Origin of the sequence: uncultured Maribacter sp. (assembly GCF_947496775.1) — a bacterium.
Taxonomy (GTDB): Bacteria; Bacteroidota; Bacteroidia; order Flavobacteriales; family Flavobacteriaceae; genus Maribacter_B.
On the sequence record NZ_CANMDU010000001.1, the window covers coordinates 1 to 57,671 of the forward strand.

Consider the following 57,671-nt stretch of genomic DNA (forward strand, 5'->3'; position numbering starts at 1 on the left):
GCTACGGATGCTTTAATTGATAACAATATTGCTATAACTAATGATGGTGGGCTTACTGGTGTTACTATTAATAACGACGGTACTATTGTTATTCCAGCAGGAACTACTGAAGGTACTTACACAGTTACCTATTCTATTTGCTTAACAGCTAATAATACTATCTGTGATACAGCTACAGTAACTATTGATGTGCAAATTGATTCTGACTTAGATGGTATAATTGACGCCATAGACATTGACGATGATAACGATGGTATTTCCGATTTAGATGAATCTAATGGTATAGACCCAAGTGCCGATGATGATAATGATGGAGTTCCTAATTATTTAGATGATGAACCTAGTAATCCTTTAGTAGGAGATACTAACGGCTCGGTTGAACCAGCATATGATTTTGATGGTGATGGTATTCCTAATCATTTTGATATCGATGCAGACAACGATGGTATTCTAGATGTTAACGAAGCCGGTAATGGAGATTTAGACACCAATAACGATGGTGTTATTGATTCTAATGATGATGGATTTAGTGATACAACTGATAACGGTCAAGCAGATAGTACAGAAGGTACAACGCCTACTAATACAGATGGTACAGGTAATGCAAACTTCTTAGATATCGATGCTGATGATGATGGTATTCCTGATAATGTAGAAGCACAATTAACCAGTGCATATACAGTTCCTGCTGATGCTTTTGATACAGTTGGTTTGGATACAAACTATCCAGGCGGATTAACCCCTGTGGATATAGATGAAGATGGCACGCCTGATTATATAGACTTAGATTCTGATGGCGACGGTATTGATGATGTTATAGAAGCTGGTCAAGGTACTATAACTAATCCTAACGCCGATGCCGATAATGATGGACTAAATGATGCTTTTGATGATACTCCAGCTAACGATGTAAACAATGATTTAGATACTGGTGCAATAGCTACAGATAATGACGATAACCCAACTACTACTGAAGTAGATTTTAGAGAAATTGCAGATAGCGATGGTGATGGCGTATTAGATACTACCGAAGAAGAAGACGGTACAGACCCACATGACCCTTGTGATTATGTTATTACAAGTGCAACTCTTCCTGTGTCAGGAGACTATTTAGTAGCAGATTGTGATGGTGATGGTGTTACCAATGAACAAGAAATCGCGGATGGTACAAACCCAGAAGACCCATGTGATTATGATAGATCCAATGTTACATTAGCACAAACAGGAGACTATTTAATATCCGATTGTGATGGTGATGGCGTTTTAAATGAAACAGAACTTATGGACGCTACGGACCCAGATGATCCTTGTAATTTTATAGCCACTAGTATTACTGTAGAAAGATCAGGAGATTATTTAGTAGCAGATTGTGATGGTGATACCATTAGCAACGGTCAAGAAATGGAAGATGGCACTAACCCTCAAGACCCTTGTAATCATATTGGTGGTACAGTTCCAGACGGTATTGCTTGCGATATAATTTTTGAGAATGATCTTGTAGACCCAAATATAACAGATGGCATATTTAAAATAACAAATATTGAAGCCTACCCAGATAATACAGTAAGAATATATAACAGATGGGGAGTATTAGTTTTTGAAACTCAAGGTTATGACAATGGTAGTAATGGCTTCCAAGGAATTTCCAATGGAAGAGCTACTATTCAGCAAAATGAGAAGCTACCTGTGGGCATATACTACTACGTGGTAGACTATATGAACCTTGGGCAAGCTAAAAAGAAAGCTGGTTACCTATACATTAACAGATAAAAAACTAATAAAACACATACCATAAAGCATAATAATTATGAAAAAAATATATATAACCTTACTGCTAACCTTAACCTCTATTGGCGGGTTAATTGCTCAGCAAGATGCGCAGTATACACAATATATGTATAATACCATGTCCGTGAACCCTGCTTATGCTGGTTCTCGTGGAGTATTTAGTATCACTGGACTACACCGTTCGCAATGGGTAGGTCTAGATGGTGCGCCTACTACACAAACCCTAAGTTTTAATACTCCTGTCTCTAAAAGAGTTGGGGTTGGTTTATCTATTGTAAATGATGAAATTGGTAATGGAACCAATCAAGATACGTATTTCGATGCGGTTTTCTCATATACCATTCCAACATCAGATTCAGGCAAACTATCCTTTGGTTTAAAAGCTGGTGGACATTTATTAAATATTGATTTTAATAAATTACGTAACTACAACCCTGCTCTTAATCCTGCTGGATACCAAGATATTGACAGAAAATTTTCGCCCAATTTTGGCGCTGGTATTTATTACCATACCGATAAATTTTACGCAGGATTATCAGTCCCTAATTTCTTAAAAACAGAGCACTTCGATTCTTCAGGGCAATCCACAACAGGGTTAGCGCAAGAACGTCTAAATCTATATTTTATAACTGGTTACGTTTTTGACCTTAATCCTGATTTAAAATTTAAACCTACCGTTCTTTTAAAAGGAGTACAAGGAGCACCTTTACAAGTAGACCTTTCTGCTAATTTTATGCTACATAATAAATTTACGTTAGGAGCTGCTTATAGATGGGATGCTGCCTTAAGTGCCTTAGTTGGCTTCCAAATCTCTGACCAATTTATGGTTGGCTTAGCATATGATAAAGAAACTACAGAATTAGGCAATACAGCCTTTAACGATGGTTCTTTTGAAGTTATGCTTCGATATGAACTTAAAACTAAATACAAAAAAGTAATAACCCCAAGATTCTTTTAATAGCTACCAAGATGAAAAAAATTATATATACATTCCTAGGATTAGCTACAATGACTGCTGTGGTTAATGCGCAAGAAAAGAAAATAAACAAAGCCAATCAAAATTATAAGGATTATGCCTATGCTCCTGCAATTGATTCTTATGAAAAATTGATAAAAGATGGGTATTCCAAAGAAGAAATTTTTAAAAATTTAGGAAACGCAAACTATGTAAATGCCAATTACCAAGAGGCAACCAAATGGTACGAGCAATTGTTTCAATTAGAAAACACTTCTATTGACCCTGAATTTATGTATCGTTATGCGCAAACTCTAAAATCTTTAGAAAAATACGTTGAGTCTGATGTATGGATGCAAAAATTTAAAGCTGCTAATGCTCAAGATCAAAGAGCTATTAAATTTGGTGAAAATCTAGAGTATTTAGACAATATAGAAGCAAATTCCAATCGATATGATATTAAAAATTTAGCAATTAACTCTAAAGAATCGGACTTCGCTCCTTCTATGACTAATGAAATGTTAGTATTCTCTACTGCTAGAGATAGCGGTTTAACATCTCGTAAAATTCATGAATGGAACAACAAAGCCTTTTTAAACCTTTACAAAGCAACTGCTAACGAACAAGGAGATTATGTTTCTGCTTCTAAGCTCTCTAAAGCTCTGAACAAAAAAACACATGAATCCTCTACCGCTTTTACAAAAGATGGTAATACGGTTTACTTTACTAGAAATAATTCTGAAAATGGAAAATTCTCTAGAGACGAAAATGGAGTTAGTAGATTAAAAATTTACAAAGCTACTTTAGCAGAAGGAGAATGGATTAATATTACAGAACTACCTTTTAGTGGAGATAATTATTCTGTAGCCCACCCTACTCTAAACAAAAATGAAACGAAACTTTATTTTGCTTCTGATATGCCTGGAACTCTGGGAGAGTCTGATATCTTTTTTGTTAACATAAATCCTGATGGTTCTTATAGTGCTCCTGTGAATCTCGGAGAAAAAATCAATACAGAAAGTAGAGAAACTTTTCCTTTTATTACGCAAGATAATAAATTATACTTCGCTTCTGACGGACATCCTGGTTTAGGAGGGTTAGATGTCTTTGTAACTAATTTAGAAAATAGCCACAAACCTTCTATAGAAAATATAGGAAGACCTATTAATTCCGAAGAAGATGATTTTTCTTTTATTTTTAATGAAGAAACTAAAAAAGGTTTCTTTGCCTCTAACCGAGACGGAGGCCAAGGAGACGATGACATATACAGTTTTATTGAAAATAAAGCATTAGACTTAAATTGTCATATTAAAATTGCGGGTGTTATAAAAGACATGGAAACTGGAGCTCTTTTAGCAAAAGCAGAAGTTATGGTTTGCAATGGTGCTAATGAAATTATCACTAAAGGAATTACAGGAAATGATGGCTCTTTTTCTTTAGATGGAGATTGTGCTAAAGGCGATTACAAATTAGTAGCCACTAAAGAAGATTACAACCAAGGAGATAAAATGTTTGCAACTATTGCCGCTAAAGATATTACAGATGTAGAACTCTCCCTAGAAAAAACAAGAAGAGCCGCTCCTATTGGAACGGATTTAGCTAAATACTTAGATATTGTCCCTATTTACTTTGACTTTGATAAATCTTTTATCAGAGAAGATGCTAAAGTTAGTATGGAAAAAGTATTGGCATACCTTAGAGAATTTCCAGAAGTACATGTACAAGTACGTTCTCATACAGATTCTCGCGCAAATGACTGGTATAATGAAGGGCTTTCTGTACGTAGAGCTAAATCTACTGCTGCCTATCTCATTTCACAAGGGATTGCCGAAGAAAGAATATCGCACAAAGGGTTTGGAGAAACAGAACTCACCAATGAATGTAGTAATGAGGTTATTTGTTCTAAAGAAAAACACCAAGCAAATAGACGATCAGAATTTATTGTAGTAAAATAAGTATTAAGAGGTCTGTAGATAAATACGCAAAAGTAAATACCTTCAACGGATTAAAATTATGTGTTTTAAAAGGTTACCATTGTTAGTTAGAGCGGAGTCGAGAACTATTCGTTAGTTCTAAATAGACTTCGACTCTGCTCAGCTTAACATTTGCTCAAAATTTGAGCTGTAACATAGGTAGCTATTTATTGACCTCTATAAGTATTAACAAGCATACCTAAAAAAGGGAGAACACGGTTGTGTTCTCCCTTTTTTGTTTCTAATAAAATCCACATCATATCTTAAACAAAATCTATTTTTTATTCAAGCAAAGAGTGGTAATTTTGAACCATCCTTTTTTTTCTAAAGAAGATGCATTTATGAAGGAAAATAAATCTGTTATATATTGGCTCTTTACGGGTTGTATCCTAATATTTATTATGGTATTAGTTGGTGGGATAACAAGGCTAACACACTCCGGGCTTTCTATATCTAACTACAACCTTATATCTGGCACACTGCCACCATTAAATGCAGAAGAATGGCAAGAAGCTTTTGATTTATATAAACAATTCCCCGAATACCAAAAACTTAATTCTCATTTCGCAATAGAGGATTTTAAATCTATCTTTTTCTGGGAATGGTTACATCGTTTTATTGGGCGTTTTATTGGCATTGTATTTATAGTACCTTTTGTGTACTTTTTAGTTCGCAAAAAGCTAAATAAGGCAACCTTAAAAAAATGCCTTCTCTTATTAGGAATGGGTGCTTTTCAAGGATTTCTTGGTTGGTATATGGTTAAAAGTGGTTTAGTAAATAGACCAGATGTTTCTCATTTTAGATTAGCAGCCCACCTTATAACCGCCTTTATAACTTGTGCCTATAGTTTTTGGGTAGCATTAGACTTAATATACCCTGAGAGAAAACCAGCAGTACCAGGACTAAAAAAAATATTACAAATTGCTTTACTCCTATTAATCACTCAAATAATTTGGGGAGCTTTTGTTGCAGGGTTAGATGCTGGTTTTATACATAATTTCTGGCCCTCTATGAGTGAAGGAAAATTAATACATGAAACAGTTTATATGGAGCAACAACCCTTCTTAAAAAATTTTATCGAAGGTAAAAGCGGTGTTCAATTTATACACAGGTATCTTGCCTATATTGTTGTTGCTATTATAATATACATTCGCGTTAAATCCAAAGGAATAACAACAACAGAATTACAAAAAAGAGGAATTCAGTATTTAGTTATATTAGTACTTATACAATTTGCTTTAGGTGTTTTTACCTTGCTTTTAGCAGTTCCACTATGGTTAGGTATTGCCCATCAGATTGTTGCGTTTTTACTTTTAGGAGCAATGACCTTTACTTTACATAGATTCTCTAAATAATAAGTAATTATTGTAACTTTGCCTATTCACAAATTATAACTAATGATTTATAAGGTAAGAATAATTCTGGATGCCTCCGAAGATATTTTTAGAGATATAGAAATAGAATCTCATGTATCTCTTGAAGATTTTCATAACGCCATAACTCAAGCATTCGGGTTTTTAGGTAATGAAATGGCTTCTTTTTATACCTGCGACCAAGAATGGAATCAAGAAGAAGAAATTGCTCTTTTCGATTTAAGCGAAAGTGGTTCTGACGTTCGTTTAATGAATGAAACCTTTGTTGAAGATATTCTTTCTGTAAAGACACCTAAACTTATTTATGTTTATGACTTTTTAAGTATGTGGACCTTTCTTATAGAATTGGCTGATATTGTGGATAAAGAAGATGGAAGAGCATACCCTAATCTTCTTTTTAGCTTTGGTGAATTACCCGAAGCACCTCCAGAAAAGAAATTTGAAGCAGAAAAAGACCCGTCTAATTTTGATTTTGATGATTCTATCGATAATTACGACGATTTAGATTTTGACGAAAATTGGAATTAATCTCTTGTACATTTAGTCTCTTTAAAGATTACAATAAATTAACCAAAAATGAACACTACCATTTAGTATGATTAACTTATACCCTGCTCAAATAGAAAGTATTTCTTTACATCGTGTTGGAAATAAAAATAAAGGCGAAGGTCTTTTTCTTTCTACCGATGCCTTTGGTTTAAACGATGAAACTACAGGATTATTAAAAGAATACTTTTTTAAACCTTTCAGAGAAAAAGAAGAAAACTATTTTAAACTATCTAATGAAATAGATGTTGAGTTTAATGAAATATATAAAATAGTTTCAGATATATTTATAAATCCATCTAGTCTTCACTCTAATTCTAAAAGAATTGCGACTCATTTATTTGAACAATCAAACCATCCACATATTAAAAGTGGTGAAGTTTATGTTGCTCATTTGTCTAATATAATGTTAGATAATGTAAAAGTAGAAGCTATAGGCATATTTAAAAGCGAGCTTAAGCACGATTTTCTTCAATTTGAAGAAACGGAAGACAATCTTAACATTCTTGTACAACAAGGGATAAACATTAATAAACTAGATAAAGGTTGTTTAATTTTCAATACAGCTAAAGAAGAGGGCTTTAAAGTTTTATCTGTAGACAGCAATAGATACGACACTAAGTATTGGTTAGAAAACTTTTTAGGGGTAGAGGCCTTAGCGGATGAAAATTTCTACACCAAAAATTATATTAAATTTTGTCAAGACTTTGCTAAAGATGTGGTTTTACCTGCTGAAGATAAGCAGCAAGAAGTTCTTTTTATGAATAGAGCTGTAAATCATTTTGCTAAAAACGACGAATTTGAAGAAAGTAGTTTCTTAAATGAAGTAATGGAAAACCCAGAATTAATTCCAGAGTTTAAAAACTATAAAGTAGATAAAGGGCCTAAATATAGTATCGAAGATGTTTCTACCTTTGATATAGCTAATAAAGCTGTTTCTGACGCTCGTAAAAAAATCAAAAATGTTATTAATTTAGATACTAACATTCAAATTAAAATGGACTTCATAAACCCGGAATCTGCAGAAAAATTCGTAGAAAAAGGATGGGATGAAGAAAAACAAATGTATTATTACTTAGTATATTTTAACAAAGAAGAAAAAAACTAAGAAATTGCAAAAAAAATAAAAAGGCTTTGTAATAAAAAACTAATTACAAAGCCTTTTTTGTTTAGTATTTACTTTGTATAATTTGATTCATACTTACATCTTCATAATTTCTTTTTACAAAATCTAAGCCCAATTCTAAAATCTCTCCCATTGAATTACACTTTTTAAAATCCATATCTAATATAAGCTCGTAAATAAGATCCTTTAACATGGCAATGTTTTCTGGAATAGATATAGAATCCTTTTTACAAATTTCCACAAGTCTTGTTAACCTTCCTTCCCAACTTATTATCCGCTTAGCAACTATAGACCGTTCTTCTACCTTATACTGATCAATAGAATTCTTTTGCAGTTTTTTTCGCACTAATTCTACCATTAAAAAGTTTTCCTTAAAAAATTGCGGCCTATATACTTTTAATTTCCCCTCAAAACATTGCTGATCAAAATCAATTGCTCTTATTTTGTATACTACGTGGTCAAAATCGTGCGTGGGTACAATAACATAGTTATAAGAACGCATATCGCCAAGTAGCCTAATCATACATCGTTCATTAAACTTTACAAACTCTTTTGCAAGTTGCGCTTTCTCTGATTCTGTACACTTAGGCAACATCTCTTTTATAAAAAAATCCCCAGGAATACCTGCTATATGCTCTTCTATTAAAGTATCTTCATGCACTAAAAAATTTAAATTATAAGGAGACAACATATGCTCCAATTCTAATCCGTAAATTCTAGAAGCATCTGTTTTTTTTATATAAAAATAGGTGAAATTATCATTTAAAATATTCCTTACTTTTATACGAAAAGGCTTAGAATTACCAAACGTACAATAATCTACTGCATCTACATTTAAATACTGAATAATAGCGTCACTACCATCAGAATGCAAAATAGAATATACCTTTTTTAAACTCAAATCTATCTCTTGCCGTTCATATTCGGAGTAATACACTCTAATCCATAAGGTATCTACATCATTAACATCGTAAACCGAAACAGAACCAGAAAAACGGAGTAAGTCTTCATAAAAAATAGGAATCTCTATTTTTCTATTATAATTTTCCAAATAAGCATCTAACTCCCTATTAACAGGGTAGGCTGGTTTCTTTTTCGACATCAATTTCTCATCAGACATACTTCTACTTTTTTAATAAAACTAAAGATACAAGATATTTCACCATTGTAATTTACAGATTGACAACATTTTATTTTGTAGGAATTATACTACCATTATTTTAGTGCCAACTTTAAACAAAAAAAATGAAATTTAAATATATACTTTCATGTCTATTTATCTTATTCATTACTTCTACATATAGTCAATTAAGCGATCTTCATTATTTACCCCCATTAAAACAGAATAGAAACAACCAAGCTATTCAGCAACAAGCAATATATTTATCCACTCCAAATAGTACTGCTTTTAACGTACATGTTTATCAAGGAACTAATACAACTCCTATTACAACTTTTTCCTTATCAAAAACAACTCCAATAACTTATACACTTGGAAATGGGGACAACAATATAACCTTAGTTACCAATACCAACACTGGCGTTATACTATCTAAAAGCGGTTTAAAGTTCGAAGCTCCATCTGGAGAAAAGTTCTACGTTAACTATAGAGGACGTTCTAACTCTCAGGCCACTTCTCTTACTTCTAAAGGCAGGCCTGCTCTTGGTCAAAACTTTAGATGGGGAGGCCCTCCAATACGCGCTAACCATAACACTATGAGTTCTTCTTTGGGTATAATGGCTACAGAAAACAATACCGTAGTAGATATTTTTGGATATGATACCAATTGCGAATTTAGGTTGCAAAGCGACGCCGATGGCATTACGGCTAATACAATTCAAATTACCTTGAGCGCAGGTGAAAGCTTTGTTTTAGAAGCTATTAAAAATCAGGCTACAGCAAACATTGATGGCTGGTTAGGTGCTACAATTACATCTAACAAAGATATTGCAATTAGCAATGGAGCGTTAAATTTTGGAGTTAGGTCTACTAGTGCTTCACGGGATGCCGGTATTGATCAACCAGTACCCACTAATAGTATTGGAAGAGAATATGTTTTTGTTAGAGGAAATGGAAATAATGAAAATGAATTCCCTTTAATTATTGGCACTCACGACAATACCGATGTATTTATTAATGGATCTACTACTCCAATAGCAACTATTAACAATGGCGAGTATGTAGAAATACCCGGTTCTCATTATTCAGGAACCTCACGAGGTCACAATATGCTTGTAACCACTTCTAAAGATTCTTATGCTTATCAAGTTACATCAGGAGCTTCTGGCATTCATACTGTGGGGCTAAATTTCATAGCCCCTGTAAACTGCTTACTTCCAGATACAATGGATCATATTACAGATATAAGAGATATTGCTGGTATTAACGCTACTGGAGGTATAAGTTTAATAGCGTCTACCTCAACCCCAAATGCAAACATTATTGTTACTGACAATACAGGAGTTGTAACACTTCCTAATCCTATTCCTGTAACTGGAACAGCAGACTGGAAAACATTTTTTATTAGTGGTTTAAATGGTAATGTAACTATTGAATCCACAGGTCCAATTGCAGTAGGTTTTCTTGGTTTTAATGGCGCCAGAGGAATTGCTGGTTATTTTTCTGGTTTCGACACTGTACCAGATGTTAATTTAGAAATTACAGGAAAGAATTGTCTACCTGGTAGTGAAATAACGATTATAGGTGGAGAATTTGATAATTATCAATGGTATATAAATGGTACAGAAATTATCGGAGCAAATAGTAAAACATATATTCCGATAAAACCTGGAGATTATTACGTAGAAGTAACCAAAGGTTCCTGTTCATATCCTAGCAATATTATTCATGCTAATATATGCACCATTATAACTAACAGAAGAATAACATATAGAGTCAAACAATAATAAATTTCTTTTTACACTAAAAAATTGTAACAAAAATAAATTTGACTCGTCTTGTTACCATAATCCTTCTAAATAGAAATTAAATTGGAAAATATTCTTACGGTTACCAATCTCACTAAAAAATACGGTTCGCTTACTGCGGTAAAAAACCTTTCTTTTACTATTGAAAAAGGAAATGTTTATGGTATTCTTGGCCCCAATGGCAGTGGAAAGTCTACTACCTTAGGAATTGTATTAAACGTTGTAAATAGAACCGAAGGAGAGTTTTCATGGTTTAATGGAAACTCCTCTACTCATGAAGCACTTAAAAAAGTAGGCGCAATTATTGAAAGGCCTAATTTTTACCCTTACATGACGGCTGTTCAGAACTTAAAATTGGTCTGTAAAATAAAAGATGTTTCGCAAGAAAAAATCGAAGAAAAACTAGAACTAGTCGGGTTACTAGACAGGAAATACAGTAAATTCAGAACCTATTCCTTAGGTATGAAACAGCGCTTAGCTATTGCTTCTGCCCTACTGAATGATCCTGAAATATTAATACTAGATGAACCTACAAATGGATTAGACCCACAGGGAATTCACCAAATAAGAGAAATCATTAAAAAAATAGCCTCGCAAGGTACTACTATACTTCTGGCTTCTCATTTATTAGACGAAGTAGAAAAAGTCTGCAGCCACGTGGTTATTTTAAGAAAAGGAGAAAAATTATACGCAGGTAGCGTAGATGGTATGCTTACTAGTCATGGTTTTTTTGAGTTAAAAACAAAGGAACCCGAGAAATTAAAACAAATTCTAGAAGAACATAGTAGTTTTGGAGAAATAAAATATGATGACGGATTGATTACTGGTTTCCTAAAAGAAGAATTAAATGCAGAAGTTCTAAACCAAACACTTTTTAAGAAAGGGATTGTACTATCACATTTAGTAAAAAGAAAAGAGAGCTTAGAGGAACAATTCTTAACCTTAACAAAAAACCAAGCCAATTAATCCATCCGAAACAAAAAGCATCATGATACGATTACTACACATAGAATTCATAAAACTCTGGAATAATAGAGCAAGTAAAGTTTTGGTTATTACCTATTTTGCATTACTTACTTCTATTGCATTGATAGCAGCCATTAAATTTGATATAGGACCAATAAAATTTCATTTAGCAGAAGTCGGCATTTTTAATTTTCCTTACATATGGCATTTTAACACTTTCGTAACCGGTTTTTTTAAACTATTCTTAGCAATTGTCATTGTTTCTATGATGGCTAATGAATATAGTAACAAAACAATTAAACAAAACCTAATAGATGGTTTGTCTAAAAAAGAATTTATACTATCTAAATTTTTAACCGTAATTACTTTTGCTATTGTATCTACTATATTCGTTTTCTTTGTTTCTTTAATTTTAGGACTTATATATTCAGATTTCAATGAGCTCTCTATAATATTTTCTGATTTAACATTTGTATTTGCTTTTTTTATAAAATTAATTGGCTTCTTTTCTTTTTGTCTTTTTCTAGGTATTTTGGTAAAACGTTCTGCATTTGCCTTGGGGTTTTTAATAGTTTGGCAAATTTTAGAAGGAATATTCAGAGGCTTAATTCGTTGGAAATTATTTGATGCTAACGCCACGGATACTGTTATGGGGTTCTTCCCATTGCAATCTATGTTTAACTTAATTAAAGAACCTTTTACTCGCTTAGAGGCAGTACAAACAGTTGCAGACCAAGTCGGAGAAAAAATATCTTTGAATTACCACACCCACTGGTATGAAATATTAATAGTACTTGCTTGGACGGCAATATTTATTTACTCCTCTTATGCTTTACTAAAAAAGAGAGATCTGTAAATTACATAGTTAAAAAAATTAGTATATTGTGTTGTTATCCAACACAATGAAAAATATTATATTTTATATTGTTTTCTTTTTTTTCAATCCCTTTATACTACAAAGTCAAGGAGAGACTTCCAATTGGTATTTTGGTAACAATGCAGGTATTCATTTTAATAATGATGGTAGCGTTACAGCTCTCACTGATGGTCAATTAAACACTCTAGAAGGGTGCGCTACAATTTCAGACAGCCAAGGAGATTTATTATTTTATACCGATGGAAGTCGGGTTTACAATAGAGATCATAATTTAATGGAAAACGGAAGTGGGTTATATGGTAACACCTCTAGCACCCAGTCCGCAATAATTATTCCTCACCCAGAAAGTCCTACTATTTATTACATATTTACGGTTGACGTTACTTTAAACAATGGCGAAATTGATGAGGGATTAAACTATTCAATAGTAGACTTGAGTTACAATAACGGTAACGGTACAGTTCTCCAAAAGAACATTAATCTTCTTCAAGATTGCTCAGAAAAACTTTCGGCTGTTATAAAAGATTGTTCTAGTAAATCTATTTGGTTAGTGACATTAGCCTCGGAGAATGGCCAGCAAAATACTTTTAACACCTATCATGCTTTTGAAATAAATGCAACAGGTGTTGTACATAATTCTGTAAAAAGCACATTTAACGATATAGCCATTGAGGACCCTAGAGGCTATTTGAAATTTTCCCCTGACGGAAAAAAAATAGCTAGCGCGAACATGCGTTCTGGTCTCTATTTATATGATTTTGATGACGCAACAGGTATTTTTTCAAATCAAGAACAAGTTGTAATTGCAGACGAGCACAAAAATGCCTACGGGATTGAATTCTCTGGTAATGGAAATTTCCTATATGTTCATACTTCTAATGATATACAAAATCGAAATCAAATTACTGATCATGCATCTTCTTTACTTCAATTTTCACTGGATGAAATAAACAGTAACGGTTCAGAAGTAGTTCTACATAAAGATGCTATTTACAGAGGAGCTTTGCAATTAGGAAACAACGGAAAAATATACAGGACCATTGCAGCAAACTACCTTAACGGCATACCTCAATTAGGGGTTATTAACGAGCCAAATAAAAAAGGAGAGGACGCAAGCTACCTACATAATGCCATATCCCTTGCTGGAAGAAACGGAACTCAGGGACTACCTCCATTTATTCAATCTTTTTTTAGTACAATTGACCTGGTAAATAATGAAGATGGTACTTCTTCTGGCGGCTTAACAGTTTGCGAAGGAGAGCCGTTTAAATTTGAAACTGATTTTTTTCCGGGAGCCACCTATAATTGGAAAAAAGATGGAAACCCATTTGTAAACCCAGACAACAACATATACGAAATTGATGTTTCAGAAGAAATTGATGCTGGTCGATATACCGTGGAAATTGTTCCCCTAGATTCTAGAGAATGTATAATATACGGAGAAGCAGTTTTAGCCATAAACCCTTCACCTGCTATAACTACATTAACATTAACCCAATGTGACACCGGACCTACAAATATGTTAGACGGTATTACTTCATTCAATCTAAATCAAATAAATCAGCAAAGTGATTTGGTGTATACGTATTATGAATCTGAAGCAGATGTCCTAAACAATCTACCCATAGACAACACGACAAACTTCGTAAACACCAATCCGTATAACCAAACGATATACTATAAGGTGAGTAATAAATCTAATTGTAGCGTTACAGGAGAAATTAAACTTAATGTCACAGATGTTGATTTGGCCTTTAACAAACATTCGTTCTATACATGCGATGAAAACCCTGAAGATTCTGTTTCGGTAGGAACTTTTAATTTAGAAACCATAAGAATTAATAATTTTCCAGGTCAAAACATCGAGTTTTACCAAAACTTAGAAGACCTCTCATTAGAAAAAAATGAACTTCCAGATTTATTTACCTCTGCACCTGTAGTTGTATTTGGGAGAATAGAGAATAATAATCAATGTCAAGATATTTTAGAAATTAATTTAGAAGTAGACCCATCCCCTTTATTTCAAATGGAAGAATCTTATACCATTTGTCTAAACGACCCATTCCTATCGATAAATGCACCTCTAGGATTTGATTCTTACACTTGGATTAAAAAAAATGAAAACTCAGAAAGCAATATTGGTACAGGGGAAAATATAATAATTACGGAACCTGGCGCTTATATACTTGAAGCAAATTACCACTATAACCAATTAAATTCGACTATTCGTTGTCCCAGCAAAGTAGAGTTTAAAGTTGTTCCCTCGAATATTGCAAAAATTGAAAATGTAAATATTAAAGATATTTCAAAAAACAATACTCTTATTATTGAAGTTTCTGGTCCTGGAAATTATGAGTATTCTATAGATGGTATAGAATTTAGGGACGATAATTTTTTTAGCAACGTTCCTGCTGGTTTTAATACTGTATTTGTAAAAGACAAAAACGGATGTGGCATCTCTAAAAAACTTATTTCTGTAGCTGGTTACGATAAATTCTTCACCCCAAATGAAGACAACAAGAACGATTTTTGGGAAATTAAGGGCTTAAAAAATATAACCTATGTCCAAATCTTTGATAGGTATGGACAATTAATAGCTTCATTAGATCCGCAGAACGCTAAATGGGATGGTACTTCAGGAAATATAAAGGTGCCTTCCTCGGACTATTGGTTTAAAGCCAAACTTGAAGATGGGCGCGAATTTGCAGGTCATTTTACTTTAAAACGTTAATTCCTTAGAAATAGACCTACCCTAAAAAAATAAAACATTTCTTACAAAAATAAGTTTATTAGTTTTTCTAGCGAGGTATGACTAGTATATTTGTATAAATAGCAAATTTTAAATATATACAAATGAAACACTCCATTACATTATTATTTTTGTCCCTAATTACGGTTTCCACACAAGCGCAATTTGGAAAAGTTCTTAAAAAAGGAAATGTAAACGCAGGAAAAAAACTAGTAAAAGCTGCAACTTTATCCGATGAAGATATGGCAGCATTATCCTTACAATCCGTTCTATGGATGGACGACAACAATCCTGTAGCTGGTCCCGGAGATCCTTATGGAGAACGTTTAAATAAATTGGTTAGCGGATTAGAAACAGCAGATGGTCTTACTTTAAACTTTAAAGTGTATTTGGTAGTAGATGTTAATGCTTTTGCAACACCAGATGGTAGTGTAAGAGTTATGGCTGGCTTAATGGATTTAATGACTGATGATGAAATCCTAAGCGTTATAGGGCATGAAATAGGGCATGTTAAATTAGGACACTCTAAAAAAAGATACCAATCTGCTTATGGTATTTCGGCGGCTAAAGATGTAGCTACTGCAAATACTGGAGCTGGAAAAATTTTGGCCGATGATGAAATAGGAAATTTTGTGGAAACGGTTGCTAATGCACAATTTTCACAAACCCATGAATCTGACTCTGATGCATATGGCTTTAAGTTCTTAGTTTCTAAGGGATACAATTACCATGCTATGGCAGGGGCCTTTCAAAAACTTGCAGATTTAAGTGGCAATGGTGGTAAAGGTTCAATCACTTCCTCGCATCCAGGTTCTGCTAAACGTACAGAACGTGCTAAAAAATGGGCTAAAGAGCAAGACGCAAAAAAATAAATCTCAATAACATAAAATTAAAAGTAAAAGGCAATGGTTTTAGACCATTACCTTTTACTTTTAACAAACACTAATTACCCTTGATAATGCAAGTTGCTCACTACTAGCCATAATAAATGATGTTACTTTTGTATTTTTAACAAATGAAATTTAAGGTAGTATCAGAGTTTAAACCAACAGGAGACCAACCACAAGCCATTAAACAATTAGTTAATGGCATTAATGAAAAAGAACAGTACCAAACCCTTTTAGGAGTTACTGGTTCTGGAAAAACTTTTACTGTAGCAAATGTTATAGAAACAGTACAAAAACCTACCTTAATTCTTGCCCACAATAAAACTCTTGCAGCGCAATTATATTCGGAATTTAAGCAGTTTTTTCCAGAAAATGCTGTGGAATATTTTGTGTCTTACTATGATTATTACCAACCAGAAGCATATATTCCTACTAGCGGAACTTATATAGAAAAAGACCTTTCTATTAACGAGGACATAGAAAAACTTAGACTAAGCACTACATCCTCCTTATTATCTGGTCGTAGAGATGTAATTGTAATTGCATCGGTATCTTGTTTATACGGTATTGGAAACCCTATTGAGTTTCAGAAGAATGTTATTTCTATAAAAAAAGACCAAGTTATTGCCAGAACAAAGTTCATGCACCAACTAGTCCAAAGTCTTTATTCACGTACAACAACTGACTTTAAAAATGGCAATTTTAGAGTAAAAGGAGATGTTATAGACGTTTTTCCTAGCTATGCCGACCATGCTTTTAGAATTCACTTTTTTGGTGATGAAATAGAAGAAATAGAAGCTTTTGACCCTTTTAATAATAATGTAATAGAGTTATACGAGAACCTAAATATATACCCTGCAAATATGTTTGTAACCTCACAAGATGTGTTACAAAACGCCATACACCAAATTCAAGAGGATATGGTTAAGCAAGTAGCGTACTTTAAAGAAATAGGAAAACACTTAGAAGCAAAACGTTTAGAAGAGCGCACAACGTTTGATCTAGAAATGATACGCGAACTTGGGTATTGCTCTGGAATAGAAAACTATTCACGTTATTTAGATGGCAGGCAACCTGGCACAAGACCTTTTTGCTTGTTAGATTACTTTCCCGATGATTTTTTAATGGTGGTTGATGAAAGTCATGTAACAATTCCTCAAGTACATGCTATGTATGGAGGAGACCGTTCTAGAAAAGAAAACTTAGTAGAATATGGCTTTAGATTACCTGCAGCTATGGATAATAGACCTTTAAAGTTCGAAGAATTTGAAATATTACAAGGACAGGTTCTTTACGTAAGTGCTACTCCTGCAGATTATGAATTAGAATTAAGCCAAGGGGTGGTTGTGGAGCAAGTAATTAGACCTACAGGCTTATTGGATCCAATAATTGAAGTACGCCCAAGTGAAAATCAAATTGATGACTTAATTGAAGAAATACAACAAAGAGTAGAAAAGGATGAACGTACTTTAGTAACTACACTTACTAAAAGAATGGCAGAAGAACTTGCAAAATACCTTACAAGAATAAATGTTAGGTGTAGATACATACATAGTGATGTAGATACTCTAGAAAGAGTAGAAATTATGCAAGACCTTAGAAAAGGGATTTTTGATGTGCTAATTGGGGTGAATTTATTACGTGAAGGATTAGACTTACCGGAGGTATCTTTAGTCGCAATTTTAGATGCAGATAAAGAAGGATTTTTACGTAGTCATAGATCCCTTACACAGACCATTGGAAGAGCAGCAAGAAACCTAAATGGACTTGCAATTATGTATGCAGATAAAATTACAAAAAGCATGCAAAAAACTATGAACGAAACTACTTACCGAAGAGAAAAACAAATTGCTTATAATCTAAAAAATAATGTAACACCAAAAGCATTAAATAAAAGTTTAGATAGTGCTCTTGCAAAAAATTCCGTCTCTACATATCACTTCCAAAAAGAAGAATTACGAGCTGCTGAACCTGACATGGATTATCTAACAAAAGAGCAAATTGAAAAATTGATAAAGGACAAAAGAAAGCAAATGGAAGCTGCCGCAAAAGAATTAGATTTTATGCAAGCTGCTAAACTAAGAGATGAAATAAAATTACTCCAAAAACAAAAATAAGTGTATATTTCAACTATAGTAAGGTGGTTTTTCTAAAAAACTTAAAAATCAAATAAAAACTTTACATAAAATAACATAAAATACTGGTTTAAAATATTTTAACATACATTTTTAGACAAGACTAAATTTGTAAAATAAACAATTTTAAGCTAAAAAAGAGCGTTTCAATTTCTTGAAACGCTCACAAATCAACCAACCAAAAAAATCACTTAAATATTCTACTCTTTAGCACAGAATAAAATGAAAAGTGAAAAATTATCATAAAGATATTTGCCTTTTCTCCTTTAGCAAAGCTTCTTCTTTTTTAGGTAAAACAAACTTTAAAATTCCATCTTCATAAGAAGCACTCACCTTCTCTTCTATGATAGAATCTGGTAAATTAAAAGCTCTTTTAAAAGCTAATTTTTTAAATTCTCTTTTAGTATATTTTCGATTAGAATGCTCTTTTTCACCTTCCTTTTTTTCTTCATTTGAAACAGAAACAGACAAAATATTCTTATCAATTTCTATTACAAATTCTTCTTTTTTTCTTCCAGGAATTAGCAATTCTATTTCAAAAAATTCATCACTTTCCGAGATATTAACAGGAGGTATTTTTGCTGCATGATTTTCAATTCCACCAAACCAATCTGGCTTAAAAATTTCATCTAATAAAGAAGGTAAAAACACTTCATTTCTTTTTGCTATATTCATAATTATATTTTTTTAAATTACACTTTATGTGATGTTAGAATAATAGTCAATATATATACCAATCACACATAAGTGACATTTTGTCTGTGTTGACGAAATAAAGTGTGCCATTTTGACACTTAGGATTATTTGCAATTTTACCCCTGTTCCGTAAATAATAAATAACACACAACCTTTGATTAGACATTTTATAATACCTTGCGCTAAAATTGAAATTACAGCATGACAAATAATGATATTTTTAAAAAGCTTAGGGTAGCTCTAATGCTTCGTGATGATAATATTGTAGATATATTAAAACTAGTAGATTTCAATATTTCGAAAAGCGAATTGGGTGCTTTCTTCAGAAACGAAGACCACCCCAAATATATGGAGTGCGGAGACCAAGTATTACGTAACTTTTTAAACGGACTAGTTATTCATCTAAGAGGCACAAAAGAAAACCCAAGAACACCAGCTGAAGCTTTAGCTAATGCTTTTAAACCAATTCCTAAAGCCCCTTCTTCTAACTCAAGAAGCAAAAGACCAGATTTTAAAGCGCAACAACTAAAAAACGCAAACAAAGATTTAAGTTCTACTAAATATAAAAACAAAAAAAAGTCCTGATTAATCAGGACTTTTATATAATCTAAAAATTTACTCTAACTCTCAATACGAACTGGGACTATATATAATCTTCCTTCTACATATTGCGCTAAAGCTACCTTCTTATAATTTAAACGACCTTTAACAAAACTCTCTATATTACTATTGTTAGTATCTACAGACAAAACTACAATCTCGCGATTTTTATTAATTGTAAAGCGAACTTGCGCTGTTGCATTAACCTCGCTTTCGGTTAAAACATTAGCCGTTAATAATTTTGAAATTTGAGTTTTTAAGGTTTTAGTTGGATTTACTCCGTTGAAATCGTTTGCTAAAATACTACCTGCAGAAAGTAACATTGCAGCTACTAATACTAAACTAATTTTTCTCATGACTTGTTTTTTTTGATTAAATGATTGATGTTATACTTAAAAGACGAGCGATAGTTACAAATTGTTACAGAAAAAAATACATTTTAACAAAAAATTAATCCTTTAAACCCTTGCCTATTCACTTCAAAATTGAAAATTAAATTATTAATAATCAATAATTTAACAAACACCACCACTTGGTGTTCAATAAATAACTAAAAAAGTTATCTATAAAAATAAGAAACAAAAAAAGGGCAATGATAAAATCATTGCCCTTTAAGAAAATTATAATTTTTACTAGCTTAAAACCGATTTTACTTTATCTGCAGCTTCTTGAAATTGTACCGCCGATTGAACCGCTAATCCAGAATTATCAATAATTTCTTTTGCTAACTCAGCATTAGTTCCCTGCAAACGAACAATGATAGGAACTTTAATTGCGTCTCCCATATTTTTATAAGCAGCCACAATACCTTCTGCAACCCTATCACAACGAACAATACCACCAAAAATATTAACCAATATTGCTTTTACTCCTGGATCCTTTAAAATAATTCTAAAAGCCTCTTCCACTCTTTTAGCATCTGCCGTTCCACCAACATCTAAAAAGTTAGCAGGTTCTCCTCCTGCCATTTTAATTAAATCCATAGTTGCCATGGCTAAACCAGCTCCGTTAACCATGCAACCCACATTACCATCTAAATCTACATAGTTAAGACCTAAAGCACCTGCCTCTACCTCAATAGCATTTTCTTCACGTAAATCACGCATTTCTGCATATTGCTTTCTTCTATATAAAGCATTATCATCTATAGATACTTTGGCATCTACAGCCATAATCTTATCATCTGAAGTTTTTAATACTGGATTAATCTCAAACATACTAGAATCACTCTCCACATACGCTTTATACAAAGAAGCAACGAATTTTGTCATTTCTTTGAAAGCAGTTCCAGATAGACCTAAATTAAAAGCAATTTTCCTTGCCTGAAAAGGTAATATACCTGTTGCCGGGTCTATTTCTTCTGTAAAGATTAAATGCGGCGTACTCTCCGCTACTTCCTCAATATCCATACCTCCTTCTGTAGAATACATAATCATATTTCTACCGGTACCACGATTTAACAAAACAGACATATAAAACTCACTAGTCTCACTATCGCCAGGATAATAAACATCCTCCGCAACTAAAACCTGATGTACTTTTTTTCCTTCTGCAGAAGTTTGCGGAGTAACAAGATTCATCCCTATTATATTTCCTGCAATTTCTTCTACTTCCTTTAAATTCTTTGCTAGCTTAACTCCGCCACCTTTACCACGACCACCTGCATGTACCTGAGCTTTAATTACGTGCCATCCGGTACCAGTTTCCGCCGTTAATTGTTTTGCAGCATCCACAGCCTCTTTTGCGTTATGCGCCACAACACCTCTTTGAATGCGTACGCCAAAACTTGCTAATATCTCTTTTCCTTGATATTCGTGAAGATTCATATATCTAGTTTCTTAATGTTTGGATGCAAAAATAGGAAACGAAAAGGTTTTAGCCTAATGAAAAAACAAAGCTAATTCCTTTTGAAAATTAAATCTCGCCAAAATCTAAAGGGTCAAAATTCTTAAAATGCCCGTTTAGCTCAATAGTTTTCTTTGTTCTATCCACTTCTTTTAAAACCTCTATCGTACCCAGCAGATGCGCCTTTATAAAAATTAGACGTTCTTCCTCTTTAGGCATTTGCAATAATTGATATTCTTGTTTAAAAGAAAGACCAATCTTATGAGCAAGAACATAACTATTAAATTTTCCTAATTCCAAAGGCTTAAATGCTACATTCATAAGGGCATATAGCTCTTGAATTCTCCCTATTACCTCTTTTTTTAAATCTAAATTAGAAACATAGTCCAAATCTATAAGAGAAACCTCTCCAGTAGGATATAACCTGCCATTTGCGGGAGACAGAAAATTATTCACAACAAAAACCTGCCTTGCAACACAAATTACATCCATCTCTCCACCTTCATAACTATTCACAACCTCCACTAACTGCACCTCTACCCCATAATTTATAACACCATCTAAATAAACTGGTATTCCAAAAGTAATTGCCTCTTCCCTACAATCTTCAATAAGCTGAATATACCGCCTTTCGAATACATGAAGTGGCACTGTTTCTCCCGGAAAGAAAATAGACTGTAAAGGAAACATTGGTAATCTCATAGTACTTATTTTTAATAAATATACCACCTAATCTACTTCTTAACAAACCAGCTCATTTTTATAAATTGTTATAAATAACACAATTTGTTGTATTTATTACCATTGCTGTTTTATTTTTTGCCCATCTTAAATTAGTATTCTAAATTCGTTTAAAATTATGACTAATTATGAAGCATTCAGACCTACTAAAAATCGCTAAGAAATTTGGCGACCCTGTTTATGTATATGATTCTGAAAAAATTATTTCCCAATTTCAGAGACTTACAAAAGCATTCAGTGGAGTTAACAAACTAAAATTAAATTACGCCTGTAAAGCACTTTCTAATGTAACTATTCTAAAACTAATGAATAGTTTAGGTAGCGGGCTAGATACGGTATCTATTCAAGAAGTAGAACTAGGGTTACTAGCTGGTTTTAAACCAGAATCTATTATATACACACCAAACGGTGTTTCTTTAGAAGAGATCGAGCAAGCAGCTAAACTGGGTGTTCGAATAAACATAGACAACTTATCTATACTTGAACAATTTGGTAGCAAACATCCAAATATTCCTGTTTGTATTCGTATTAACCCACATGTAATGGCAGGGGGAAACTCTAATATTTCTGTTGGACATATTGATTCTAAATTTGGAATAAGCATACATCAAATTCCGCATTTATTGCGCATTGTAGATCTTACCAAAATGAATATTAATGGTATTCACATGCATACAGGTAGTGATATTTTAGATATTGATGTTTTCCTATATGCGTCGGAAATACTTTTTGAAACTGCCAAGAATTTCAAAAACCTGGATTTTATAGATTTTGGTAGTGGTTTTAAAGTTCCTTATAAAGAGGGTGATATAGAAACTAACATTGAAGAACTTGGAAAAAAACTAAGTACTCGTTTTAACCAATTCTGTAAGGAATACGGAAAAGAATTAACCTTGGCATTTGAACCTGGAAAATTCTTAGTAAGTGAAGCTGGCTCCTTTTTAGCAAAAGTAAATGTAGTTAAACAAACCACATCTACAGTTTTCGCAAGTATCGATTCTGGTTTTAATCATTTAATAAGACCAATGTTGTACGGCTCTCATCATCAAATAGAAAACATTTCTAACCCAGAAGGACGAGAAAGATACTATTCTGTTGTTGGTTATATTTGTGAAACGGACACTTTTGCTAGCAATAGAAGAATAAACGAAATATCGGAAGGTGATATCCTTTGCTTTAAAAATGCAGGCGCCTATTGTTTTACCATGGCTAGTAATTACAATTCTAGATTTAGGCCGCCAGAAGTATTATGGCACAACGGCAAAGCGATTTTAATAAGAGAAAGAGAAACTTTTGATGATTTAATTAAAAACCAAGTAGATGTAAAAAACTTATTTTCACAACCTGTGGAAAAAAAGAAATTAAGTCCTCAAACTTAAGTAAACTAAAAAAAGCCTAAACAAATGTTTAGGCTTTTTTTTTATCCAAATAGACTTACCGTAAATTACTAATGCACTGTATAGGGCTAAAAACAAACTACTACAATACGCCATATAAAACTATTTTTCGCTAGAGAAATTCCTATTTCATAAGTGCTTACCACTATGCTAAACAAAATATTTAATGCATAAATTCGTTAGTTTTGTAATAGCAATTAGACTAATTAAAAAAAATACTCATGAAAATAAAAATTACAAATAAATATCTTTATCTAATTCTACTATGTTTTATTACCCTCACCTCTTCAGCACAAGAAGTAAACTGGCTGACTTGGGAAGAAGCTGCTAAATTAGCTGAAACAGAAAAAGAGCCTAAAAAAATATTTATTGATGTATATACAGATTGGTGCGGTTGGTGCAAAAAAATGGATAAAGACACTTTTCAAAATGCCGAGGTGGCAGCATATATGTCCAAAAACTATTATATGGTTAAATTGGATGGAGAAAGAAAAGAAGCTATCGAATTTAAAGGAAAAACTTTTAAATTTGTCCCTAGACCAGCTCCAAGTAGAGGATACCATGAATTTGCGGCAGCTTTAATGCAAGGAAAAGTAAACTACCCTACCACTATATTCTTGGATGAAAAAATGAATATGCTTTCTCCATTACCTGGCTATCAAAAACCAGAACCTTTCTTAAAAGTAGCTAAATACTTTGGCGAGAACATTCACAAAGACAAAAATTGGCAAGCTTACGAAGGCGAAGAAGGAAAATAAAAACACTATACTTATTAGATACAAAAAAAAAGAGCTGTTATATAACAGCTCTTTTTATATGCCTTTAATTCTATTTTTTATCTACTATAATTAGGAGATTCCTTAGTTATAGTAACGTCATGTGGATGACTTTCATTTATGCCACTTGCTGTAATTTTAACAAAGCGACCTGTATTTTGTAATGTCTCTACATCTTTTGCTCCGCAGTATCCCATACCCGCACGTAAACCACCTACAAACTGATGGATACTCTCGAATAATTCTCCTTTATAAGGAACACGACCAACAATACCCTCTGGTACTAATTTTTTAATATCATCTTCCACATCTTGGAAATAACGATCTTTACTACCCTGTTTCATAGCTTCTACAGAACCCATTCCTCGGTAAGATTTAAACTTACGACCTTCATAGATAATAGTTTCTCCCGGAGATTCTTTGGTTCCTGCCAATAAAGAACCTAACATTACTGTATCCGCACCTGCGGCAATTGCTTTAGGAATATCTCCCGTATAACGAATACCACCATCCGCAATAACTGGCACTCCACTACCTTTAATAGCCGCAGCAACTTCTAACACTGCCGAAAATTGAGGAAAACCAACACCTGCAACGACACGAGTAGTACATATAGAACCAGGCCCTATACCTACTTTAACAGCATCTGCACCCGCTTCTACCAAATATTTAGCAGCTTCACCAGTTGCTATATTCCCAACAATTACTTCTAGTTTTGGAAACTTCTTTTTTACAGATTTTAGTGCAGCAACAACAGTTTTAGTATGCCCATGAGCAGTATCTATAACCACAGCATCTACTCCAGCATTTACTAATGCCTCTGCCCTATCAACAACATCGGCAGTAACACCCAAAGCGGCTGCTACACGTAATCGACCATACTGATCCTTATTCGCTATAGGTTTTTGCGTAAGTTTAGTAATATCTCTAAAGGTTATTAAACCTACTAACTTATTATCTTTATCTACAACTGGTAATTTCTCTATTTTGTGTTCTTGTAAAATATCTTCAGCCTCAGCAAGTGACGTTCCCTCTGCTGCTGTTACCAAATTTTCTGAAGTCATAACTTCCGAAATAGGTCTATTATCATTCTTTTCAAAACGCAAATCACGATTGGTTACAATTCCTATGAGCTTTCCTTTATCATCTACTATGGGAATTCCTCCAATACTATGCTCCTTCATATTAGCTTTTGCATCACTAACCTTAGAATCTAACGGCATTGTTACTGGATCCAAAATCATTCCACTTTCTGCACGTTTTACTTTACGCACTTTGATCGCTTGCTGCTCAATGGTCATATTTTTATGAAGGACTCCTATACCTCCTTCTTGAGCCATAGCAATAGCCATACGTGATTCTGTTACGGTATCCATCGCTGCGGATACAATTGGAACATTAATGGTAATATTACGTGTAAATTTTGCTTTTATACTAACTTCTCTAGGAAGTACTTCGGAATAAGCAGGAACTAAGAGTACGTCATCATAAGTAAGACCTTCTCCAACAATTTTATCAAGATGTGCTTGCATAGCAATTAAGGATTAATTGCGTGCAAATATAGGTATTTTATTTCGGAAATATTTAAGCGTAGCGGTTAGACTTATAAAACAATTGAAAAAACACCATAAGGGAAGAAAATAGGAATGTTAAAGTCATTAGTATACCAGAGAAAATAACCACATATTTCATCCATCCAATTCCCGTCCAAAGAAAATAAATTCCTCCAAAAGTTAGCATAACCGATAGAAAAGGTTCTACCGTTAAAAACAATTTTATTTTTTTGGGAGCCTTAGTTAACCAAACTAATACTCCTAACAAAAAAAAGATAAGTGACATTGATAATACATGCGTATGCACTGTGGTTAACATTTCTCGTTCACTCTTTTTAAATTTCATTATCTCAGCATCTTCATCTTCTTCATTGCCCTGGTAATTTTCTTGTATCCCAGACGGTGTCCCTGCACTTGTTTCATTTACAAATAACAAGCCTGTATAAAAACCAACGGAAAGAATAATAACAAATGCTCCTATAAAGATTTTTACCTCTTTTGGTAATGACAATAAAAATCCATTGTACTGCATTCTATTAGTTCAACTTATAAATTGCACGAGTCTTTTTCGCCCAATTAATTAAAGCTTCTTTTTCTTCTTCGGTAATACTACCATGTGTCCAGGTATACTCCTTTAAAGGCATTTTGTTCTCTTCAACTTCCTCTATTAACTCATCTAATTTATGGTCTTTCTTTTTATCGCTATACGCGTTCCACTCGGTAAGATTAAAATGCTCATTACCTTCTTCTATATGATCTGCCATCCATAGTGAAATTGGAGATATTTTAGAGTACCAAGGGTATTCCGTTTTATTACTATGGCAGTCATAACAATTGTTTTTTAAAATAGCTACAACTTCTTTAGAAGGTTTTGTCTCTTTTTCAAAATTTGCAACATCTCTAAAATCTGCATTATTTAACTCTGGGCTAAAAAATTGCATTACTACAAGTACAATAAAGAATAGAACAAAGATTTTTTTGATATTTTTTTTCATAAGGATGTATATTTTTTATTATAGTTTAAATTGAAGTGTTGCATAAAAATTTCTCGGAGCAGAGGTTATAATTCCTGGTCCTGGATACCCTGTAGCTCGTCGAGTAAAATACGCTTTATCTAAAACATTATTTATACCAGTTTCTAGCTTAAAACTCTTATAACTATAGGATAACGAAAAATCTAAGACATTATACGCTGGAATCTCACCAATAACACCACTTAAATTACCCTCAACAGAATTAGATGCGTCTGTAAATTGCTGGGAAAGGTAAGTATATTGAATATTTGACAATAGGTTCTTATACCCGAATCTTATTCCTGTTTTAAAATTTAAATTAGGTATAAATTCCACTTTATTACCCTCTACTCCGTTCTCTTGCGATTTTGTATATTTTGAATCAATTACCGATGTATTTACAAAATAGTTAAAACTAAACTTATTACTATTAATAAATAGCTTATTCAAGTTAAAATCTATCAATGATTCTGCTCCATACATTACTGCGTCGCCAACATTTCCTCTCTCACTTTTAACACTACCATCATTAAGCACTTTTTGAATAAAACCAATTCTTTCTTTATAAAACAACCCAAAAAAACCAATATCATAGGATATCAAATTTTTATAATTACCCCTTACACCTAAATCCGTAGTAAACCCTTTTTCGTCATCAATATCTGGGCTAATGATAAAGGCAGGATTAACAATACTAATATCCGAAAAAGTTACCGATCTATAGTTCTGAGATATATTACCATAAACTTCTACATCTACTTTTGGCTTATATCCTATTCCAATTCCTAAAAGAGCAAAAGAACGCTCTCTTTTATCACTATCTTCAATGGTCTCATTTAAAATTACGTTACCTGCTGCATCTGTATTTATATTCTTAAAAAAACCGTCGCTTTCAGTTTTGATATATTCTAACCGAAAACCGGGAGTTAAGGACAACTTTTCAGACAAATACAAAATATTCTCTCCAAAAAGTGCTGCGTTTAAATTTGGGTATTCGTATTGGGATTGATTCGTGTAATTAGGATAATCTTGCAATTGAAAATTGAAGTTGGAGTCACTACCATTAGATCCAGGCCCTTGTTGTCCTGTATTATCTGCTTTATAAAATTTAGAGCCAATTAAAAATGTAGATTTCTTTTTAAAAATGTTGTAATTATGAAGAATCCGAGCTTCGAAACCAAAATTATTAAAATCTCCTTTTATCAGGTCTCTTTCCAATCCAGGATCAATCTGATCCACTCTATTTGTTCTAAACCCTAAAGCATCTCTCGAGGCGTTTAATCCAAAAAAGTTAAAAGTAAAGTTAGTCTTTTCCGAAAATTCATGAGATAGTTTTAAATTGTACAAAAGCCAATCTACATGAAACCAGTTACGAGATCTATTACTTTGATACGGATTAACCCTAAACATTTGATCATTTAAACCACCAGCTTGCTGAGCAACATAATTTAAATACGTAATTTCTCCTTCTAATTTACTTTTCTTAGAAATTTGATATCCTAAATGAACATACCCATTTTTTGACTCAAATTCAGAATTTGGCCTAAAACCATCTCCTTTTTTAAAATTAAAAAAAGCATAATAACTAAATTTTTTCTTTGTACCCCCTAAACTTGTAAAATTAGTATACAAGCCATTACTACCTATAGTGTTTCTAGTAATTAGTTCTATGGATTTGTTTGGGTTTGGCTCTTTCATTATAAAATTAACCAAACCACCAAATTGAGTTCCGTATTGCAAAGAAGCAGCTCCTCTAATTATCTGCACTTCTTTAAGGGCCTCTGCTGCAGGCGTATAATAACTTTCTGGATACCCTAAAACATCGGCGCTAATATCATATCCGTTTTGTCGCGTATTAAAATTTGCCGTTCTATTGGGATCCAATCCTCTTCCGCCAATATTAAGTTGCAAACCTGCGTCATCATTCTGATAAATATTTAAACCCGCTACCTGACTGTATATTTGTCTTGCATTATTAGAAGCTAAATTAGCCATAGATTGTTCCACTAATACAACTTCAGTTTTTTTACCAGCATATATAGAAGTTTCCTCTACATCTTTTAATCGTTTAATCTCAAAAACTTTAGCTTTTCTTGCTGTAACTTCTACTTCGGATAACTCTTCCCCCAAGGACTGTAGTGAAACACTTAACTCAGCATCTTTATTTACAACAAGGCTTTCTTCAAACACTTTAAAATTATAAGAAAAGAACACCAATGTAATGTTTTCTTTCTTAGTAACAAACTCGTAGTACCCATCTTTATTAGTTGTCGTTATTTTGCCCAAGGCTTTATCATACACCTCAACGTTTTCCAAAACCGAATTATCATTCTGAGAAACAATTACTCCCGATATTTTATATTGAGCACTTAAAGAAATACTACACATAAAAAACACAACTAATACTCTATAATCCTTTAATTTCATCATTAAATGGTAATATCCATTGCTTATGTTTAAACAACTCTTTTTCTTTATACAAATTTACTTCTTTATCTATAAATGGTTGACTTAATCTTCCATTTAATGCCACATAACAATCTACAAACACCTGTACATTTTCATACCCTTGTTTAGTAAAATGATTACCCAAAAAATGCGCATACTCCAAAATAAAATCTGGCTGAAAACTCATTTGTTTTTCTTGTAAAGGTGTTAAAAAGTCAGAATTATCCACATAGAAAAACTTTTTGGTTTCAGCATCTACGATTTTAAAGTTTGCAATTCCCATTTTCTCCATCAACATAACCCTCCATGAAAATCTATATCCCTCTTCAGTCCAAAACAACTCTCCAGGATACAATAGGTAACGCCAAGGAAATAACAATTGAAAAACTAGAAATAAACCAACAATAAATACTATACTTTTTTTATAAGGCTTAATTGCTTTTTTCCTATTTACAGAGATATTCGAGGTTAACAACAAATTATTTATAGGTTTTAATAACTTTTTAATTATGGTTATAATTTTGTTATGAAACTCACTATCAAAAAATATAATAGCACCTATAATCATAATATACGGGAACATTCCTATTGGAAATAAAACTCTTGTAAAAACATGAAAAAACACTACTAATACAAAAGCCAATATCCTTGTCCTTTTATAAAGCAACAAAAAAGGTATTAACAAATCGTAAAGCATACCGGACCAACTCATCGCAAAATGAAACCAATTTTCTTGCATTAATGTTTCCCCAAGAATTGGTAGGTCGTATTTAGACGGAAGCCATATTTTTAGGGGCATTGCCTTATATAACCAATCAGAATTAATTTTCGCCAAACCTGCATAAAAATAAACAATTCCCAATACCAATTTAAGAGAATCAACTGTCCATTTAGGAACTTTTTTATATTCCTTTTTTGCAATAATAGCATCTATTGAAAAAGACACATTAGCTGGCAAAAAACACATCAAAAAACTAGTAATACTTATAAAATAATAGTGATTTAAATAGGTAGTTTTATCCATTAACTCTATATAAGTAAAGCTTAGAAAAAACATTACAATAGACAATCTATATTTATACCCTATTGCAACAAAAAAAGCAGATATTCCGCACAGAAGGAAAAGTAAATAAGTATAATCTCCTATTGTCTTTACCCACTCAAAACCGAAATATTTAAAATGAAATTTAGGAGAAATATATAACGTTTCTATCCAGCCCTTAAGCCAAAATCTAACAATACTTAAACACATCATTATACCAAAACCAATACGAAAAACTACCAAAGAGGAACTAGAGACCTTCCTATTTAAATACGCATTAATTTCCATGAGTTTATCTTACACCTTATAATTAAACAAAAAAAGGTCGTCCATTAACCATATAGACAACCTTTTCAAATATATTTTCTAATAACTAATCTCCATCTGCATCCACATAGTCTACACTAATATTAAAGGCTTGCAACATATCCACCTTTAAAGAAACAACATTTAATTGCAAAGCATCATAGGCTTGAGTTACTTTAGTATTATCTGTGTTTATTTGATTATAAAAACTATCCTCTAAATCATTAATTTTTTGACGAGCAGTATTGAATTGACTATTCACAAGATTTCCTAAATTCTCCTTATTCAAACTCTGTAAATGAGAGTTATAGCCTTTATCCTCTGTGTTACCATTATATTTCTTACCGTTAAAAAAGTCTTGCGTTGCTTTCAAGGCTTCCAAAGCTAAAACTTTAGAAGCTTCTTTATTATATAAAGCCTCTACCCTATCTGGTAAAGGATTTGTTGAAAAGTTCCCCGCAGGTGTTCCAATTTTGTTTGCCCTAAGCCCTTTTTCATAGTAGAAAATAAAATCGTTTACTAATTTATTATAGGCACTTGAAGCCGTATTAGATGTACTACCTATAAAGGTAGTTCTATAGGATGACGTCCAATCATTTAATACTGTTTCCGTTAAATTTTTCATTTGAACTACTACATCAGACAAATATGTTTTGTAATTAGCAGCATCTGCATTTGTTGTATACTTAACAAGTATTTCTGCATCATCATTAACCCCTAAACCGTATAACATATAATCCAAAGCAGGAAAACCAACTGCATCATTATTATTAACATGTGTTAAATCATAATTTCCTGATGAAATATTTTCTTCTATATCCGCGGTATTTGTGGGATATATGTTCATTTGAAAATAATATAAAATTTCTTCGGCCTTACCAATGTTATGCATCTCTACATATTGCCATACTTTATAAGCTGCTAACCACGAAGTTCGTAAATTATCTAAATTCTCTTGATTTGGTGTAGCTATAAAAATATCTTTTTTTGAATTTAAATCCTCTAGCTTAGAATTTAAATCTTGAAGCGATGGTATAATTATGTTATCCGCTAAATTGATTAAGACAACCCCTCTATCAAAATTATCTTTACCTCCTCCTTCTGGTGAATCATCAGATGAAGAGGAACAAGAAACACCTAAAATTAGGACAATAATTACTGTAAAAAATCTTTTAACCATAACATGTAAATTATCTTTTTAAAACTAATCTGCAAAAATACTAAAAGTAGTTGTTATGCCGGCGCATAACAACTACTTAGTTTTTTAAACCGTTAACAGAGATTTCAAAGCTCTACTAACTAGTTTGCAGCTTGTGCTGATGTAAAACCAAATTCTGTTGCAATTTCGTCCGAAATAGAATCTAACGTTTCAGGAGTTACATCCCAAAAACCATTACCTTCCGTTAATTGCTCTAAAAAGGTATCCACTTCTGCCTTAGAAAAATATGCCTCTGTTGAATTTGGCTTGCGTGTAAACTGTAAGCTATAAACAAATCCATAACCCTCTGATAAATCATGAAATGCCGCTGCATTATCAATTCCTAATACGGACTTTCCTGACTGCAAGTAATGCGCCGCTCTTACTGCTACAACCTTAGATATATTTTCTCTAATAATTTCTGCTTGTTCATCACGAACTTTATAATCCTTTGCAACAATTGCCGCTCTTCCTAATTTAAATGCATTAAAAATCGTTGCTGCAATTCCTGCAAAATCTGAATCTCCTTCTACTCTAGATAAATATTTATTTAAAAAACCATCCGCACCTAATTCTGGTATGGCAGCATTATCCTCTGCTCCATATAAATAACCATAAGCTTCATCCCATTTATGCTCCATAGTAGTATAAGTAACACCATCTTTATCTGCAGTACCACTATCATTATTAACTCTATTATCACCTGCATCTAAAACGGAAGGACTTAGATAATTGTTCAACATTTGATCCACCATTAATCCACCTATTAAAGATTTAGCAAAAGCTTGGTTATATTCCAACCCTTTACCATTAATGTATCTTGTAGAACCCCCACCAGCTTCTTGCAATTGGCCGGCATTACCTGCTGTTGCAGTAACAGCCCAATTTGGAAAAACCTCTGTAACTTGACTAGCTATAAAACCATCAAAATCTGCTTTTATAGCGTTTGCTTCCGTTGAATTAGCTGAAAAATAATCTGAAGAAGCAGCTACTTTACTACGTATACTTTTTCCTGATGCGTTTAAATCTGAATCACTAAAATCCGAATCCCCTTCTACATGAGCAAACATTCCTTCTAACTCCATTTGAGTCTTTGCATTATCTTTTAATGCAGAGGCTAATTCTCCTGCCATTGCTATTCTGGTAGTCTGTCCTCCAAAACTAACGGTAGACTGACCATCTCTTTCAAAAGTATAATTTACAGGATTATTAATAATTATATCACCACCTCCGTCGTTATCATCAGAATCGCAAGAAACAAAAAGCATGCTTGTTATTGCAGTTAGGGTAATTAAGACTTTTTTCATTATTATATTAATTTAGACTTGTTTTAAATAATTTTCTTGTGCAAAAATAATCCCAAAATTGGAATACACAACAATTATTTGTAATAAATCTAAATAAACTTAACGAACAATAAATAAAATCAGGACAAACTACTATATATAAGCAACTTAAGTTTAATGATACGTTGAAAAAAGTTCACTAGCTTTGTTATATGCCGCTTCAAAAACCATCCAATTAACTCCTGTTTCTACTTTTTTAGCAGTAAAATAAGACAACACATGTTCTGTTGGCATATTCCCTGTAAGTTCATCTTTAGCCATAGGGCAGCCACCAAATCCTTGTACCGCTCCGTCAAATCTCTTGCACCCTGCATTGTAAGCCGCATTAACCTTCTCATGCCATTTGGTCGGTACCGTATGCAAATGCGCTCCAAACTCTATATTAGGGTATTTTGGGATTAGATTAGAAAAAAGATAATCGATTGTTTCGGCATCTGAAGAACCTACGGTATCCGAAAGTGATAAAATTTTAACCCCCATAGTAGATAATTTCTCTGTCCATTCCCCAACAATATCCACATTCCAAGGGTCTCCGTATGGATTTCCAAATCCCATACTTATATAAGTAACTACTTCTTTATTTGCTTTATCCGCAATATTCAATATCTCTTGTAATGTTTCTACAGATTGTGCAATTGTCTTATGCGTATTTCGCATTTGAAAATTTTCCGAAATAGAAAATGGATATCCTAAATACTGTATTTCTTTATGCTTAGATGCATCCGAAGCCCCCCTAACATTTGCTACTATAGAGAGTAGTTTACTAGTTGTTTTGGATAAATCTAAGCTACCTAAGACCTCGGCTGTATCTACCATTTGTGGAATTGCCTTAGGAGAAACAAAACTTCCAAAATCAATGGTATCAAAACCACAATTCAATAAAGATTGAATATATTTCACTTTCTTTTCCGTAGGAATAAAAGCTTTAATGCCTTGCATGGCATCTCTAGGACATTCGACTATTTTAACAGAATTAGACATTTATAAATTTAAGGTGCCTAAAATTACTACTATTTATCTGAAAATAATAAATAGATTGCTATAGCCAGAAAAACAATTATTTGTAGCCATTTTAAACCTACTACAGTAGATTTTTTTTTAGAAACAAATTCAGAAACAGCTCCTGAAAGAAATGCTAAAGCACTAAAAATTATTCCAGAAACCAACATAAAAACACCTCCTAACACATAAAATTGCACTACAGTACTCCATGTTGAACTAAATAAAAAACCTGGAAAAAATGCAAGAAAAAAAATAGTCACTTTCGGATTTAATACATTCATTATAAATCCTTGTTTAAAAAGTGCACCCATGGTTTTCTTAGGAACACTATGTACAGATAAACCAATTTTTGTATCACTAACAAAGACTTTATATGCCAAGTATAAAAGATATAGTGCTCCAAAAAGTTTAATCACAAAAAATAAGTTATCATTAGCTTTAATTATAGCCGAAATCCCAAAAGCAAGTAACGTTGTGTGTACTAAGCAACCAGAAATAAGACCAGCAACGGTTGCCAATCCATATTTTTTTCCATTGGTAACACTTTGCATAAGCACGTAAATATTATCCGGACCAGGAGATACAGCCAATACCGAAGTAGCAGCAACAAAACCAATTAAAACTTCTACATTCAATTTTTATTTTTTTTACAAATACATATCCAATTAAACCTAACTTCCTTTTTTTATAACTTACTCAGAAAACAAATAAAATCATCCAAAACTATAAAAACTTTTATTTGTATTTGCTCTTTAGTTTTAAGCTACCTCTCTTTCGTAAAAGAAACACTCCCTAATATGAAAATGGACAAACAAAAATAGATAGCGCTTTAAGACATGTTGTGCTTTTTAATACATCTGGCATAAAAATTAAAGAAATTAGCTCTTGCGAGTGGGGAATTAACAAAAGCCCAGAAGGTTTAAACAAAGTACACATTGTTTTTTCTTAACATTCAACAGTAGAGAAGATAAAGCTATTTATTTACCACACACTGATCACAAAGTTTTTAGAACTCTTTTACCCCCTATCCAGAGGATGTTTTGGTATTAGACTATTGGAGCAATGAATAGTACTACACTATACCTTTGTCCAATATAGCTTTATTAATTTGTTTTACTAATGCGGGTCCCTCGTAAATAAAGCCAGTCCATAATTGAATTAAATCTGCCCCTGCTTCTAATTTTTCAATAGCATCCTCAGCTGAATGAATTCCTCCCACCCCAATAATAGGAAATGCTTTATTACTTTTTTCAGCTAAGAAACGAATAACCTCCGTACTTCTTTTGGCTAAAGGTTTACCACTTAACCCTCCTTTTTCTTCCGTATCTACTAAGTCAGATTTTAGATTCTCTCTTGCAATAGTGGTATTCGTTGCTATTATTCCATCAATCTTTGTTACGGCAACAATATCAATAATATCTAACAATTGCGCATCGGTTAAATCTGGAGCAATTTTCAAAAGAATAGGTTTATTTACCCCATTCCTTTTCTTGGTATATTTTTCGTTTTGCGTTTTTAATTCTTTTAATAACGCTGTTAACGGCTTCTTATCTTGCAACTCTCTTAAGCCAGGTGTATTAGGCGAACTAACGTTAACAACAAAATAATCTACGTGATCAAAAAGAGCATCAAAACAAACTAAATAATCTTTTATAGCGTCCTCATTTGGTGTAATTTTATTTTTACCAATATTACCCCCAATAAGTACTTTATGTTCTTTTTTTAACTGCTCAACAGCTTCAAAAACTCCTTTATTATTAAACCCCATTCGGTTAATAATTGCTTTATCTGCTTTTAACCTAAACAATCTTTTTTTAGGGTTTCCGTCTTGCGGTTTTGGCGTTAGTGTTCCTATTTCTATAAAACCAAAACCAAAATTTGCTAATTCATTATACAAAGCAGCATTTTTATCAAAACCAGCAGCAAGTCCAACAGGATTTTCAAACTTTAAACCAAAAACTTCCCTTTCAAGCCTCTTATCTTTCACCAAAAACAGAGATCTATATATGCTTCCCAAACCAATTTTAGAGGTAAACTTTATTAGCTTAAAACTAATATGATGTACACGCTCAGGGTCTAACAAAAAAAATAATGGGCGAATTAAAATTTTATACATGTATTTGGAAAGATTTAATGCAAAAATACAAACTCAATTTGAGTAATATCCCCATACAAACCTCTTTTTTAATGTATGTTTAATATTTATCTAGGAGAAATACTATCGTTATATATTATAGGTTTAATCACTATTGGTTTCCTAATGGCCTCCCTACACAGCTCTAAATACCTATTATATTGTTTTTCATTAAAAATTTTTAAAAACTCTTTATCAGCGGCTCGGGATAAGTTCACCAAATTCTGTTCTAAAACAGAATACTTTTCCCCCAGTTTGGTTAATTCTTCTGGACTACTCTGTGGGTGTTTTTCTAAAAGTTTATCCATTTCATCTTGCGAAGCTTTTGCCTTTACCTTAAACTCTCCTTGCAACGCTTCTAACTTGGCTACTTGATTTGCATTTAACTGAAATACGGATGTCAAAACCTCCGTATTTCCTCCTCCAATATCCAAAGTACAATCTTGAGAAAACCCATAAAAAGAAATTAAAAACAAAACAATAACAACAACATCTTTCATAATTTTCATCTTATCTTTTTTATATAAAAATGACTTTAACCTACAATATACATTTGTTCCGACAGGTTTACCTTACACCCTACCCCAAAAAAACACCGTTAAATGTTGTTTTAAGCTAATACAATATTATAATTTATACTGTATAAACCCTATTTTTGACTAAAAAAAATAAGAATGCAGCAGCTTATCGACCGTTTTATAGGTTATGTTAAAATTGATACTCAAAGTAACCCTGAATCTAACACCACTCCAAGTACCGAAAAACAATGGAATTTAGCCTTAGAACTAGTTTCTGAGTTAAAACAAATTGGTCTAGAAGATGTTACTATAGATAATCATGCCTATATAATGGCTACACTACCTAGCAACATAGATAAACCCGTTCCTACCATTGGCTTTATTTCTCATTTTGATACTACTCCGGATTTTTCTGGAACTAATGTTAACCCACAAATTATAAAGAATTATGATGGAAAGGACATTGTATTAAATGCAGAACAAAATATAATTCTTTCTCCTGATTATTTTGAAGATTTACTTCTTTATAAAGGCCAAACTTTGATTACTACAGATGGGACCACTCTTTTAGGAGCTGATGATAAAGCAGGAATTGCCGAGATTATTACTGCAATGGAATACCTTATTAAACACCCCGAAATTAAACATGGAAAAATAAGGATTGCATTTACTCCAGATGAAGAAATAGGTAGAGGTGCGCATAAGTTTGATGTGGAAAAATTTGGCGCACAATGGGCATATACGATGGATGGAAGCCAAATTGGAGAATTAGAATATGAAAATTTTAATGCTGCGGGTGCTAAAATTACTATAAAAGGCAAAAGTGTGCATCCTGGATATGCTAAAGGCAAAATGGTAAATGCTATTAATATTGCCAATGAGTTTATGTCTATTCTACCAATGGAAGAAACTCCAGAGCATACAACAGGTAGAGAAGGTTTTTTTCATATTCATCATATGCAAGGTGAAATTGAGCACGCACAATTTGAATTAATTATACGCGATCATGATCGAAAAAAATTCGAAGAAAGAAAAGTCTTAGTTACCAAAATAGCTGAAAAATTAAATTCTATTCACGGAGACTGTATTTCTATTGATATCCAAGACCAGTATTATAACATGCGAGAAAAAGTAGAACCCGTTATGTATATCGTAGAAATTGCAAAAAGAGCAATGGAATCTATAGGTATAAAACCTATAATTAAACCAATCCGAGGAGGAACAGATGGTTCTCAACTTAGTTATATGGGACTGCCGTGCCCCAATATTTTTGCGGGCGGACATAATTTTCACGGAAAATACGAATACATTCCAGCGGAAAGTATGGTACAGGCAGTTGGTGTTATCGTAAAAATTTGCGAAATTACTGCTGCTAAAGCATAAAAATATGGAAACTTCCGAAAAATTAAAAGCTTATTTTTCCGAAGAACACGCTTTTAAAAAAGAAATTCAGGAGCTTCGTAAAATACTTTTATCTACCAATTTAAAAGAAACTTTTAAATGGAGCACACCTACTTACACTATAGATGACAAAAATGTTTTGTCAATTGGTAGGTTTAAAAATCATTACGGAATTTGGTTTTTTAATGGTGTCTTTTTAAGTGATCCAAATAAAGTCCTGCGTAATGCCCAAGAAGGCAAAACAAAAGCAATGCGACAATGGAAATTTTCATCAACGGATATAATAAATCCGGAAGTTGTTTTAGCTTATTGCAAAGAAGCTATTGCCAATGAAAAGAAAGGATTAAAACTTATCCCAACAAAAAAAGAGCCTACCGCTCTAGTAATTCCGGAGCTACTTACAAAAGCGCTAAAGAGCAATACAAAGACTCATAAATCCTTTATTTCTTTACCTCCCTACAAACAAAAAGAATACGCCGAGTATATTTCTTTAGCAAAACAAGAAAAAACTAAAATATCTAGATTAGAAAAAATTATTCCTTTAATAGAAAAAGGAATTGGCTTAAATGATAAATACCGAAATTGCTAGCCTAAAAAATTAAGTTAAAACCTTTAAATGAATACAAAACAGTATTACTTATTTTTTTTCACCTTACTAATATTTTCTTGTAAAGAAAAGAATACTACAACGGCAAATACGAATTACTGTCAAAACATTCAAAGAGATAGCTCTACATCCCTTTCTTCCGCATTAGAAGAAATACAGCCGCTTATGAAAAAAAAGACAGGAGTTTATGTTTTAGAAGATGGTGGCTCTGCAATGGTTACTAGAGCATGGCTATGCGAAAATGCTGAAAAAAGTATAGACATTCAATACTTTATATTTTCTACGGATAATATTGGCTTAATCGCTTGCGATTATCTAGTAAGAGCTGCGGATCGTGGAGTAAAAGTGCGCCTTTTAATAGATGACATTATGGTAGATGCTGGTTTCAATGATATTCTAACACTAGACTCTCATGAAAATATTGACATTAAAATTTACAACCCTGGCGTAAATTTAGGCAAGAATCTTTTTCAGAAAATTGGAAAATTTGCAACAGATTTTCGTTCTGCAAATCAAAGAATGCACAACAAAACATTTATTGTTGACGACCAAGTCGTTATAACAGGTGGTCGCAACATTGCAGATGAATACTTTGATTACGATCATGAATATAATTTTAGAGATAGAGATATCCTTCTTTTAGGTAAAGAAACCAAAAAAGCAAATGCTTCTTTTGCTACTTTTTGGGAAAGCAACTTAAGTATTTCTGCATCGAAATTAGTAAAGGAATTACCAAAAAACATAGCGGATACTAATCGTTTTTCTAAGCTGCACGAATATGCTTGCAACCCCGAAAATTTTTGGCCGCAGGTACGTTCTAAAATTAAAAAACTACCACAAACATTTAAGGATTTAAAAAAATCTGATAATTTAGTTTGGACAGATTCTATTTCCTTTGTTTCTGATTTTCCAGGCAAAAACGATGGTGAAAGTGGTCTTGGAGGAGGAGGAATCACTACAAGTAAGCTTATAAAGCTGGTAAAAAAAGCTAAATCAACTGTGGATATACAAACCCCATATTTAATAACATCTGAACTTAGTAAAAACCTATTTAAAGAAGCTGTTAAACGTGGTGTAAAAGTTAGAATCCTTACAAACAGCTTAGCTTCGACTGATAACGTAGAGGCTTTTAGCAGCTACCAAACAGACCGCAAAGAGTTGCTACAAACAGGAATACGTATTTTCGAATTTAGACCAGATGCTGCTGAACGTGTAAAAATAATGACGGGAGAACTACAAGAAGAATTAGACTATAAACCTATTTTCGGTTTGCACGCAAAATCTATGGTTATAGATGGCAAAACTACTGTTATTGGTACCTTTAATTTGGATCCGAGAAGTGCTAATTTAAATACAGAGTGCATTACTATTATTCATTCTAAAAAGATAGCAGATAATGTATTAAAAGGCATGGAAGAAGAGTTTAAGCCAGAAAACTCTTGGGAAACCACATTAAACTTTAATCCAGATTCTAAAGTAAGTGTTTATAAAAGAGTTAAAACATGGACAAGAAAAGTACTACCGAAAGATATTTTATAGATATCTATGTAATCTTAAAACAAAAAAAAACATCAACATAAAGTCGATGTTTTTTTGTTTTTATACAATTATATTACTGTTATTTCTTTTCTACAACAGGAGTATTTAATTTTTTACTCATTTCCGCAGAAATAGCAGAACGATCAAATTTTAATTTTCCAGCCATTGTTTCTATAACTACGGAAGAATCTTTACTATTTAAGTCTACCACCTTACCGTGCAATCCACTTCTTGTTACTATACGGTCTCCTCTTTTTAATTCTTCGGCAAATTTACGCTCATCTTTCTGTCTTTTCATTTGCGGTCGTATCATAAAAAAATATGCTACAACAAAAATTAAAATCATTGGAAGAAACTGTCCTATATCACCCATGGGTATGTATTTAAATAATTAGTTATTCTTAATGTGCTGTTGGGCCAACTGGAGCTCCGTCTTTTGGATTTACAAAAGCCTTAATACGCAAAATCTCCGATTTCTTTTCGGTATTTGCTGTAACTGTAATCGTTTTTGTTACTTGGTTTTGTCCAGAACCATTAAACTTTACCGTCATTTTCCCCGAATCACCAGGAGCAATTGGCGTATTTTTAGGGTATTCAGGAATAGTACACCCACAACTGCTTTTTGCATCTGTTATAATTAAAGGTCCTGTACCCGTATTGGTAAAAGTAAAAACCGTTTCTTGTGGCGTACCTTGGATAATAGAACCAAAATCGTGTTCTGATTTATCAAAAGACATGATAGGCAATGCTTTTGCTGCCTCATCTCTTTCTGCTGCAATAGCAACATTTTCAGATTTAATTTTATTAGATGCTTTCTCTTTACATGAAATAAATGCAACTACAGAAAACATAGCTGCTATTAGTACTGTTTTTTTCATTGTTTTCGTTTTTTTTATTTAATTCAAAATTAGAAAAATATTTTATAATAAACCTCTACCAATTTTATTAAGCTTTCCTGCCTCTTTATATTCCTTTGTAAGCTTATCTAAAATACCATTAATAAAAATGCTACTTTTTGGTGTAGAATACTCCTTCGCTATTTCTAAATATTCATTAATTGTAACCCTTTCTGGAATAGAAGGAAAGTTTAATAACTCACAAATAGCCATCTTTAATAGGATTGCATCTATACCTGCTATACGATCTTTATCCCAATTTGGTGTTTTCCCTTCAATTTCTTTTTCTAAAACATCATTTGTTAACAACGTTTTGGATAGTAATTTTTGAGCATATTGCATATCCTCATCATCTTTTACTAAACGAGGCAAGAAAAAAGAATCTCTAGAATTTTCTTTAACCTTCTTAAAATGCTTTAACAAATATGTATTTACAATAGGAATATCATCTACCCAAGTTAGCTTATCATCTTCGAAATAATCGTAAATTTTTTCATTTGGAGCAATAATCTCCTTAAATAAACCTACTATTAATTCTTTATCCTTTTCATAAGAGTTTTCACTTGTATGCATATACTTTAAATACATATCACTCTCCAAAATATTCTTGTAAATTAACTTAACGTACTCCTCATTTAAATACCAATTATCTAATTTACGAATCTCCAACTCCTCCTTTAACTGCTCATTATTAACCAGCTGTTGCAATACTTTATTTGCAATAAACTTTTCTTTGTACGGTAAATCATCACTAGCATTAGCTAAGTATTTTTTAGAGGAAAGGTTTAATTGGTTTTCTGCCATTTGATGAACTTCAATCAATAGGCCTAATAATAGTAAGTACAAACTGTACATATTCTCTATACTTACGTCTAGAAATTTTTTCTGTTTCTCTAAAGAATCATCTTTAGATTGGATCAAGGCATAAATGCATTGCATTACTTTTACCCTAATATGTCTTCGTGTAAGCATGTTAAAAGAACTTAAAAATAAATAGGTTAAACTTTCAGCGTGTAAAAGTAAGCATCTATTTTAAAATGCGAACATAACATTTCTAATTATCTTATGTATTTTATAACATTTGTTTAGAATGCAAAAAGTTATCTTTGGCAGATTAATAAACTAAAATTGTAATATCTCGTTTTGTTTCGCCAATGAAAGAATTAAAACATTTAAATAAACATTTTAAAAAATACTGGCAAAAACTTGCAATAGGAATTGTTATAACTATCATTGCTAGAGTTTTTCAGTTGGTTCTTCCCAGTTTTGTAAATAAATCTATTTCGGTATTTGATGATTTTACGGCACATCTTATTTCTTCGGAACAAGCCGAATCTATTCTATTAAAGTACATTTTTATTATTATCGGAGCTGCATTACTATCTGGTTTTTTTACTTTCTTAATGAGGCAGTCTATTATTAATATTTCCAGATATATTGAATTTGACCTTAAGAATGAAATTTTTGACCATTACCAATTATTAAGTCAGAATTTTTACAAACAGAACAGAACAGGTGACTTAATGAACCGTATTAGCGAAGATGTAAACCAAGTTCGTATGTACAGCGGACCTGCTATAATGTATGGTATACAAACCCTGACCCTATTTACTTGTCTTATACCCTTAATGTTTATTAAAGCTCCTACATTAGCAATGTATACTTTAATTCCGTTACCCATACTATCTATCTTAATATATCAAATTAGTAAAATTATACATAAACGAAGTACTATCGTACAAACCTATTTATCTTCTTTATCTACTTTTACGCAAGAAGTGTTTTCTGGTGTATCTGTAATAAAAGCATATTCATTAGAGCCCCAAACTAATAACGATTTAGAAGATTTAGCAGCGGAAGGCAAAGAAAAAAGCATGAATCTTGCCAAGGTCAACGCATGGTTTTTTCCACTTATGATTCTTCTTATTGGCATAAGTAATCTTTTTGTTATTTACATTGGAGGAAAACAATATATTAATGATGAAATTAGTCTTGGATTAATTGCAGAATTTATTCTTTATGTAAATATGCTTACCTGGCCAGTTGCCATTGTAGGGTGGTTAACCTCTATCATTCAACGTGCAGAAGCGTCGCAAAAAAGGATAAATGAATTTTTAAAAGAAGAGCCTTCTATTAAAAATACTGTAACAACAACAACAACAACAACTCCTATATTAGGCAAGATTGAATTTAAGAACGTAAGTTTTACTCACGAAGACACCAATATTACAGCTCTAAAAAACATTTCTTTTACCATTGAAAATGGTGAGACTGTTGCTATAATCGGAAAAACAGGGTCCGGAAAATCTACCATTTTAGATTTAATAGCAAGGCTTTATGATGTTACTTCTGGAGAAATTTTAGTAGATAACCAGCCAATTAAAAACTTAAATTTACACTGTTTACGCAAAGATATTGGAGCTGTACCACAAGACGCTTTTCTTTTTTCCGACACCATTAAAAACAATATTAAGTTTGGCAAAGATGAAGCTACAGATGAAGAAGTTGTAACTGTTGCTAAAAATGCAGTGGTTCATAATAACATTGCCGATTTTACAAATGGTTATGAAACAATTTTGGGAGAAAGGGGCATTACATTAAGTGGAGGACAAAAACAGAGAGTTTCTATAGCAAGAGCATTACTTAAAGAACCTAGCGTTTATTTATTCGATGACTGCTTGTCTGCTGTGGATACAGAAACCGAAGAAGAAATTTTAAATAACCTTAAAAAAGCTTCGCAAAATAAAACAACACTTATTGTTAGCCATAGAGTTTCCTCAGCAAAAAATGCTTCGAAAATCTTAGTCTTAGAAGACGGAAAACTTATTCAAGAAGGAACCCATGACACCCTTAATAACCAAGAAGGTTACTACAAAGAACTATATAGCAATCAACTTTCAGAAAAAGAAAGTTAAAAAATGATTTGTTAGCTTCGCTTTTTTTTTTCATTTTTATAGAATTATTATCTTATTAAAAATAATTTAGAACTAGACCAAATGGCGGATAGAGATTTAATGGATCAGGAAGAAATACATTCAAAAGTATTAAGAGCTGGACGAAGAACTTATTTTTTTGATGTTAGAAGCACCAAAGCAGGAGATTATTATTTAACTATTACGGAGAGTAAAAAATTTACTCATGACGATGGAACTTTTCATTACAAAAAGCATAAAATCTATTTATACAAAGAAGATTTTACGGCTTTTAAAGAAAATGTAGAAGAAATGATGGACTTCATTATAAACGAAAAAGGGTCTGAAGTTATTTCGGAAAGACATCAGAAAGACTTTAAAAAAGAAGAAGAAATAAGTAACAATCAAGAATCTACTCCTTCTGAAAATTTTACCGATGTAAGTTTTGATGATATTTAAGTAAAAACATACATATAATATACCTAACGGCTCTTTGATATCAAAGAGCCGTTTTTTATTTTTATAAACGACTAATTAAAAACTTACAAATGAAAAAAATTTATTCTTTTTTCTTCGTGCTAGCAACTTTTATCTGTTACGCGCAAGATCCTTTAGACCTTAGCTATTATTTACCTCAAGGGGTTACTTACAACAAAAAAATCCCTACACCTAAAGAAATTATAGGGCATGAAGTTGGAGAATGGCATGTTACTCATGACAAACTAATGTTTTATATGCAAACCTTAGCAAAAGTTAGTGATCGTATAAGCATAGAAAATAGAGGTTCCACTTTTGAAGGTCGTCCAATTCTTTTATTAACTATAACCTCCCCCGAAAACCATCAAAATTTAGAAAAAATAAGAAAAGAACATATTGCATTAACTGAGGAAGGAAGCAGTACTATCTCCACAGCAACCATGCCTCTTGTAGTTTACCAAGGTTTCTCAATTCATGGTAATGAAGCAAGTGGCTCCAATGCCAGTCTGGCTTATGCCTATTATTTAGCCGCAGCAGAAGGCTCGATAATACAAGAGCTATTAAATGATTTAGTTATTTTAATAGACCCCTCTTTTAATCCTGATGGTTTGCAGCGTTTTGCTTATTGGGCAAACACCAACAAGAGTCAAAATTTAATAGCAGATAACAATGACAGGGAATTTCATGAAGTATGGCCAGGAGGACGAACGAATCATTACTGGTTTGATATGAATAGAGATTGGCTTCCTGTACAATTACCCGAGAGTAGAGCTCGTATAGAGAGTTTTCACAAATGGCTCCCTAACATTTTAACTGACCACCATGAAATGGGCACCAACTCCACCTTCTTTTTTCAACCAGGAGAGCCTACTCGAGTTCATCCGTTAACTCCCAAGCTAAATCAAGAATTAACCGCAGAAATTGGCTCCTACCACGCTAAAGCTTTAGATAAAATAGGCTCTCTATACTATTCCGAAGAAAATTATGACGATTACTACTATGGTAAAGGTTCTACATTCCCAGATGCTAATGGCAGCATAGGTATTTTATTTGAACAGGGAAGCTCCAGAGGGCATGCTCAAAATAGTGAAAACGGATTACTAACATTCCCTTTTACTATTCGCAACCAATTCACAACAGCATGCTCCACAATAGAAGCTGCTAAAAATATGCGTGTTAAAATATTAAACTATCAAAAAGACTTTTATAAAAACACTCGCATTGAAGGCTTAAAAAGTAAAACAAAAGCTATTGTTTTTGGAGATTCTAAAGATGCAGCTAAAACATGGCACTTAGCAGAAATATTGCAACGCCAAAAAATTGAGTTTCATCAATTAAAAGAAGACGCTACTATCCACGGTAAATGGTATAAAAAAGAAAATAGTTATGTGGTACCTATGCATCAAAAGAACCATAAGCTAATTAAAGCTATGTTCGAGAAACGAACCACATTTACAGATAGTTTGTTTTATGATATTTCTGCTTGGACTTTTCCTTTAGCCTTTAATGTAGATTACGCTAAAGTAAATTCTTTAGCTAATGTAGGTACAGAAATAACACAATTAAAAGCTATAACTGGTTCCGTTAGTAGTAAAAGTAACTACGCGTATTTATTTGAATGGAATGAATATTATACTCCAAAGGCGTTAGAAGAAATAACAAAAAAAGGAATTCGAGCTAAAGTTGCAAAATCCCCTTTTACTTTAGAAGGAAAAACATATGATTATGGCACCATTATGGTTCCTGTACAAAACCAGAACTTAAACGCTAATGACTTACATATATTTTTACAAAAAGTAGCAAACTCCAGTCATTTAAATATCACTGGTGTAAGCACAGGTCTTACTAAGGGTATTGACCTTGGAAGTAATGACTTTGACCCCATAAAAAAACAAAATATTGCAATTCTTGTAGGGAATGGTATACGTTCTTATGATGCTGGTGAAATATGGCATTTGTTCGATACACGCTACAAAATACCCATTACCAAAATAGATACTGAATATTTTGCATCTACAGATTTAAGCAATTATACGGATATTATTATGCCTAGTATGAGTTCATGGGGTGTTAATCCAATAAACAAAGAGTATGCAAAAAAATTAAAAGAATGGGTGAAAAATGGAGGAACATTAATTGGTTATAGAAATGTTGCTAAATGGCTAAATAACAACGAAATTATTAAGCTCCATTTTAAAAGCGACACATTAGTTGCTAAAAATATTGCATTCGACCAAAAAGGAGATTTCTTTGGCGCGCAAGTAACCGGAGGTGCTATTTTCGAAACCAACTTAGATCGTTCACATCCTATAAATTATGGCTACAAAAACAAGCAATTAGCTATATTTAGAAATACAAACACTTATATTAAACCAGACAAGAATAGTTATAACAACCCTATACTCTACTCAAAAAAACCTTTATTAAGTGGCTATATTTCTAAAGAAAAGTTAAACCTAGTAAAAGGTTCTGCTCCTTTTCAAGTAAAAAAATTAGGAAAAGGGCGTGTTGTTGTTTTTACGGATAACACCAATTTTAGAGCTTTTTGGTACGGCACTAATAAACTACTAATGAACGCCATTTTCTTTGGACAAATGATGTAGAATAATATATAGATTCCTCTTTTATTTTTTTTAATTTAAAAGAGGAATTTTCTTTTAGAATTACCTAAGTTTTACATAGATGTAACTACGAAATTTTAAGTCCGTTAGAAACACTACTTGCTGGTTGCAAAAGAATAACATCTTTTCCTTCTACTGCTCCCAAAATTAGACATTCACTCATGAAATTTGCTATTTGTTTCCTTGGGAAATTAACAACAGCTATTACTTGTTTTCCTAATAAATCTTCTTTAGTATACTTTTTCGTTATTTGAGCCGAGGTTTTTTTAACTCCAATTTCTTCACCAAAATCTATTTCTAATTTATATGAGGGATTTTTTGCCTCCGGAAAATTAAATACAGTAATAACAGTGCCAACTCGCATATCAATTTTAGAAAAATCATTCCAATTAATTAATTCTTTCATTATTATAAGCTATAACATTTTAACATTCTTTAATCATTAAAACATTTTTGAATTTAAAAAAAGCTTAAGCGCATGACAAATAATCCATTGAATACTTTTAACTTTATTCTCTCATTCATTGTTTTTACACTATGGCTAGAACACCGAGTAATATGCTTCCGTTAGGCACGGTAGCTCCAGATTTTGATTTATTAAACACCGTTTCTGACAAGAAGGAAAGTCTTTCTAATTGCAAAGGTAAAGAAGGGACCGTAATTCTTTTTATTTGCAATCACTGCCCTTTTGTAATACATATAAACGCAACAATTGTAGAAATAGCGAATAATTATCAAAAGAAAGGAATTCGTTTCATTGCCATTTCTAGTAATGATGTCATTAATTATCCGCAAGATGCACCACATTTAATGAAAAAGCTTGCGGAAGAAGAAAAATATCCTTTTCCCTATCTATATGATGAAACGCAAAACGTAGCTAAAGCGTACGACGCAGCTTGCACTCCCGATATTTTTCTTTTCGACAAAAGTCTCAAATTAGTTTACAGAGGACAACTAGATGATTCTAGACCAGGAAATGAAATTCCTGTAACAGGCACTGACTTAAAAAATGCTATGAATAATCTATTAGAAAAAAAGCCAGTTTCTTCTATTCAAAAACCAAGTATTGGGTGCAATATAAAATGGAAAAATTAGGCTTTCAATAAAAACTACCACCCTTTTCTCTCCACCAAAGCCTTAATATGGGTATAATGGTGTTTGCCATGCCAAGCATATTTACCAATATTTTCCAAAACAGAAACCTCTACATTACCTTCAGGGTGCATATAACTTTTGCTTAAATCTTCAGAAGACAAACCCTTTAAAAGGTATACTATTTTAGCGTGTAACGCACTTAAATAACTTAAAGACAAATTAATAGGTGCCGTATTAGCATCTAACAATCGACTCCAATCTTTTTCCTCATACGCTTTGATTAATGGCTTATCTTCTGTTAAAGCCCATTTAAAACGAGTATAACTATGGTGATGACTATCTGCAATATGATGAATTAATTGCTTAACAGTCCACCCTCCGTTTCGATATGGGGTAGAAAGCTGTTCTTCAGAAAAATCTTTTACTAATTCTGTTAAATCAGATGGTAAATTTTCTAATTGTGTAATCCATTCCTCTAATAATTCATCAGAAACTATTTTCGGAAATTTAAAATGACCTATAGGATATTGTAATTGCTTTATATTTTCTTCCATACTCTAAATATAGAAAGTTCTTTATTCCAAAAGAAAAAGACCCTCATTTATTATTAAATTAAAAATTAAAGTAAATTTTAATACAGTTTTAACTTCATTTTTCTATTAATAATTATTAATCTACTAATTTTATAGGACAATTTTTAATTAAAAAAAAATGGCAACACTTAGATTAGGAGATACAGCCCCAGATTTTACAGTAGATAGTTCTATAGGGATTATTAATTTATACGAATATTTAGGCGATTCATGGGGAATATTATTTTCGCATCCGGCGGATTTTACTCCAGTGTGTACTACGGAATTAGGAACAGCTTCTAACTTTAAAGGAGAGTTTGATAAACGTAATGTAAAAATGTTAGCTTTAAGTGTAGATGGAGCGCAATCTCACATAGAATGGATTAAAGACATTAATGAAGTTCAAGAAACTACCGTTAACTTTCCCATATTAGCAGATGAAGACAGAAAAGTATCCGATTTATATGATATGATTCATCCAAATGCTGACAGTACTCTAACAGTCCGTTCCGTATTTATTATTGCTCCTGATAAAACTATAAAACTTACTTTAACCTACCCAGCTTCAACCGGGCGTAATTTTTATGAATTATTGAGGGTTATAGACTCCTTACAATTAACCGCAAATCATAAAGTCGCTACTCCTGCTAATTGGAAAAATGGAGAAGATGTAGTGGTTAGTCCAGCAATACCAACACCAGAAGCGATTAAAATGTTTAATAAAGGAGTAAATGAAATAAAACCTTATTTACGAATGACGCCTGATCCAACGGCTTAATTCATTACAAACCACAAATTGAATTCTAAACACACACCAAAAAGTGTGATTATTGTTAAAAAACGAGCTTATATTTATTTTTTAAATTCAGATAACTCAAAGATAACTTACTAAAAATCTTACAATTAATTATTTAACAGTATATTTGTACTTTAATAATTATTTAATATTTAGTATTATGAGTAAAGGAACAGTAAAATTCTTCAACGATTCCAAAGGTTATGGTTTCATCACTGAAGATGGTTCAAACGAAGATCATTTTGTACACATTTCTGGCTTAATCGATGAAGTTCGTGAAGGTGATGTTGTAGAATTTGAACTACAACAGGGTAAAAAAGGATTAAACGCCGTTAATGTGAAAGTTGTTGACTAGGTAACGTATTTAACTTTTTTATAGTAAAAGCCCAAACATAAGTTTGGGCTTTTCTTTGCTCTAATATTTTCTAAAACATCATTATGCGTAAGTTTTTTATTACTTTTTTGTAAGTTTGTAAAAAAAACACGCAACCTTTTGACTTTTGTTTATCTAACCATAAACAAGATAAGTTCCCCAACTGAACTAAATCCTTATTATGACAACCTTTTTTGGTATTTTATTTGTTTTACTTTTTGTGAATTTAGTACTATTACTTCTTAGCGTAGGCAAGGCTAAAAAATAATATACATTTTTAAGATTGCAAGTAGGGTATTACTCTATGTAGTTGTTATATAAACAAACAGCTATTGGCGTAGCCACCCTAAAAAAATATAATGACAACCTTCTTTAGCATATTATTTATTCTTCTTTTATTAAACTTTATTCTTTTTATCTTAAGCTTTAAAAATCAAAAATAAAAGAACAGCTTTCTAAATATCCAATGTATATTACTATACTCCATTTAATATCAGAAATTAAAATACAAATACCCTAATAAAAAAGAAGTGCTTTTTCAAATGAAAAAGCACTTCTTACGCATATTGTGAAATTTAGTATACTATCCTACCCCCATTAACTCAACGTCGAAAATTAAAGTAGCATCTGGAGGGATAACTCCTCCAGCACCTGCACTACCGTACGCAAGGTTAGATGGTATAACAAAACGAGCTTTATCACCGACTTTTAATAAAGAAATACCTTCATCCCATCCTGGGATTACTTGTCCTACTCCTAATTGGAAGTCTATTGGTTCATTACGTTTATAAGAAGAATCGAAAACTTGGCCACTTAAAAGGGAACCTTCATAGTGCACCGATACTTTTTTTCCACTTTCCGCTTTTGCCCCTTCTCCATTCTGAATCATTTTATAACGCAAACCGCTTTCCGTTTCATCAAAACCAGCAGCTACTTTATCTAATTCGGCCGCTTGGCGTGCTTTTTCAGTTGCCTTTCTCTCTTCTCCAGAACTTGCAAAAGTTTTAAATGCCTGTAATGCATCCCAAGCTTCTGCTTCTGCTCCTACTCGTACAATTTCTAAACTATCTATTGTATCTCCCTGAGCAACAGCATCTACTACTTCTTGTCCAGCCGCAACATGTCCAAAAACGGTATGTTTGTTGTCTAACCAAGGTGTAGCAATGTGTGTAATAAAGAATTGCGATCCGTTAGTTCCAGGACCTGCATTAGCCATAGAAAGCACCCCTGGTTCGGCATGTTGCAATTCTGGATGAAACTCGTCATCAAATTTATAACCTGCGTCTCCAGTACCTGTACCTAGAGGACAGCCACCTTGAATCATAAAATCTGGAATTACTCTATGAAAAGATAATCCATCATAATATGGCTCTCCTGCTGCTTTTGCTTTGTTTTCCATTTTACCTTCTGCTAAAGCAACAAAGTTACCAACAGTTCCTGGTGTTTTATCATGTGTGAGTTTTACTAAAATCTCACCTTTTGTAGTATTGAATTTTGCGTAAATGCCGTCTTGCATAATGCTGTTTTTAAATGAGCGGCAAAGATACTAATTTTTAGATTTCTTTACTACTAGCTCTTTTTCTAAATACAGTTATTCTATACTAGTAACATTCCTTCACTTTACTACAACTATCCTTTAATTTTAGGAGGCATTTTTACACCGTAAGTATCAAAAAGATATACAAGACTTGCCATAGTTGCCGCCCCTAACTGTAATTCTCTTTGATTTACATGTTCAAATGTATCATTTTCGGCATGGTGGTGATCAAAATACCTTTGCGAATCTGGTCTTAAACCCGCGAGAACCATTTCATCATTTTTTAAAGGCCCAATATCTGCTCCACTTCCTCCTTTAACAAACATATGAATAAGGTAGGGTTCAAATAAGGTTTTCCAACTCTGTACCTGTTTAAAATTAGCCTCAGAACAGTCGAAAGAAAATCCCCTTGGAGTAAATCCACCTGCATCGCTTTCTAATGCAAAAACATGTTTTTCTTTTTTACTTTTAGCAACTTCAGCATACTTATTACCCCCACGTAGGCCGTTTTCTTCATTCATAAACAATACCACTCTTAATGTACGTTTAGGCTTATATCCCGTTTCTTTTAATAATCGTAAAACCTCCATACTCTGCACTACTCCTGCCCCATCATCATGAGAGCCATCTCCTAAATCCCAAGAATCTAAATGCCCTCCAACAATCATAACTTCATCTGGGTAAGTTGTTCCTTTTATCTCTCCAATAACATTATAAGATTCTACATCATTAAACTGTTTGCAATTCTGTTTAAAATAAAATTTAATCTCTGGATTAAGTTTTAAGGTAGTACTTAATAATTCAGCCCCATTGGTACTTATTGCTGCTGCGGGAATTCTTTGATTAACAGGAGTTTCCCCATACCCCATAGAGCCAGTATGCGGAAAATCGTCTAATCTTAAATTTACAGAACGTACAATTACTCCTAATGCACCATATTTACCAGCTTCTGCCGCTCCAGAGTATCTTTGATCCACGCAGCCCGAATAGGATTGGAACGTACTTATTAAAGTAGCCTCCATTGGTCTATTAAAAAAAACAATTTTTCCTTTAATTTTTTCTTTACCTAAAGTTTTTAATTCTTCAATCCCTTGCACCTCTATAACACCAGCTTTAATACCTTTCTGAGGTGTAGCTACAGAACCTCCTAATGCACAAATTGGAACATTAGTTGTGTGCCCAGGAGAAGTTTCAAAATATGCAAATTCAGGGGTGCCACGAACCCATTTTGGAACCATTACTGGCTGTAACCAGACTCTATCTAAACCCAAAGAATCTAATTCCGATTTGGTATATTCAACTGCTTGCTGGGCCTGTATGGAGCCAGATAATCTACCTCCTATTTGATTGGACAAATAGTTAAGCCAGTCATACCCTTGCCCTTTTGTTAAAGCAGCATCATAAATACTTTTTATTTGCTTTTCATCTACGTTTTGTGCATTGACATTTGCAATAGTAAATAATAGAATATATAAAAGTGTTTTAATTTTATTCATTTTCTAATTCCTTTTGGTAAGTGTCTAATTTAGACATTATTTTATCATCTAACTCAGGCTCCATAACATCTTTGTATTTTTTTAACTCTTCTAGTAAGATACTTGCTACAATTACTCTTGCAGCTTTTTTATTATCTGCAGGTATTACGTACCATGGGGCATGCTCTTTATTTGTATTATTAATTGCCTCTTCATAACAATCTTGATACGTATCCCAAAGTTTACGCTCTTTTAAATCTCCAGGAGAAAATTTCCAATGCTTTTCTTTTATTGCTAATCTTCTCAATAGTCTAAGACGTTGTTCTTCTTTGGATAGGTTAAGGAAAAATTTAAACACAATAGTTCCATTTTTAGTTAACGTCCTTTCAAAATCATTTATTTGTTTAAAACGTTCGTCCCAAAACTCTTGATTTATATCTGCTACAGAATGAATACCCGGTATGTTTTCTCCCATAATATATTCTGGATGTACTCTTGTTACCAAAACATTTTCGTAATGTGTTCTATTAAACACTCCGAATTTACCTTTGGCCGGCAAAGCTATATAATGTCGCCATAGATAATTATGGCTTAATTCTAATTCCGTCGGCACTTTAAAACTATGCACCTCTACTCCACTAACATTAAAATCTTTAAAAACTTCTCGAATTAAACTATCTTTACCAGAAGTATCCATCCCCTGTAAACAGATAAGAACACCATATTTATCATGAGCATAAAAAACATCTTGCAGTTCCCCTAAGGTTCTTCTTATTGCTTTCAAAGTTTTTTTTAACTCTTTATCAGACATATCTAAATTTTCAAGAGTAGGCCTGTTTCTAAGAGTTAAAGGAAGCTGCGCTTTATAGGTTTCTGATGTTACTTTACTATTCATTTTAGAAATATATTTTAATTTCTTTAAAGGTATAAAATGTAAAAGAAACATACTTTCATCTGGTAATTACTCCTGTTTAACAGGCTCGTCGAAATAAACCTGCATTCCATCGAATAACTACAAATAATACATGGAGTATATGTAATTTTACAATGTAAAGAGTCCCAAATTTTACATTTATAAATTTTACCTATGAAGTATTCTTACTTTATCATTATAGCATTTGCCTTAAGTCTATTTTCTTCATTTAGGCCTGTAAAACCTTGCGAATATGCTGGTTCTAATATTGGTTTTGTAAAAACACAAACGCAAAAAGCTATTAACGAGGAAGACATTAATATCTCTAGATATTATACCTATAAAGCAATAAGGGCAATTGAAAACAATAAAGAACAATTAAATACTTGTGGCTGTGATTATGCAGCAACTAGTATGGAAGATAGTTTTAAAGATTTAGTTTTAGCCACTAAAGCAAACACCTTAAGAAGTACTCGAATTTTCTTAAATCGTTCATTAGAAAAAACTATAGGTAGCTTAGAAGCTTTAGAAAAACACGAATTGCATGATAGCAATTATGCTAGTGATGTTTTAGAATTAAATACAGTAAATGTTACAAACTCTAAAAAATCTAAAGCCGGACCAAAAGGTATTTATTTACATAGAAAAATTGACTCTTCTCTTATTAAATATGAAGCGTCTTTAACTAACATTGTAAAAAATGTGGATTGCAAAGATGCTTTAAACTACGCCACGCAAATATATGAGCATTGCGAAGAGCAACTGTTAAAACCCAATTTATCGGAAGGCAAAAAATATTATAATTTGCGCACCAAAGAAATTACATCACAAGCAATAGAACAACTTAAAAATTGTAAGTAATACTACTACTATTTACTCGCAAATAGTTTTACATCTTCCTCTGTTACCTCTACACCTCCTAGAATAATTAAGCGTTCTACTACATTCCGTAGCTCTCTTATATTTCCTGTCCAATCATAGCTTTTTAAAAGGCTAATTGCTTTGGTCGAAAACTTTTTCGGAGAAACACCTTGTTCCGAAGTTATTTTTTTGGAAAAATGCTCTATTAATAAAGGAATATCCTCTCGTCTATCATTTAAGGCTGGAACTTTAATTAAAATAACTGCCAATCTATGGTATAAATCTTCTCTAAATTTACCCTCCGCTATTTCTTTTTTTAAATCTTTGTTCGTTGCCGCTAAAACTCTAACATCTACTTTTATATCTTTATCAGTACCTACTCTAGATATTTTATTTTCTTGTAAAGCTCTAAGAACCTTTGCTTGAGCAGAAAGACTCATATCACCAATTTCATCTAAAAATATGGTCCCCTTGTTAGCTGCTTCAAACTTACCTGCTCTATCCTTTACCGCTGAAGTAAATGCTCCTTTAACATGTCCAAATAACTCACTTTCTATTAATTCTGATGGTATTGCTGCACAATTAACTTCTATAAAAGGTGCCGCACTGCGAGGGCTTTTTTCATGTAGCCAATGTGCTACTAATTCTTTTCCGGTTCCGTTAGATCCTGTAATTAAAACACGGGCATCTGTAGGCGCAACCTTTTCTATCATTTCTTTAATAGTAGCTATTTCGCTACTTTCCCCAATCATTTCGTAATTCTTACTTACTTTTTTCTTGAGTTTTTTATTCTCTACGACTAATTCTTTACGATCCAAAGCGTTACGAACTGTTGTTAGTAAACGATTTAAATCTGGCGGTTTAGAAATATAATCAAAAGCCCCTAAACGCATTGTATTAACTGCTGTATCTAAATCTCCATGGCCCGAAATCATAATAAAAGGAATTTCTGGCTTTATCTTTCTGGCAGCCTCTAACACCTCAACACCATCCATTTTAGGCATTTTAATATCACATAATACCAAGTCATAATCCTTATTTTTAATGGTTTCTATTCCGCGTAAACCATCTTCTGCCTCTTCCACAGTATAAGTATCATTTTCTTCCGAAAGTATCTTCACTAATACTCTTCTAATGGAAGCTTCATCCTCTATTACTAATATTCTTGACATATGTTTTATTTAAATTCCTATCCTTACTCCTGTTCTTAAATACAACCCAGGTTCATTATTTAAAGTAAAAATACTGTTCCTATCTGTATCTCTTAACGTTCCATTTTGTATTATACTATGTCCGCCCATTAAATAAAACGAAACATCTTTGGTAAATTTATATTGATATCCTAAAGTAATCAAAAATGAGGTAGATGACACATCTGTAGAGGTACTATTATCTGCTAACAAAATATCGTTTTGAATATTTACGTAATAACCATCTAAAATTAATTCTGTTTGAAAAAAATGATTCTTTTTTGTAATATATTTTAATCCCGTTTTTGGCACCCCTAAAGTATAGGCCCAATTCTCATGAAATCTTTTTTCATAATAAATTACCGGTAAAGGAACTCGTATAGGAGATGAACTATTGTATGATAAACCTAACACTAATCGAAAAGGTTTTTCTATATTTTTTTTATCTTGAAAAACCCCCGCTGTTGCATTAACCGTAAATGCTCTTTCATCAAACTCATCTGTGAAATTAGACGCCCATCTTGGCGTTACTAAACCAATAAGTCGCCATTCTTCGTTCCACTTATATACATACCCTAGATTAAAATCTACAACATAAAACTTTGCTAAAGCTTCTTGTGCGTCTTCAGTAAGTATTGCAGGAATTTCATAATCATATTGATTGTATTCTGCCCCAATCACCAAAATATCATCTTTAAAAACATTTATTGGTGCGTTTACCAATAGTTTTATTCTAGATGTTTTTACATCCAAATCATTTTTAGGCATTAACATATATTCTGCTCTAAAAATATCTGGCGTTTGACTTACGGCAATAGTCAACACAAAGAACAAAATAAAAAAACTCCCTCTTTTACGCATATCCATTTTCATTTTTACCCTTTAGCAACAATTCTATTTTGTATTAATAATATGAACATCTCTTTGCGGAAAAGGAATACTAATATTATTCTCTCTAAATTTTGCATCGATACCATACCTAACTTCGCTCTTTAAAATAGGATCATTAAAACTATCTTTAATATAAAAGTTAACAGAAAATAATAAAGCGCTATCTCCAAAATCCTCGAACAAAACAAAAGGTTTTGGATTATTTAAAATACTCTTTTGCTCTGTTACAACTTCTAACAGTAAAGCTGTTACCAACTGAACATCACTTCCGTATGCCACCCCAATTTTTACGGTTTCTCTTGTTGTTTTATGATTTTGTGTATAGTTATAAATACTATCTGTTAAAAATTTGTGATTAGGAATTACAATTACCTTATCGTCTCTTGTTAATGCTCTTGTTGTACGCAATCTAATCTCAAAAACGCGTCCAACTTTATTCTCTACCTCGATAATATCCCCAACATGCAAAGATTGGTCCAAGATTATTAATATCCCCGAAAGAATATCTTGAAACAAATATTGTAAGGCAAAACCAAGCCCAACAAACAATGCCGCAGAGGCCGTTAACAAAACAGTTAGATTTATTCCAGAAGAATG

52 protein-coding genes (1 of these 52 running past the window's edge) are annotated in these 57,671 nt (G+C 32.6%); 25 read left to right on the top strand and 27 right to left on the bottom strand.

Features of this window, described 5'->3' with window-relative positions:
• The 6 genes from Q0856_RS00005 to Q0856_RS00030 all read left to right on the top strand — a co-directional run.
• On the top strand, positions 1-1,770 hold a 1,770-nt coding region (locus tag Q0856_RS00005; protein WP_298501470.1), incomplete at its 5' end, for a gliding motility-associated C-terminal domain-containing protein.
• Between the two features lie 37 nt (positions 1,771-1,807).
• Complete coding sequence (locus tag Q0856_RS00010) at positions 1,808-2,746, top strand: type IX secretion system membrane protein PorP/SprF (RefSeq protein WP_298501472.1); 939 nt, start codon at positions 1,808-1,810, stop codon at positions 2,744-2,746.
• An 11-nt stretch (positions 2,747-2,757) separates the two neighbouring features.
• Entirely contained in the window at positions 2,758-4,698 is a 1,941-nt protein-coding gene (locus Q0856_RS00015; protein ID WP_298501474.1) for an OmpA family protein, read from the top strand.
• Positions 4,699-5,057: 359 nt separating this feature from the next.
• Positions 5,058-6,071 (top strand): COX15/CtaA family protein, encoded by a 1,014-nt coding sequence (locus Q0856_RS00020; RefSeq protein WP_298501476.1) that lies wholly within the window; start codon positions 5,058-5,060, stop codon positions 6,069-6,071.
• Positions 6,072-6,113: 42 nt separating this feature from the next.
• Positions 6,114-6,617, top strand: coding sequence for a hypothetical protein (locus tag Q0856_RS00025; protein ID WP_298472653.1), 504 nt, complete (start codon positions 6,114-6,116; stop codon positions 6,615-6,617).
• A gap of 67 nt (positions 6,618-6,684) precedes the next feature.
• Positions 6,685-7,743: a nucleoid-associated protein gene (locus Q0856_RS00030; protein ID WP_298501477.1), complete on the top strand. Its 1,059-nt coding sequence runs from the start codon at positions 6,685-6,687 to the stop codon at positions 7,741-7,743.
• 61 nt (positions 7,744-7,804) lie between these two features.
• Here Q0856_RS00030 and Q0856_RS00035 read toward each other — a convergent pair whose 3' ends face one another.
• Positions 7,805-8,881, bottom strand: coding sequence for a hypothetical protein (locus tag Q0856_RS00035; RefSeq protein WP_298472658.1), 1,077 nt, complete (start codon positions 8,879-8,881; stop codon positions 7,805-7,807).
• A gap of 125 nt (positions 8,882-9,006) precedes the next feature.
• Between Q0856_RS00035 and Q0856_RS00040 the strand changes: the two genes are divergently transcribed.
• The 6 genes from Q0856_RS00040 to uvrB all read left to right on the top strand — a co-directional run bounded on the left by Q0856_RS00040 (position 9,007) and on the right by uvrB (position 18,285).
• Complete coding sequence (locus Q0856_RS00040; RefSeq protein WP_298501479.1) at positions 9,007-10,668, top strand: IgGFc-binding protein; 1,662 nt, start codon at positions 9,007-9,009, stop codon at positions 10,666-10,668.
• 84 nt (positions 10,669-10,752) lie between these two features.
• Positions 10,753-11,655, top strand: a complete 903-nt coding sequence (locus tag Q0856_RS00045) for an ABC transporter ATP-binding protein (RefSeq protein ID WP_298501481.1) — start codon at positions 10,753-10,755, stop codon at positions 11,653-11,655.
• 22 nt (positions 11,656-11,677) lie between these two features.
• A complete protein-coding gene (locus tag Q0856_RS00050; protein ID WP_298501483.1) occupies positions 11,678-12,511 on the top strand; it encodes an ABC transporter permease in 834 nt (277 codons plus the stop codon).
• 46 nt (positions 12,512-12,557) lie between these two features.
• Positions 12,558-15,263 (top strand): T9SS type B sorting domain-containing protein, encoded by a 2,706-nt coding sequence (locus Q0856_RS00055; protein WP_298501484.1) that lies wholly within the window; start codon positions 12,558-12,560, stop codon positions 15,261-15,263.
• A 122-nt stretch (positions 15,264-15,385) separates the two neighbouring features.
• Positions 15,386-16,153 carry a M48 family metallopeptidase gene (locus Q0856_RS00060; protein ID WP_298501486.1) on the top strand — a complete coding sequence of 256 codons (768 nt, stop codon included), beginning with the start codon at positions 15,386-15,388 and terminating at the stop codon, positions 16,151-16,153.
• Between the two features lie 143 nt (positions 16,154-16,296).
• Positions 16,297-18,285, top strand: coding sequence for an excinuclease ABC subunit UvrB (gene uvrB, locus Q0856_RS00065; protein WP_298501488.1), 1,989 nt, complete (start codon positions 16,297-16,299; stop codon positions 18,283-18,285).
• Between the two features lie 258 nt (positions 18,286-18,543).
• Here uvrB and Q0856_RS00070 read toward each other — a convergent pair whose 3' ends face one another.
• Positions 18,544-18,978, bottom strand: a complete 435-nt coding sequence (locus Q0856_RS00070) for an Hsp20/alpha crystallin family protein (RefSeq protein ID WP_298501490.1) — start codon at positions 18,976-18,978, stop codon at positions 18,544-18,546.
• 222 nt (positions 18,979-19,200) lie between these two features.
• Between Q0856_RS00070 and Q0856_RS00075 the strand changes: the two genes are divergently transcribed.
• A complete protein-coding gene (locus Q0856_RS00075; RefSeq protein ID WP_298501492.1) occupies positions 19,201-19,584 on the top strand; it encodes a DUF1456 family protein in 384 nt (127 codons plus the stop codon).
• 35 nt (positions 19,585-19,619) lie between these two features.
• On the opposite strand, the gene Q0856_RS00080 is transcribed toward Q0856_RS00075, so the two are convergent.
• From Q0856_RS00080 to Q0856_RS00090, 3 genes are all read right to left on the bottom strand, one after another.
• A complete protein-coding gene (locus tag Q0856_RS00080) occupies positions 19,620-19,955 on the bottom strand; it encodes a hypothetical protein (RefSeq protein WP_298501494.1) in 336 nt (111 codons plus the stop codon).
• A gap of 276 nt (positions 19,956-20,231) precedes the next feature.
• Entirely contained in the window at positions 20,232-21,425 is a 1,194-nt protein-coding gene (sucC, locus tag Q0856_RS00085; RefSeq protein ID WP_298472684.1) for an ADP-forming succinate--CoA ligase subunit beta, read from the bottom strand.
• An 88-nt stretch (positions 21,426-21,513) separates the two neighbouring features.
• Positions 21,514-22,146, bottom strand: coding sequence for an LON peptidase substrate-binding domain-containing protein (locus tag Q0856_RS00090; protein ID WP_298501496.1), 633 nt, complete (start codon positions 22,144-22,146; stop codon positions 21,514-21,516).
• Between the two features lie 167 nt (positions 22,147-22,313).
• On the opposite strand from Q0856_RS00090, the gene lysA reads away from it, so the two are divergent.
• Together lysA and Q0856_RS00100 are read left to right on the top strand one after the other, a co-directional pair.
• Complete coding sequence (gene lysA / locus Q0856_RS00095; protein ID WP_298472690.1) at positions 22,314-23,564, top strand: diaminopimelate decarboxylase; 1,251 nt, start codon at positions 22,314-22,316, stop codon at positions 23,562-23,564.
• Between the two features lie 239 nt (positions 23,565-23,803).
• The gene (locus Q0856_RS00100) at positions 23,804-24,340 is read left to right on the top strand and encodes a DUF255 domain-containing protein (RefSeq protein WP_298472692.1); all 537 of its coding nucleotides are present in this window, start codon (positions 23,804-23,806) and stop codon (positions 24,338-24,340) included.
• A 77-nt stretch (positions 24,341-24,417) separates the two neighbouring features.
• On the opposite strand, the gene guaB is transcribed toward Q0856_RS00100, so the two are convergent.
• The 11 genes from guaB to Q0856_RS00155 all read right to left on the bottom strand — a co-directional run bounded on the left by guaB (position 24,418) and on the right by Q0856_RS00155 (position 36,909).
• Entirely contained in the window at positions 24,418-25,890 is a 1,473-nt protein-coding gene (gene guaB, locus Q0856_RS00105) for an IMP dehydrogenase (RefSeq protein WP_298472693.1), read from the bottom strand.
• 52 nt (positions 25,891-25,942) lie between these two features.
• Positions 25,943-26,443: a hypothetical protein gene (locus Q0856_RS00110; RefSeq protein WP_298501499.1), complete on the bottom strand. Its 501-nt coding sequence runs from the start codon at positions 26,441-26,443 to the stop codon at positions 25,943-25,945.
• A 4-nt stretch (positions 26,444-26,447) separates the two neighbouring features.
• Complete coding sequence (locus Q0856_RS00115) at positions 26,448-26,906, bottom strand: heme-binding domain-containing protein (protein ID WP_298501501.1); 459 nt, start codon at positions 26,904-26,906, stop codon at positions 26,448-26,450.
• An 18-nt stretch (positions 26,907-26,924) separates the two neighbouring features.
• Positions 26,925-29,351, bottom strand: a complete 2,427-nt coding sequence (locus Q0856_RS00120) for a TonB-dependent receptor (RefSeq protein WP_298503015.1) — start codon at positions 29,349-29,351, stop codon at positions 26,925-26,927.
• Complete coding sequence (locus Q0856_RS00125) at positions 29,332-30,702, bottom strand: HTTM domain-containing protein (protein ID WP_298501503.1); 1,371 nt, start codon at positions 30,700-30,702, stop codon at positions 29,332-29,334. The genes Q0856_RS00120 and Q0856_RS00125 overlap by 20 nt, the downstream gene beginning before the upstream one ends.
• 85 nt (positions 30,703-30,787) lie before the next feature.
• Complete coding sequence (locus Q0856_RS00130; RefSeq protein WP_298501505.1) at positions 30,788-31,900, bottom strand: imelysin family protein; 1,113 nt, start codon at positions 31,898-31,900, stop codon at positions 30,788-30,790.
• Between the two features lie 119 nt (positions 31,901-32,019).
• Positions 32,020-33,225, bottom strand: a complete 1,206-nt coding sequence (locus tag Q0856_RS00135) for a DUF4856 domain-containing protein (protein WP_298501507.1) — start codon at positions 33,223-33,225, stop codon at positions 32,020-32,022.
• Between the two features lie 153 nt (positions 33,226-33,378).
• Positions 33,379-34,245, bottom strand: coding sequence for a hydroxymethylglutaryl-CoA lyase (locus tag Q0856_RS00140; RefSeq protein ID WP_298501509.1), 867 nt, complete (start codon positions 34,243-34,245; stop codon positions 33,379-33,381).
• 29 nt (positions 34,246-34,274) lie between these two features.
• Positions 34,275-34,901 (bottom strand): LysE family translocator, encoded by a 627-nt coding sequence (locus Q0856_RS00145; protein ID WP_298501511.1) that lies wholly within the window; start codon positions 34,899-34,901, stop codon positions 34,275-34,277.
• A gap of 437 nt (positions 34,902-35,338) precedes the next feature.
• On the bottom strand, positions 35,339-36,382 hold the full coding sequence (locus Q0856_RS00150; RefSeq protein WP_298472710.1) for a quinone-dependent dihydroorotate dehydrogenase: 1,044 nt from the start codon (positions 36,380-36,382) through the stop codon (positions 35,339-35,341).
• Positions 36,383-36,468: 86 nt separating this feature from the next.
• Positions 36,469-36,909, bottom strand: a complete 441-nt coding sequence (locus Q0856_RS00155; protein ID WP_298501512.1) for a hypothetical protein — start codon at positions 36,907-36,909, stop codon at positions 36,469-36,471.
• 165 nt (positions 36,910-37,074) lie between these two features.
• Here Q0856_RS00155 and pepT point away from each other — a divergent pair, with 165 nt between their 5' ends.
• Genes pepT through Q0856_RS00170 form a run of 3 tightly spaced genes read left to right on the top strand, consistent with a single transcriptional unit; the run spans position 37,075 to position 40,465 of the window.
• Positions 37,075-38,301 (top strand): peptidase T, encoded by a 1,227-nt coding sequence (pepT, locus tag Q0856_RS00160; RefSeq protein WP_298472717.1) that lies wholly within the window; start codon positions 37,075-37,077, stop codon positions 38,299-38,301.
• Positions 38,302-38,305: 4 nt separating this feature from the next.
• Positions 38,306-38,908, top strand: coding sequence for a DUF1801 domain-containing protein (locus Q0856_RS00165; protein ID WP_298501515.1), 603 nt, complete (start codon positions 38,306-38,308; stop codon positions 38,906-38,908).
• A gap of 27 nt (positions 38,909-38,935) precedes the next feature.
• Entirely contained in the window at positions 38,936-40,465 is a 1,530-nt protein-coding gene (locus Q0856_RS00170) for a phospholipase D family protein (protein ID WP_298501518.1), read from the top strand.
• A 79-nt stretch (positions 40,466-40,544) separates the two neighbouring features.
• Here Q0856_RS00170 and yajC read toward each other — a convergent pair whose 3' ends face one another.
• Genes yajC through nusB form a run of 3 tightly spaced genes read right to left on the bottom strand, consistent with a single transcriptional unit; the run spans position 40,545 to position 42,333 of the window.
• Positions 40,545-40,838, bottom strand: a complete 294-nt coding sequence (gene yajC / locus Q0856_RS00175) for a preprotein translocase subunit YajC (RefSeq protein ID WP_298472723.1) — start codon at positions 40,836-40,838, stop codon at positions 40,545-40,547.
• 28 nt (positions 40,839-40,866) lie between these two features.
• On the bottom strand, positions 40,867-41,343 hold the full coding sequence (locus tag Q0856_RS00180; RefSeq protein ID WP_298501520.1) for a DUF1573 domain-containing protein: 477 nt from the start codon (positions 41,341-41,343) through the stop codon (positions 40,867-40,869).
• Positions 41,344-41,385: 42 nt separating this feature from the next.
• Positions 41,386-42,333, bottom strand: a complete 948-nt coding sequence (gene nusB / locus Q0856_RS00185; protein ID WP_298472728.1) for a transcription antitermination factor NusB — start codon at positions 42,331-42,333, stop codon at positions 41,386-41,388.
• A gap of 182 nt (positions 42,334-42,515) precedes the next feature.
• Here nusB and Q0856_RS00190 point away from each other — a divergent pair, with 182 nt between their 5' ends.
• The 3 genes from Q0856_RS00190 (at position 42,516) to Q0856_RS00200 (ending at position 47,353) form a co-directional block, all read left to right on the top strand.
• Positions 42,516-44,276 carry an ABC transporter ATP-binding protein gene (locus tag Q0856_RS00190; RefSeq protein ID WP_298501522.1) on the top strand — a complete coding sequence of 587 codons (1,761 nt, stop codon included), beginning with the start codon at positions 42,516-42,518 and terminating at the stop codon, positions 44,274-44,276.
• 81 nt (positions 44,277-44,357) lie between these two features.
• Positions 44,358-44,732 carry a PUR family DNA/RNA-binding protein gene (locus Q0856_RS00195; protein ID WP_298472735.1) on the top strand — a complete coding sequence of 125 codons (375 nt, stop codon included), beginning with the start codon at positions 44,358-44,360 and terminating at the stop codon, positions 44,730-44,732.
• Between the two features lie 89 nt (positions 44,733-44,821).
• Positions 44,822-47,353, top strand: a complete 2,532-nt coding sequence (locus Q0856_RS00200; protein ID WP_298501524.1) for a M14 family metallopeptidase — start codon at positions 44,822-44,824, stop codon at positions 47,351-47,353.
• A gap of 85 nt (positions 47,354-47,438) precedes the next feature.
• Here Q0856_RS00200 and Q0856_RS00205 read toward each other — a convergent pair whose 3' ends face one another.
• Entirely contained in the window at positions 47,439-47,777 is a 339-nt protein-coding gene (locus tag Q0856_RS00205; RefSeq protein ID WP_298472742.1) for a tRNA-binding protein, read from the bottom strand.
• A 131-nt stretch (positions 47,778-47,908) separates the two neighbouring features.
• Here Q0856_RS00205 and Q0856_RS00210 point away from each other — a divergent pair, with 131 nt between their 5' ends.
• On the top strand, positions 47,909-48,466 hold the full coding sequence (locus Q0856_RS00210; protein ID WP_298501526.1) for a thioredoxin family protein: 558 nt from the start codon (positions 47,909-47,911) through the stop codon (positions 48,464-48,466).
• A 14-nt stretch (positions 48,467-48,480) separates the two neighbouring features.
• Here Q0856_RS00210 and Q0856_RS00215 read toward each other — a convergent pair whose 3' ends face one another.
• The gene (locus Q0856_RS00215) at positions 48,481-49,020 is read right to left on the bottom strand and encodes a YfiT family bacillithiol transferase (RefSeq protein ID WP_298501527.1); all 540 of its coding nucleotides are present in this window, start codon (positions 49,018-49,020) and stop codon (positions 48,481-48,483) included.
• A gap of 157 nt (positions 49,021-49,177) precedes the next feature.
• On the opposite strand from Q0856_RS00215, the gene Q0856_RS00220 reads away from it, so the two are divergent.
• A complete protein-coding gene (locus Q0856_RS00220; protein WP_298501528.1) occupies positions 49,178-49,816 on the top strand; it encodes a peroxiredoxin in 639 nt (212 codons plus the stop codon).
• Positions 49,817-49,994: 178 nt separating this feature from the next.
• Complete coding sequence (locus Q0856_RS00225; protein ID WP_013304911.1) at positions 49,995-50,189, top strand: cold shock domain-containing protein; 195 nt, start codon at positions 49,995-49,997, stop codon at positions 50,187-50,189.
• A 601-nt stretch (positions 50,190-50,790) separates the two neighbouring features.
• Here Q0856_RS00225 and Q0856_RS00230 read toward each other — a convergent pair.
• The 3 genes from Q0856_RS00230 to Q0856_RS00240 all read right to left on the bottom strand — a co-directional run bounded on the left by Q0856_RS00230 (position 50,791) and on the right by Q0856_RS00240 (position 54,114).
• Positions 50,791-51,723 carry a peptidylprolyl isomerase gene (locus tag Q0856_RS00230; protein ID WP_298472760.1) on the bottom strand — a complete coding sequence of 311 codons (933 nt, stop codon included), beginning with the start codon at positions 51,721-51,723 and terminating at the stop codon, positions 50,791-50,793.
• A gap of 113 nt (positions 51,724-51,836) precedes the next feature.
• The gene (locus Q0856_RS00235; RefSeq protein ID WP_298501530.1) at positions 51,837-53,240 is read right to left on the bottom strand and encodes a M20/M25/M40 family metallo-hydrolase; all 1,404 of its coding nucleotides are present in this window, start codon (positions 53,238-53,240) and stop codon (positions 51,837-51,839) included.
• The gene (locus tag Q0856_RS00240) at positions 53,233-54,114 is read right to left on the bottom strand and encodes a PPK2 family polyphosphate kinase (protein WP_298501532.1); all 882 of its coding nucleotides are present in this window, start codon (positions 54,112-54,114) and stop codon (positions 53,233-53,235) included. Before Q0856_RS00240 ends, Q0856_RS00235 begins: the two co-directional genes overlap by 8 nt.
• Before the next feature lie 192 nt (positions 54,115-54,306).
• Between Q0856_RS00240 and Q0856_RS00245 the strand changes: the two genes are divergently transcribed.
• Complete coding sequence (locus Q0856_RS00245; RefSeq protein WP_298501534.1) at positions 54,307-54,993, top strand: hypothetical protein; 687 nt, start codon at positions 54,307-54,309, stop codon at positions 54,991-54,993.
• Between the two features lie 8 nt (positions 54,994-55,001).
• Here Q0856_RS00245 and Q0856_RS00250 read toward each other — a convergent pair whose 3' ends face one another.
• The 3 genes in view from Q0856_RS00250 to Q0856_RS00260 are tightly spaced (at most 21 nt apart) and all read right to left on the bottom strand, a layout consistent with a single transcriptional unit that may run on beyond the window.
• A complete protein-coding gene (locus Q0856_RS00250; RefSeq protein WP_298472771.1) occupies positions 55,002-56,165 on the bottom strand; it encodes a sigma-54 dependent transcriptional regulator in 1,164 nt (387 codons plus the stop codon).
• 9 nt (positions 56,166-56,174) lie between these two features.
• A complete protein-coding gene (locus Q0856_RS00255) occupies positions 56,175-57,056 on the bottom strand; it encodes a DUF6268 family outer membrane beta-barrel protein (RefSeq protein ID WP_298501536.1) in 882 nt (293 codons plus the stop codon).
• Positions 57,057-57,077: 21 nt separating this feature from the next.
• On the bottom strand, positions 57,078-57,671 hold the 3' portion of the coding sequence (locus Q0856_RS00260) for a mechanosensitive ion channel domain-containing protein (RefSeq protein WP_298501538.1). It continues 255 nt past the right edge of the window; the window shows 594 of its 849 coding nt (coding positions 256-849); the start codon falls outside the window, past its right edge — the gene reads right to left on this strand; the stop codon is at positions 57,078-57,080.

Bases quoted from the DNA above. Each gene is read 5' to 3' on its own strand.
- Q0856_RS00010 (WP_298501472.1), top strand. From the start codon at position 1,808: ATGAAAAAAATATATATAACCTTACTGCTAACCTTAACCTCTATTGGC.
- Q0856_RS00015 (WP_298501474.1), top strand. From the start codon at position 2,758: ATGAAAAAAATTATATATACATTCCTAGGATTAGCTACAATGACTGCT.
- Q0856_RS00020 (WP_298501476.1), top strand. From the start codon at position 5,058: ATGAAGGAAAATAAATCTGTTATATATTGGCTCTTTACGGGTTGTATC.
- Q0856_RS00025 (WP_298472653.1), top strand. From the start codon at position 6,114: ATGATTTATAAGGTAAGAATAATTCTGGATGCCTCCGAAGATATTTTT.
- Q0856_RS00030 (WP_298501477.1), top strand. From the start codon at position 6,685: ATGATTAACTTATACCCTGCTCAAATAGAAAGTATTTCTTTACATCGT.
- Q0856_RS00035 (WP_298472658.1), bottom strand. From the start codon at position 8,881: ATGTCTGATGAGAAATTGATGTCGAAAAAGAAACCAGCCTACCCTGTT.
- Q0856_RS00040 (WP_298501479.1), top strand. From the start codon at position 9,007: ATGAAATTTAAATATATACTTTCATGTCTATTTATCTTATTCATTACT.
- Q0856_RS00050 (WP_298501483.1), top strand. From the start codon at position 11,678: ATGATACGATTACTACACATAGAATTCATAAAACTCTGGAATAATAGA.
- Q0856_RS00055 (WP_298501484.1), top strand. From the start codon at position 12,558: ATGAAAAATATTATATTTTATATTGTTTTCTTTTTTTTCAATCCCTTT.
- Q0856_RS00060 (WP_298501486.1), top strand. From the start codon at position 15,386: ATGAAACACTCCATTACATTATTATTTTTGTCCCTAATTACGGTTTCC.
- uvrB (WP_298501488.1), top strand. From the start codon at position 16,297: ATGAAATTTAAGGTAGTATCAGAGTTTAAACCAACAGGAGACCAACCA.
- Q0856_RS00070 (WP_298501490.1), bottom strand. From the start codon at position 18,978: ATGAATATAGCAAAAAGAAATGAAGTGTTTTTACCTTCTTTATTAGAT.
- Q0856_RS00075 (WP_298501492.1), top strand. From the start codon at position 19,201: ATGACAAATAATGATATTTTTAAAAAGCTTAGGGTAGCTCTAATGCTT.
- Q0856_RS00080 (WP_298501494.1), bottom strand. From the start codon at position 19,955: ATGAGAAAAATTAGTTTAGTATTAGTAGCTGCAATGTTACTTTCTGCA.
- sucC (WP_298472684.1), bottom strand. From the start codon at position 21,425: ATGAATCTTCACGAATATCAAGGAAAAGAGATATTAGCAAGTTTTGGC.
- Q0856_RS00090 (WP_298501496.1), bottom strand. From the start codon at position 22,146: ATGAGATTACCAATGTTTCCTTTACAGTCTATTTTCTTTCCGGGAGAA.
- lysA (WP_298472690.1), top strand. From the start codon at position 22,314: ATGAAGCATTCAGACCTACTAAAAATCGCTAAGAAATTTGGCGACCCT.
- Q0856_RS00100 (WP_298472692.1), top strand. From the start codon at position 23,804: ATGAAAATAAAAATTACAAATAAATATCTTTATCTAATTCTACTATGT.
- guaB (WP_298472693.1), bottom strand. From the start codon at position 25,890: ATGCAAGCACATCTTGATAAAATTGTTGGAGAAGGTCTTACTTATGAT.
- Q0856_RS00110 (WP_298501499.1), bottom strand. From the start codon at position 26,443: ATGCAGTACAATGGATTTTTATTGTCATTACCAAAAGAGGTAAAAATC.
- Q0856_RS00115 (WP_298501501.1), bottom strand. From the start codon at position 26,906: ATGAAAAAAAATATCAAAAAAATCTTTGTTCTATTCTTTATTGTACTT.
- Q0856_RS00120 (WP_298503015.1), bottom strand. From the start codon at position 29,351: ATGAAATTAAAGGATTATAGAGTATTAGTTGTGTTTTTTATGTGTAGT.
- Q0856_RS00125 (WP_298501503.1), bottom strand. From the start codon at position 30,702: ATGGAAATTAATGCGTATTTAAATAGGAAGGTCTCTAGTTCCTCTTTG.
- Q0856_RS00130 (WP_298501505.1), bottom strand. From the start codon at position 31,900: ATGGTTAAAAGATTTTTTACAGTAATTATTGTCCTAATTTTAGGTGTT.
- Q0856_RS00135 (WP_298501507.1), bottom strand. From the start codon at position 33,225: ATGAAAAAAGTCTTAATTACCCTAACTGCAATAACAAGCATGCTTTTT.
- Q0856_RS00140 (WP_298501509.1), bottom strand. From the start codon at position 34,245: ATGTCTAATTCTGTTAAAATAGTCGAATGTCCTAGAGATGCCATGCAA.
- Q0856_RS00150 (WP_298472710.1), bottom strand. From the start codon at position 36,382: ATGTATAAAATTTTAATTCGCCCATTATTTTTTTTGTTAGACCCTGAG.
- Q0856_RS00155 (WP_298501512.1), bottom strand. From the start codon at position 36,909: ATGAAAATTATGAAAGATGTTGTTGTTATTGTTTTGTTTTTAATTTCT.
- pepT (WP_298472717.1), top strand. From the start codon at position 37,075: ATGCAGCAGCTTATCGACCGTTTTATAGGTTATGTTAAAATTGATACT.
- Q0856_RS00165 (WP_298501515.1), top strand. From the start codon at position 38,306: ATGGAAACTTCCGAAAAATTAAAAGCTTATTTTTCCGAAGAACACGCT.
- Q0856_RS00170 (WP_298501518.1), top strand. From the start codon at position 38,936: ATGAATACAAAACAGTATTACTTATTTTTTTTCACCTTACTAATATTT.
- yajC (WP_298472723.1), bottom strand. From the start codon at position 40,838: ATGGGTGATATAGGACAGTTTCTTCCAATGATTTTAATTTTTGTTGTA.
- Q0856_RS00180 (WP_298501520.1), bottom strand. From the start codon at position 41,343: ATGAAAAAAACAGTACTAATAGCAGCTATGTTTTCTGTAGTTGCATTT.
- nusB (WP_298472728.1), bottom strand. From the start codon at position 42,333: ATGCTTACACGAAGACATATTAGGGTAAAAGTAATGCAATGCATTTAT.
- Q0856_RS00190 (WP_298501522.1), top strand. From the start codon at position 42,516: ATGAAAGAATTAAAACATTTAAATAAACATTTTAAAAAATACTGGCAA.
- Q0856_RS00195 (WP_298472735.1), top strand. From the start codon at position 44,358: ATGGCGGATAGAGATTTAATGGATCAGGAAGAAATACATTCAAAAGTA.
- Q0856_RS00200 (WP_298501524.1), top strand. From the start codon at position 44,822: ATGAAAAAAATTTATTCTTTTTTCTTCGTGCTAGCAACTTTTATCTGT.
- Q0856_RS00205 (WP_298472742.1), bottom strand. From the start codon at position 47,777: ATGAAAGAATTAATTAATTGGAATGATTTTTCTAAAATTGATATGCGA.
- Q0856_RS00210 (WP_298501526.1), top strand. From the start codon at position 47,909: ATGGCTAGAACACCGAGTAATATGCTTCCGTTAGGCACGGTAGCTCCA.
- Q0856_RS00215 (WP_298501527.1), bottom strand. From the start codon at position 49,020: ATGGAAGAAAATATAAAGCAATTACAATATCCTATAGGTCATTTTAAA.
- Q0856_RS00220 (WP_298501528.1), top strand. From the start codon at position 49,178: ATGGCAACACTTAGATTAGGAGATACAGCCCCAGATTTTACAGTAGAT.
- Q0856_RS00225 (WP_013304911.1), top strand. From the start codon at position 49,995: ATGAGTAAAGGAACAGTAAAATTCTTCAACGATTCCAAAGGTTATGGT.
- Q0856_RS00230 (WP_298472760.1), bottom strand. From the start codon at position 51,723: ATGCAAGACGGCATTTACGCAAAATTCAATACTACAAAAGGTGAGATT.
- Q0856_RS00235 (WP_298501530.1), bottom strand. From the start codon at position 53,240: ATGAATAAAATTAAAACACTTTTATATATTCTATTATTTACTATTGCA.
- Q0856_RS00240 (WP_298501532.1), bottom strand. From the start codon at position 54,114: ATGAATAGTAAAGTAACATCAGAAACCTATAAAGCGCAGCTTCCTTTA.
- Q0856_RS00245 (WP_298501534.1), top strand. From the start codon at position 54,307: ATGAAGTATTCTTACTTTATCATTATAGCATTTGCCTTAAGTCTATTT.
- Q0856_RS00250 (WP_298472771.1), bottom strand. From the start codon at position 56,165: ATGTCAAGAATATTAGTAATAGAGGATGAAGCTTCCATTAGAAGAGTA.
- Q0856_RS00255 (WP_298501536.1), bottom strand. From the start codon at position 57,056: ATGAAAATGGATATGCGTAAAAGAGGGAGTTTTTTTATTTTGTTCTTT.